This is a genomic window from Mesorhizobium sp. M8A.F.Ca.ET.208.01.1.1, assembly GCF_004791315.1.
Lineage (GTDB): Bacteria > Pseudomonadota > Alphaproteobacteria > Rhizobiales > Rhizobiaceae > Mesorhizobium.
In genome coordinates, this window is sequence record NZ_SRUT01000004.1 from 302,212 (window position 1) to 356,119 (window position 53,908).

64 protein-coding genes (1 of these 64 cut by a window edge) are annotated in these 53,908 nt (G+C 64.3%); 22 read left to right on the plus strand and 42 right to left on the minus strand.

Annotated features, from left to right (window positions below):
* From zwf to EN851_RS20985, 6 genes are all read left to right on the plus strand, one after another.
* Positions 1-18, plus strand: partial view of a glucose-6-phosphate dehydrogenase gene (gene zwf / locus EN851_RS20960; RefSeq protein WP_127872854.1) — the 3' portion only. 1,359 nt of this gene lie to the left of the window's left edge; 18 of the gene's 1,377 nt are visible here — the last part of the coding sequence; its start codon lies beyond the left edge, outside the window; the stop codon is at positions 16-18.
* 14 nt (positions 19-32) lie between these two features.
* A complete protein-coding gene (locus tag EN851_RS20965) occupies positions 33-737 on the plus strand; it encodes an ROK family protein (RefSeq protein ID WP_135930049.1) in 705 nt (234 codons plus the stop codon).
* Positions 738-943: 206 nt separating this feature from the next.
* The gene (locus tag EN851_RS20970) at positions 944-1,408 is read left to right on the plus strand and encodes a MucR family transcriptional regulator (RefSeq protein ID WP_127277932.1); all 465 of its coding nucleotides are present in this window, start codon (positions 944-946) and stop codon (positions 1,406-1,408) included.
* Positions 1,409-1,534: 126 nt separating this feature from the next.
* A complete protein-coding gene (locus tag EN851_RS20975) occupies positions 1,535-2,635 on the plus strand; it encodes an aminotransferase class I/II-fold pyridoxal phosphate-dependent enzyme (protein WP_135916584.1) in 1,101 nt (366 codons plus the stop codon).
* A gap of 159 nt (positions 2,636-2,794) precedes the next feature.
* Positions 2,795-4,033 (plus strand): MFS transporter, encoded by a 1,239-nt coding sequence (locus EN851_RS20980; RefSeq protein ID WP_127872852.1) that lies wholly within the window; start codon positions 2,795-2,797, stop codon positions 4,031-4,033.
* 72 nt (positions 4,034-4,105) lie between these two features.
* Positions 4,106-4,336, plus strand: a complete 231-nt coding sequence (locus EN851_RS20985; protein ID WP_127277929.1) for a hypothetical protein — start codon at positions 4,106-4,108, stop codon at positions 4,334-4,336.
* Here the strand turns inward: EN851_RS20985 and EN851_RS20990 are convergent.
* From EN851_RS20990 to hemC, 6 genes are all read right to left on the minus strand, one after another.
* Positions 4,294-5,106, minus strand: a complete 813-nt coding sequence (locus tag EN851_RS20990; protein WP_245520781.1) for a glutamine amidotransferase — start codon at positions 5,104-5,106, stop codon at positions 4,294-4,296. The two genes, EN851_RS20985 and EN851_RS20990, sit on opposite strands and share 43 nt — an antisense overlap.
* 17 nt (positions 5,107-5,123) lie before the next feature.
* Positions 5,124-5,603: a TerB family tellurite resistance protein gene (locus EN851_RS20995; protein WP_127277927.1), complete on the minus strand. Its 480-nt coding sequence runs from the start codon at positions 5,601-5,603 to the stop codon at positions 5,124-5,126.
* Positions 5,604-5,656: 53 nt separating this feature from the next.
* A complete protein-coding gene (locus EN851_RS21000; RefSeq protein ID WP_127277926.1) occupies positions 5,657-7,252 on the minus strand; it encodes a heme biosynthesis protein HemY in 1,596 nt (531 codons plus the stop codon).
* A 10-nt stretch (positions 7,253-7,262) separates the two neighbouring features.
* Positions 7,263-8,741 (minus strand): COG4223 family protein, encoded by a 1,479-nt coding sequence (locus tag EN851_RS21005; RefSeq protein ID WP_135929979.1) that lies wholly within the window; start codon positions 8,739-8,741, stop codon positions 7,263-7,265.
* 111 nt (positions 8,742-8,852) lie between these two features.
* Positions 8,853-9,569: a uroporphyrinogen-III synthase gene (locus EN851_RS21010; protein WP_135929980.1), complete on the minus strand. Its 717-nt coding sequence runs from the start codon at positions 9,567-9,569 to the stop codon at positions 8,853-8,855.
* A 2-nt stretch (positions 9,570-9,571) separates the two neighbouring features.
* Positions 9,572-10,510, minus strand: a complete 939-nt coding sequence (gene hemC, locus EN851_RS21015) for a hydroxymethylbilane synthase (protein ID WP_127872848.1) — start codon at positions 10,508-10,510, stop codon at positions 9,572-9,574.
* Between the two features lie 103 nt (positions 10,511-10,613).
* Between hemC and tsaD the strand changes: the two genes are divergently transcribed.
* The 7 genes from tsaD to EN851_RS21050 are packed head-to-tail and all read left to right on the plus strand — an operon-like array spanning position 10,614 to position 15,358.
* Positions 10,614-11,699, plus strand: coding sequence for a tRNA (adenosine(37)-N6)-threonylcarbamoyltransferase complex transferase subunit TsaD (tsaD, locus tag EN851_RS21020; protein WP_189343598.1), 1,086 nt, complete (start codon positions 10,614-10,616; stop codon positions 11,697-11,699).
* A complete protein-coding gene (locus tag EN851_RS21025) occupies positions 11,696-12,718 on the plus strand; it encodes an NAD(P)H-dependent glycerol-3-phosphate dehydrogenase (RefSeq protein WP_127278252.1) in 1,023 nt (340 codons plus the stop codon). The genes tsaD and EN851_RS21025 overlap by 4 nt, the downstream gene beginning before the upstream one ends.
* Positions 12,719-12,737: 19 nt before the next feature.
* Positions 12,738-13,034 (plus strand): YciI-like protein, encoded by a 297-nt coding sequence (locus tag EN851_RS21030; RefSeq protein ID WP_127278253.1) that lies wholly within the window; start codon positions 12,738-12,740, stop codon positions 13,032-13,034.
* A 17-nt stretch (positions 13,035-13,051) separates the two neighbouring features.
* Positions 13,052-13,477 (plus strand): EVE domain-containing protein, encoded by a 426-nt coding sequence (locus tag EN851_RS21035; RefSeq protein WP_127278254.1) that lies wholly within the window; start codon positions 13,052-13,054, stop codon positions 13,475-13,477.
* Entirely contained in the window at positions 13,474-14,157 is a 684-nt protein-coding gene (locus EN851_RS21040; RefSeq protein ID WP_127278255.1) for a methyltransferase, read from the plus strand. Before EN851_RS21035 ends, EN851_RS21040 begins: the two co-directional genes overlap by 4 nt.
* Positions 14,158-14,180: 23 nt before the next feature.
* Positions 14,181-14,597, plus strand: a complete 417-nt coding sequence (locus EN851_RS21045; protein WP_127278256.1) for a DUF1761 domain-containing protein — start codon at positions 14,181-14,183, stop codon at positions 14,595-14,597.
* A 17-nt stretch (positions 14,598-14,614) separates the two neighbouring features.
* Entirely contained in the window at positions 14,615-15,358 is a 744-nt protein-coding gene (locus tag EN851_RS21050) for a glycosyltransferase family 25 protein (RefSeq protein ID WP_127278257.1), read from the plus strand.
* Between the two features lie 25 nt (positions 15,359-15,383).
* Here EN851_RS21050 and gcvA read toward each other — a convergent pair whose 3' ends face one another.
* Complete coding sequence (gene gcvA, locus EN851_RS21055) at positions 15,384-16,316, minus strand: transcriptional regulator GcvA (RefSeq protein ID WP_127278258.1); 933 nt, start codon at positions 16,314-16,316, stop codon at positions 15,384-15,386.
* 165 nt (positions 16,317-16,481) lie between these two features.
* Here gcvA and EN851_RS21060 point away from each other — a divergent pair, with 165 nt between their 5' ends.
* Positions 16,482-16,724, plus strand: a complete 243-nt coding sequence (locus EN851_RS21060; protein WP_127278259.1) for a hypothetical protein — start codon at positions 16,482-16,484, stop codon at positions 16,722-16,724.
* An 89-nt stretch (positions 16,725-16,813) separates the two neighbouring features.
* Here EN851_RS21060 and EN851_RS21065 read toward each other — a convergent pair whose 3' ends face one another.
* Positions 16,814-17,350 (minus strand): L,D-transpeptidase, encoded by a 537-nt coding sequence (locus tag EN851_RS21065; RefSeq protein WP_167531445.1) that lies wholly within the window; start codon positions 17,348-17,350, stop codon positions 16,814-16,816.
* A gap of 144 nt (positions 17,351-17,494) precedes the next feature.
* Between EN851_RS21065 and EN851_RS21070 the strand changes: the two genes are divergently transcribed.
* Together EN851_RS21070 and EN851_RS21075 are read left to right on the plus strand one after the other, a co-directional pair.
* Positions 17,495-18,178 carry a response regulator transcription factor gene (locus EN851_RS21070; protein WP_027145512.1) on the plus strand — a complete coding sequence of 228 codons (684 nt, stop codon included), beginning with the start codon at positions 17,495-17,497 and terminating at the stop codon, positions 18,176-18,178.
* Between the two features lie 122 nt (positions 18,179-18,300).
* Entirely contained in the window at positions 18,301-18,756 is a 456-nt protein-coding gene (locus tag EN851_RS21075; protein WP_127278261.1) for a cyclic nucleotide-binding domain-containing protein, read from the plus strand.
* A 49-nt stretch (positions 18,757-18,805) separates the two neighbouring features.
* On the opposite strand, the gene EN851_RS21080 is transcribed toward EN851_RS21075, so the two are convergent.
* From EN851_RS21080 to tesB, 8 genes are all read right to left on the minus strand, one after another.
* Complete coding sequence (locus tag EN851_RS21080) at positions 18,806-19,612, minus strand: exodeoxyribonuclease III (protein ID WP_127278262.1); 807 nt, start codon at positions 19,610-19,612, stop codon at positions 18,806-18,808.
* A gap of 73 nt (positions 19,613-19,685) precedes the next feature.
* Positions 19,686-20,366, minus strand: coding sequence for an outer membrane lipoprotein carrier protein LolA (locus EN851_RS21085; protein WP_127278263.1), 681 nt, complete (start codon positions 20,364-20,366; stop codon positions 19,686-19,688).
* Between the two features lie 134 nt (positions 20,367-20,500).
* Complete coding sequence (locus EN851_RS21090; RefSeq protein WP_127872839.1) at positions 20,501-23,158, minus strand: DNA translocase FtsK; 2,658 nt, start codon at positions 23,156-23,158, stop codon at positions 20,501-20,503.
* Positions 23,159-23,364: 206 nt separating this feature from the next.
* A complete protein-coding gene (locus EN851_RS21095; RefSeq protein ID WP_127280025.1) occupies positions 23,365-23,643 on the minus strand; it encodes a hypothetical protein in 279 nt (92 codons plus the stop codon).
* 36 nt (positions 23,644-23,679) lie between these two features.
* Entirely contained in the window at positions 23,680-23,991 is a 312-nt protein-coding gene (locus EN851_RS36795) for a hypothetical protein (protein ID WP_210234926.1), read from the minus strand.
* 106 nt (positions 23,992-24,097) lie between these two features.
* Positions 24,098-25,453 (minus strand): ammonium transporter, encoded by a 1,356-nt coding sequence (locus EN851_RS21105; RefSeq protein ID WP_127280024.1) that lies wholly within the window; start codon positions 25,451-25,453, stop codon positions 24,098-24,100.
* A gap of 31 nt (positions 25,454-25,484) precedes the next feature.
* Complete coding sequence (locus EN851_RS21110) at positions 25,485-25,823, minus strand: P-II family nitrogen regulator (RefSeq protein ID WP_127280023.1); 339 nt, start codon at positions 25,821-25,823, stop codon at positions 25,485-25,487.
* A gap of 304 nt (positions 25,824-26,127) precedes the next feature.
* Entirely contained in the window at positions 26,128-26,988 is an 861-nt protein-coding gene (tesB, locus tag EN851_RS21115; RefSeq protein ID WP_023771879.1) for an acyl-CoA thioesterase II, read from the minus strand.
* A 118-nt stretch (positions 26,989-27,106) separates the two neighbouring features.
* Here tesB and EN851_RS21120 point away from each other — a divergent pair, with 118 nt between their 5' ends.
* Positions 27,107-28,363: a ubiquinone biosynthesis hydroxylase gene (locus tag EN851_RS21120; RefSeq protein WP_135929982.1), complete on the plus strand. Its 1,257-nt coding sequence runs from the start codon at positions 27,107-27,109 to the stop codon at positions 28,361-28,363.
* Between the two features lie 59 nt (positions 28,364-28,422).
* Here EN851_RS21120 and EN851_RS21125 read toward each other — a convergent pair whose 3' ends face one another.
* The 3 genes from EN851_RS21125 to EN851_RS21135 all read right to left on the minus strand — a co-directional run bounded on the left by EN851_RS21125 (position 28,423) and on the right by EN851_RS21135 (position 29,757).
* Positions 28,423-28,953 carry a hypothetical protein gene (locus EN851_RS21125; protein ID WP_135929983.1) on the minus strand — a complete coding sequence of 177 codons (531 nt, stop codon included), beginning with the start codon at positions 28,951-28,953 and terminating at the stop codon, positions 28,423-28,425.
* A 154-nt stretch (positions 28,954-29,107) separates the two neighbouring features.
* Positions 29,108-29,464, minus strand: a complete 357-nt coding sequence (locus EN851_RS21130; protein WP_127276761.1) for a YciI family protein — start codon at positions 29,462-29,464, stop codon at positions 29,108-29,110.
* Positions 29,461-29,757 (minus strand): hypothetical protein, encoded by a 297-nt coding sequence (locus tag EN851_RS21135; protein WP_245520782.1) that lies wholly within the window; start codon positions 29,755-29,757, stop codon positions 29,461-29,463. Before EN851_RS21135 ends, EN851_RS21130 begins: the two co-directional genes overlap by 4 nt.
* A 146-nt stretch (positions 29,758-29,903) precedes the next feature.
* On the opposite strand from EN851_RS21135, the gene EN851_RS21140 reads away from it, so the two are divergent.
* Positions 29,904-30,329, plus strand: a complete 426-nt coding sequence (locus EN851_RS21140) for an OsmC family protein (protein WP_059189445.1) — start codon at positions 29,904-29,906, stop codon at positions 30,327-30,329.
* A 67-nt stretch (positions 30,330-30,396) separates the two neighbouring features.
* Here EN851_RS21140 and EN851_RS21145 read toward each other — a convergent pair whose 3' ends face one another.
* From EN851_RS21145 to EN851_RS21180, 7 genes are all read right to left on the minus strand, one after another.
* A complete protein-coding gene (locus tag EN851_RS21145) occupies positions 30,397-31,023 on the minus strand; it encodes a DUF480 domain-containing protein (protein WP_127276769.1) in 627 nt (208 codons plus the stop codon).
* Positions 31,024-31,251: 228 nt separating this feature from the next.
* Complete coding sequence (locus tag EN851_RS21155; RefSeq protein ID WP_135929984.1) at positions 31,252-32,031, minus strand: succinate dehydrogenase iron-sulfur subunit; 780 nt, start codon at positions 32,029-32,031, stop codon at positions 31,252-31,254.
* The gene (locus tag EN851_RS21160; protein WP_127872833.1) at positions 32,031-32,465 is read right to left on the minus strand and encodes a DUF3052 domain-containing protein; all 435 of its coding nucleotides are present in this window, start codon (positions 32,463-32,465) and stop codon (positions 32,031-32,033) included. The genes EN851_RS21155 and EN851_RS21160 overlap by 1 nt, the downstream gene beginning before the upstream one ends.
* 2 nt (positions 32,466-32,467) lie before the next feature.
* Entirely contained in the window at positions 32,468-34,303 is a 1,836-nt protein-coding gene (gene sdhA, locus EN851_RS21165; protein WP_135863409.1) for a succinate dehydrogenase flavoprotein subunit, read from the minus strand.
* Between the two features lie 4 nt (positions 34,304-34,307).
* Positions 34,308-34,703: a succinate dehydrogenase, hydrophobic membrane anchor protein gene (gene sdhD / locus EN851_RS21170; protein WP_135929985.1), complete on the minus strand. Its 396-nt coding sequence runs from the start codon at positions 34,701-34,703 to the stop codon at positions 34,308-34,310.
* Positions 34,704-34,705: 2 nt separating this feature from the next.
* Entirely contained in the window at positions 34,706-35,119 is a 414-nt protein-coding gene (gene sdhC, locus EN851_RS21175) for a succinate dehydrogenase, cytochrome b556 subunit (protein WP_127276780.1), read from the minus strand.
* Between the two features lie 256 nt (positions 35,120-35,375).
* A complete protein-coding gene (locus EN851_RS21180) occupies positions 35,376-35,801 on the minus strand; it encodes a hypothetical protein (RefSeq protein WP_135929986.1) in 426 nt (141 codons plus the stop codon).
* Positions 35,802-36,072: 271 nt separating this feature from the next.
* On the opposite strand from EN851_RS21180, the gene EN851_RS21185 reads away from it, so the two are divergent.
* Positions 36,073-36,435 carry a hypothetical protein gene (locus EN851_RS21185; RefSeq protein ID WP_127872906.1) on the plus strand — a complete coding sequence of 121 codons (363 nt, stop codon included), beginning with the start codon at positions 36,073-36,075 and terminating at the stop codon, positions 36,433-36,435.
* Here EN851_RS21185 and EN851_RS21190 read toward each other — a convergent pair.
* The 10 genes from EN851_RS21190 to rplS form a co-directional block, all read right to left on the minus strand.
* Positions 36,419-37,636 (minus strand): GGDEF domain-containing protein, encoded by a 1,218-nt coding sequence (locus EN851_RS21190; protein WP_135921978.1) that lies wholly within the window; start codon positions 37,634-37,636, stop codon positions 36,419-36,421. The genes EN851_RS21185 and EN851_RS21190 overlap by 17 nt on opposite strands.
* 75 nt (positions 37,637-37,711) lie before the next feature.
* Entirely contained in the window at positions 37,712-38,908 is a 1,197-nt protein-coding gene (locus tag EN851_RS21195) for a GGDEF domain-containing protein (protein WP_135883207.1), read from the minus strand.
* A gap of 157 nt (positions 38,909-39,065) precedes the next feature.
* Positions 39,066-40,475 carry a 3-isopropylmalate dehydratase large subunit gene (gene leuC, locus EN851_RS21200; RefSeq protein ID WP_135863418.1) on the minus strand — a complete coding sequence of 470 codons (1,410 nt, stop codon included), beginning with the start codon at positions 40,473-40,475 and terminating at the stop codon, positions 39,066-39,068.
* Between the two features lie 258 nt (positions 40,476-40,733).
* Positions 40,734-40,988, minus strand: coding sequence for a hypothetical protein (locus tag EN851_RS21210; RefSeq protein ID WP_135929987.1), 255 nt, complete (start codon positions 40,986-40,988; stop codon positions 40,734-40,736).
* Positions 40,985-41,620 (minus strand): class I SAM-dependent methyltransferase, encoded by a 636-nt coding sequence (locus EN851_RS21215; protein WP_135929988.1) that lies wholly within the window; start codon positions 41,618-41,620, stop codon positions 40,985-40,987. The genes EN851_RS21210 and EN851_RS21215 overlap by 4 nt, the downstream gene beginning before the upstream one ends.
* 55 nt (positions 41,621-41,675) lie before the next feature.
* Complete coding sequence (locus EN851_RS21220) at positions 41,676-42,485, minus strand: amino acid ABC transporter permease (RefSeq protein ID WP_135883803.1); 810 nt, start codon at positions 42,483-42,485, stop codon at positions 41,676-41,678.
* A 75-nt stretch (positions 42,486-42,560) separates the two neighbouring features.
* Positions 42,561-43,358, minus strand: coding sequence for a transporter substrate-binding domain-containing protein (locus tag EN851_RS21225; RefSeq protein ID WP_127276794.1), 798 nt, complete (start codon positions 43,356-43,358; stop codon positions 42,561-42,563).
* A 168-nt stretch (positions 43,359-43,526) separates the two neighbouring features.
* Complete coding sequence (locus tag EN851_RS21230; RefSeq protein WP_127872826.1) at positions 43,527-44,027, minus strand: MarR family winged helix-turn-helix transcriptional regulator; 501 nt, start codon at positions 44,025-44,027, stop codon at positions 43,527-43,529.
* Positions 44,024-44,437: an organic hydroperoxide resistance protein gene (locus tag EN851_RS21235; RefSeq protein WP_127276798.1), complete on the minus strand. Its 414-nt coding sequence runs from the start codon at positions 44,435-44,437 to the stop codon at positions 44,024-44,026. Before EN851_RS21235 ends, EN851_RS21230 begins: the two co-directional genes overlap by 4 nt.
* A gap of 440 nt (positions 44,438-44,877) precedes the next feature.
* On the minus strand, positions 44,878-45,426 hold the full coding sequence (gene rplS / locus EN851_RS21240; protein ID WP_096451662.1) for a 50S ribosomal protein L19: 549 nt from the start codon (positions 45,424-45,426) through the stop codon (positions 44,878-44,880).
* 338 nt (positions 45,427-45,764) lie between these two features.
* Here rplS and EN851_RS21250 point away from each other — a divergent pair, with 338 nt between their 5' ends.
* On the plus strand, positions 45,765-46,517 hold the full coding sequence (locus tag EN851_RS21250) for a sulfite exporter TauE/SafE family protein (protein ID WP_127281190.1): 753 nt from the start codon (positions 45,765-45,767) through the stop codon (positions 46,515-46,517).
* On the opposite strand, the gene trmD is transcribed toward EN851_RS21250, so the two are convergent.
* A complete protein-coding gene (gene trmD, locus EN851_RS21255) occupies positions 46,499-47,197 on the minus strand; it encodes a tRNA (guanosine(37)-N1)-methyltransferase TrmD (RefSeq protein WP_135883802.1) in 699 nt (232 codons plus the stop codon). The genes EN851_RS21250 and trmD overlap by 19 nt on opposite strands.
* Positions 47,194-47,793: a ribosome maturation factor RimM gene (gene rimM, locus EN851_RS21260; RefSeq protein ID WP_135883801.1), complete on the minus strand. Its 600-nt coding sequence runs from the start codon at positions 47,791-47,793 to the stop codon at positions 47,194-47,196. Before rimM ends, trmD begins: the two co-directional genes overlap by 4 nt.
* 115 nt (positions 47,794-47,908) lie before the next feature.
* Here rimM and EN851_RS21265 point away from each other — a divergent pair, with 115 nt between their 5' ends.
* Both EN851_RS21265 and EN851_RS21270 read left to right on the plus strand, forming a co-directional pair.
* Entirely contained in the window at positions 47,909-48,847 is a 939-nt protein-coding gene (locus EN851_RS21265) for a tyrosine recombinase XerC (protein ID WP_135883800.1), read from the plus strand.
* Positions 48,848-48,909: 62 nt separating this feature from the next.
* A complete protein-coding gene (locus EN851_RS21270) occupies positions 48,910-49,980 on the plus strand; it encodes a TraB/GumN family protein (RefSeq protein WP_135929989.1) in 1,071 nt (356 codons plus the stop codon).
* Positions 49,981-49,983: 3 nt separating this feature from the next.
* On the opposite strand, the gene EN851_RS37865 is transcribed toward EN851_RS21270, so the two are convergent.
* From EN851_RS37865 to EN851_RS21295, 4 genes are all read right to left on the minus strand, one after another.
* Complete coding sequence (locus tag EN851_RS37865; RefSeq protein WP_348630729.1) at positions 49,984-50,760, minus strand: DUF2867 domain-containing protein; 777 nt, start codon at positions 50,758-50,760, stop codon at positions 49,984-49,986.
* Positions 50,761-51,228: 468 nt separating this feature from the next.
* The gene (lpdA, locus tag EN851_RS21285; RefSeq protein WP_127276288.1) at positions 51,229-52,635 is read right to left on the minus strand and encodes a dihydrolipoyl dehydrogenase; all 1,407 of its coding nucleotides are present in this window, start codon (positions 52,633-52,635) and stop codon (positions 51,229-51,231) included.
* A gap of 24 nt (positions 52,636-52,659) precedes the next feature.
* Positions 52,660-53,415, minus strand: a complete 756-nt coding sequence (locus tag EN851_RS21290; RefSeq protein WP_135929990.1) for an SDR family oxidoreductase — start codon at positions 53,413-53,415, stop codon at positions 52,660-52,662.
* On the minus strand, positions 53,412-53,873 hold the full coding sequence (locus EN851_RS21295) for a hypothetical protein (protein ID WP_245520783.1): 462 nt from the start codon (positions 53,871-53,873) through the stop codon (positions 53,412-53,414). Before EN851_RS21295 ends, EN851_RS21290 begins: the two co-directional genes overlap by 4 nt.
* Positions 53,874-53,908 lie beyond the last annotated feature (35 nt).

Below are 53,908 nucleotides of genomic sequence, written 5' to 3' on the forward strand. Positions count from 1 at the left end.
ATCGATCCGGTGGCATGAACGGAGGGGACAAGATGGCCAAGGCGGTGAAGCAGGTTGCGTCGGACACCGGGCAGGTTGTCCTTTCGGTCGACATTGGCGGCTCGCGCGTCAAGATCCTGACCAGCGACGGCGGCACCGAGCGCCGGACGGATTCCGGACCGGACCTGACGCCGCGGCAAATGATCGACAAGGTGAAAAAGCTCGCCGAGGGCCTGTCCTATGACGTTATCTCCATGGGCTATCCAGGCCCGGTGCGCCACAACAAGCCGGTGCTTGACCCCATGAATCTCGGCAAGGGCTGGGCCGGCTTCGATTTCGCCGCGGAGTTCGGCAAGCCAGTCAAGGTCGTCAATGATGCGCTGATGCAGGCCATCGGCAGCTATGAGGGCGGGCGCATGCTGTTCCTCGGTCTCGGAACCGGCCTCGGCGCGGCGATGGTCTTCGACAATGTCGGTCAGCCGATGGAACTCGCCCATCTTCCCTACCGAAAAGGCCGGAGTTTCGAGGATTATGTCGGCGAACGCGGCCTGGAAAAACGCGGCAAGAAGAAGTGGCGCGGCTATGTCTTCGACGTCGTCAACCGGCTACGAGCCGCCCTGCAGCCAGACTATGTCGTCATCGGCGGCGGCAATGTCGACAAGCTCTACGAATTGCCCGCCCACTCCAGACGCGGTGACAACACACGCGCCTTCGAAGGCGGATTTCGTCTATGGCGCGACAAAGCGCTGATCGTCTGAGAGTATTACAGTTTAGTATAGTCGTTCAAAATGACGTGTGATGCCGCGCCGATAGATTGCATTGTGCAGATTTGCCGACTAGGAAGTCAGCCCCACTACATCGCGTCGCGCGCGACGCACTATGACGACGCACTTTAATTTTGCGCATCATCCTTTTTGAAAACGGCCCCATTTTCGAGGTCATGCGCCATGGATGGAGAAATAGATTGACCGACGAAGACAGCCACGCCAGCAAGACCCTCGACCTTCTCGAACTGACCGCCCATATCGTATCGGCTTATGTCGAGAAGAATCGCCTGCCTGCGTCCGGCCTTCCCGAGCTGATCGCCAGCGTCAGCGCCTCGATCAGCGGGCTCGGTCAGCCGGTCGCTCCGGTGGCGGCACCGCTGGTCCCGGCCGTCAACCCGAAGAAGTCGGTGACGCCGGATTTCATCATCTGCCTCGAGGACGGCAAGAAATTCAAATCGCTGAAGCGTCACCTCGGCGTGCATTTCGGCCTGACGCCGGATGCCTACCGCGCCAAATGGGGCTTGCCGTCTGACTATCCGATGGTTGCTCCCAACTATGCGGCTTCGCGCTCCGAACTGGCGAAGTCGATCGGCCTCGGCCGCAAGGCCGTCGCCCCGGCGCCCGTCAAGGGCAAAGGCCGGAAGGCCAAGGTTTCGGCCTGAGCAATTCAGTCCTGAGCCAATATTTAGGACGACTGGAACGGAAGCCTGCCGGCGAAAATCGCCTTGGCAGGCTTCATGTTTTTGTGGCTTGGATGAACCGGACAGGTGCTTTGAGGGGGAACTGCCATGAACTACACCAGGATGGTGATCGAGAAAGAAGCACCGGAGGAATACGGCTACGATCGTATCCGCTACAATCTTTCCGAAAGTTCGATCGCCGACCAGAAGCTCTCCGACATCGGCCTGTCGCTGCCCGACCTGACGCTTTTCTATGGCGAGCATCGTGGCGACAAGGACTTGCGCGCCCTGGTCGCGGCGCAGGATGCCGGCATCTCGCCCGATGATGTGCTGGTCACCGCCGGCGCCGCCGGCGCGCTGTTCATCATCTCGACATCGCTTCTGTCGGCCAGCGATCATCTCGTCGTCATCAGGCCCAACTACGCCACCAACATCGAAACGCCGCGGGCGATCGGCTGCGCCATCAGCTTCGTCGACCTCGCCTTCGACGAAGGCTTCGCCATTGATGTCGAGCGCGTCAGGGCGGCGATGCGGCCGAACACCAGGCTGATCAGCGTCACTTGCCCGCACAACCCGACCGGCACCATGATGAGCCGTGCCGAATTGGACGCACTGGTCGCGCTCGCCGAAGCCAGCGACTGCCATCTGCTGGTCGATGAGACCTATCGCGACCTCTCCTATGGACGGCGCCTGCCCTCGGCGGCCTCGCTGAGCAACAAGGCGATCAGCGTCTCGTCACTGTCGAAAGCCTTCGGCATTCCCGGCATCCGCATCGGCTGGCTGGTCACCAGGGATGCTGCCCTCCAGGAAAAATTCCTCGCCGCCAAGGAGCAGATCGGCATCTGCGGCAGCGTCATCGACGAAGGCATCGCGCGCGGCATGCTGGCGCGCCGGGACGCGTTTCTGGGAAAGCTGCTGCCCGAAATGGCCGGGCGCCGCGATATCGTCCAGGCATGGATCGACCGCGAACCTTTAGTCGACTGGGTGCGCCCCGAGGGCGGAGTGGTCGGCTTCCCGCGCCTCAATGTCGAGCCCGGCTTCGACCTCGACCGGTTCTATGTCGGGCTGCTGGAAGACCACGGCACCTATGTCGGACCCGGCCATTGGTTCGAGATGGAAAAGCGCTTCTTCCGCGTCGGCTTCGGCTGGCCGACGGAGGCCGAGTTGAAAGGCGGATTGGACGCGATTTCGGCCGCGCTGCGGCAGTAACTTCCGCGTGGGCTGGACGGTGCGGACCGAAAGTCCCTTGATCCAGGTCTGAATTTGAAGCATATCCGCCCCGAACTTTTATCCAGTTCCATTGGTCGAACAGCGCCCATCCGGGAAGTGCCCCGCGAGCCGATGCCCACCGCAACGGGGCCTCTTTCCATGATACCAGAACAAACTTTGCCGGAGCAGCGTTACGCCGCGTTCCGGCACAAAGCCTTCCTCAGCTATTGGACGGCGCGCTTTCTCACCACCTTCGCGACCATGATCGTTTCCGTCGCCGTCGGCTGGCAGGTCTATGACCTGACGCGCGATCCGTTCGACCTCGGCATTGTCGGCATCGTCCAGTTCCTGCCATCGCTGCTTCTGGTGCTGGTGACAGGTGTCGTCGCCGACCGCTTCGGCCGCCGGCTGATCATGACCCTGGCGACATTGGTCGAAGGCGCCTGCGCGCTGGCTCTGCTGTTTCTGACCCTGCGCGGCCTTACGACCCCGCTGCCGATCTTCGCCGTACTGGTCATGTTCGGCATTGCCCGAGCCTTTTATGGGCCGGCTTCGTCCTCGCTGTTCGCCAATCTCGTGCCGCAGCGGGATTTCGCCAACGCCATCGCCTGGAACTCCTCCGCCTGGCAGACGGCGACGATTGTCGGCCCTGTCGCAGGGGGCTTGCTCTATGGCGTGTCGGCGGAGGTGGCCTATGCCACGGCGGCAGTCCTGATGCTCGCTGCCGCGTTGCTCATCTTCACCATCCCCAAGCCCGCGCAACAGACGGCCACGGACAAGCCGACAATGGAGACGCTGTTTGCCGGCTTCCGCTACATCTGGAGCGAGAAGATCGTGCTCGGCGCCATCTCGCTCGACCTCTTTGCCGTGCTTCTGTCCGGCGCCTCGGCACTGCTGCCGGTCTATGCCCGCGATATTCTGCAACTCGGCCCCTGGGGCCTCGGCCTGCTGCGCTCGGCGCCGGGCATCGGTGCCATTTGCGTCGCCATCTGGCTTGCCGGCCATCCGATCCGCGATCATGCCGGCAAGATCATGCTGAGCTTCGTCGCGGCGTTCGGCGCCTGCACAGTGCTGTTCGGCCTGTCGACCCTCACCTGGCTGTCGATAGCGGCACTTGCCCTGCTCGGCGCCACCGACATGTTCAGCGTTTACATCAGGGAAACGCTGATCCAGCTGTGGACGCCCGACGCGGTGCGCGGCCGCGTCAACGCCGTCAACCAGGTCTTCGTCGGCGCCTCCAACGAGGTCGGCGAATTCCGCGCCGGCACCATGGCGGCACTGATCGGCACGGTTCCGGCGGTGGTGATCGGCGGCGTCGGCGCCGTCGCGGTTGCCGGCCTGTGGGCCTATCTGTTCCCGGCGCTGCGCAAGGTGAGGCACCTCAAGGGACGAAACTGAAGGCTTCATCGGTATCGGCGGGGCCGCGAATCTGTGCTAAGCCGCCGCCCAATCAACGAAAGGACGACAGCTGTGAGCGAACCGACCGTGGCCGAGGCGACCGAAAATATCTATGCGTCGCTCCGGGCGGACAATGCCGACATCGACGCGCATATCGCGACGCTTAAGGCGGCGCTGACACGCGAGGGGATAAAACAGGCGGTCTTCGATCCTGCCAAATTGGCGCAGAACAACCGCTCGGGCCGCAAGTTGATGCAGGCTTACTTTCGGCAGCGCGGCGTGAGCGTGAGGTTTTCGGAGTAGTTTCCACACTCCGAAAACCGATGGTCGGCCACATTGGCGGCCACTGGTCTGCCCTGACGCGCCGCCGGCCCGCCAAAAATCATCCGCAAGAACTCGTCGAGCCAGCGCTTCAGGTGCATGTCCCAGATCAGCCGGCCGCCGAGATGGTCGCGGCCGGGCTGGGCGCCGGGTAGCTCGAAACGATGGGCGCCGCGCACCACCCAGCGCTGCATCATCACCCTGGTGAGTTCGCCATGGAACTGGATGCCCCAGGCATTGTCGCGATAGCGGAAGGCCTGGTTGGGATAGGTCTCGTTCGTGGCCAGCAGCGTCGCGTCGCTCGGCAGCGAAAAGCCCTCGCGGTGGAACTGGTAGACCATTTCGGGCCAGTGCATCAGCTTCCTGCCGGCCTCGGTCCCCTTCAGCGGATACCAGCCGATCTCCACCAGCCCTTCGCCGTGGCCCTCGACCTTGCCGCCGAGATGATTGGCCAGCATCTGCGCGCCCAGGCAGATGCCGAGCAACGGCCGGTTTTCCCTGAGCGGGACTTCCAGCCAGTTGGTTTCGCGGCGGACGAACTCGTCCTCGTCATTGGCGCTCATTGGCCCGCCGAACACCACCGCGCCGGCATGGCCATCCAGCGTTTCCGGCAAGGCGTCACCGAGCGGCGGGCGGCGAATGTCGAGATCGAAGCCTTCTTCCAGGAGCATGTGGCCGACGCGTCCGGGGCTCGAATTCTCCTGATGCAGCACGATCAGGATCTTTGGCTTCTGGCTCGTTGCGCGCTGCATCGTTGGGCGAAATCCGTCTATTCGTCGCTTGACGTCCCGCGCGCGCCCGGCGCATGCGCCGCGGCCTGGCGGCGCGCCTCGACCCGGTCGTGGCGCTCGACGCCGATCAGCTCGGCAACGCGCCACACCGTATTGTCCTCGAGCTCATGCAGCTCGCCATCGGCATAGACGATCTCCCACATCAGACCGATGAAGGCCTTGCGCCCCTCCGCGTCGAGATGGCGCTTGAGCACGCTGGTGAAGGCATAGAGGTCGATCGCTTCATTGTCGGCGCGCTCGCCGGCGGCGACGAGCGCTTCGAGTTCGGCACCACTGATCGAATAGCTCTGCGCCAGCACCGCCTTGAAGCGCTCCCACTCGACATCCTGGCGCACGCCATCGGCATTCATCACATGGTAGAGCAGCGCCGAAGCCGCGACGCGCGGATCGTCCGCGCTGGTGTGGCTGGCCGAGCCGGCCGGTAAATCCCTGAGAAACGACAGAACGCGCTCGAACATCAATTCATTCCCAAACGGCCCGATGGCCAGGTCAAATCACCCGATGGCCAAAATCAAAACAGCCGGAACCGGCGTGGCGACTTTTCCGCCTCGTCGTCCGGATCGACGCCTGGATCGTCCGGCAGGCGCGCCAGTTCTTCCGCCGGCTCGACGGCCTCGGCATCGGCCGGCACCGCGGCAAAGGCGGCGGCCGTGACCGGGGTGACATGATCCTCGCGGCTTTCGGCGTCCTTGCCCGTTGCCTCGTTGCCCGGGGCGGCATGATCGATCACCTCGACCGGCTTTTCAGGCCTGCCCGTCGCCTCGATGGCTACCACCGGGGCATCCGGTTCAACATCGCGACTGTCGATCAGTTGGCCAAGGCGTTCCATCGGCGCGCGCCATTCGAAGGCGTCGAGCCGCCCGGTGACCGGCGAGACCGGCGCCCAGCGCTCGGAGACGATGCCGTCGGCGACCCAGGCCGGATCGCGCGGCGCCCGAACCGCCTTGGAGAGCAGCTGCCGTACTTTGCCCTGGTCGCCGGTCTCGGCCTCCTCAATGTCGGCCAGGAGCAGATAGGCGCCCTCGCGGCGGTCCATGCGGATCGCGGCTTCGGCCTCGCGGCGGGCGGTCGACAAATCCTGCGCGTCGAGCGCCGCACGCGCCACCGTCATCGACGATTCGGTGTGGTTCTTCTTCATCTCCTGCAGCTTCTTTGCCCGGTTGAGCCGATCAAGCACGGCGTCGCCAGGCCTAGCATGGGTGTAAAGCTCGGCAATTTCGGGATGCGGCTCGGCCTTCCATGCGGTCTCGAGGATCTTCGAGCCCTTGCGCACGTCGTTCTGTTTGAACAGCGCGGCGGCGGCGGCAACGGCGGCAGGCGCGAAGTCGGGGGCGAGTCTGTTGGCCTCGATCGCCGCTGTCCTGGCAGCCGCGGGATCGCTGTCGGCGAGCGATTGCGCCTTGGCGGTCAACAGCACGGCGCGGCGGCGGTTGGCAGCGTCGCGCTCGATCTGCCGCGTCGACTTCTGCGCCTCGACCAGTTTCAGCGCACCGTCCCAATCGCCGCGCGCGGTCAGCTCCTCCAGCGTCGATTCGGCCGCCCATGCCAGTTGCGGCGCCACCGCGGCGGCGCGGCCGGCATAGTGCCGGGCGGCGTTGCGGTCGCCCAGGCGCTCGGCTTCCAGATAAAGCCCGCGCAGGCCAAGCAGCCGCATTTCCGGATCGTCGAGCATGCTCTCGAATTTTTGCCGCGCACCTTCATGGTCGCCTTCGAGCAGCGATGCCTGCGCTTCGAGCAGATGGATCAACGGCTCCTGGTCGGAGCGGATCAGCTTGGCGGCTTCCTTGGTCTTCTTGCGGGCCAGCGCCCCATCGCCGGCGCCGGCGGCGATCATGCCGGTCGACAGCGCCTGATAGCCACGGTCGCGGCGGCGCACGCGGAAATAGCGCGAAATTGTGTAGGGGCTGTTCCACAGCGACTTGATCAGCCACCAGACGATCATCACCGCCGCGACGACGGCGACGACGGCCACCGCCGCCACCATCAGGCTGACCTGGTACTGATAGCCGTTGAAGGTGACGACCATGTCGCCCGGCCGGTCGGCCAGCCAGGCAAAGCCCAGCCCGAGCGCGAAGACGACGATGAGGAAGGCGAGCAGGCGGATCATCGTGTTGCCCTCATGCCTTCATCGCGCCGGAGATCAGCGCGTCGACCTGGGTTTCGACCTCGATGCGCGCCTTCAGTTTGCCGGCAAAGTCGGCGCCCGCGGCCTTCGCGGCTTCCGGCAGCGTGTCATATTCGCTGAGCGCCTTGGCGTAGTCACCCTGAGTGACCGCAACCTCCATGCGCGCCACGGTTTCCGGCGCACCTTTACCTTCGACGGCCCCGATCGGCCGGATCTTGACCAGTGACTCGGCGCTCGACATCAAATTCTGCAGGAAGCCGGCATTCTGGTCGACCGGCGTGGCGGCGGCGACCATGGCATTGGCGGCGACGTCCATCTGCGAGGCGATCTCGGTGCGGGTCGGCACGCCCTTTTCGGCATAGGCCCGCAAGGTCGCAAGCTGCGGCGCATCAGGCGAGATCGCGGCCAGCGTATCGAGTTCGGCCGAAAACGGCGCGCCACGGTCGAGCGCGGCCTTGAGCGCGGAAGCCGCGATGGCGATCGCGATCTTCGGCTGCGACGCCTGTGCGTCGACCTTCCCGGAAAGCTGCGACACCGATTGCTCGAGCGCGGCAAGCCGGCCTTCCTGCGCCTTCGCCGCCTCGCCCGTCGACTTCACCAGCGCATCGAGACCGGCCATTTTTTCGTTGAGTGGGCCGAGATCGACGGGCGCCGCGCTGCCGGCCTTGCCGAGAGCGGCGACGGCCGTTTCGATCTGCTTGACCTTGTCGCCAAGTGCGGCGAGCCCGGCATTGTCGCCGGCGCCGCCCTTTTCGACGGCCGATTTCAGCGCCGCGACATCGCTCTTGACCTGGTCGAGCGCCGACGACAGGCCGTCGACCTTGGCCGATGCACCATTGTTGTTGCCGGCTTCCCTCATGTCTGCGATTTCGCTCTTCAACGAGGCGATCTCGCCATTGACGCCGTCGAGCGAGGCACCGGGAGCGGAACCCGGCGCGCCGAGCAGGCCGGCAAATTGCAGGCCACCGGCGCCGACCAGCGCGATGACACCGCCGATGATGCCGGCGGCGATGCCGTTGAGGCCGCCCCGCTTCGGCTGCGCTGCCATCGGCTCGCTCCTTGAGTCGGTTTTTCCGGCAGCCGCTTTGGCCTCGCCGGTCTTTGTGCTTGCGTCCTCGAAGCTGTAGTCGAACGCCCTGGCCGGGTTGGGAGGTGTATCCGAACCGGGATAAGGCAATTCCGGCTCGGCGGCTTCGGCCTCGGCATGCGGCGGCGCCTCTGTGCCGGACCGCCCGGCGGCGGCGTCGCCATGCTCCCAGGGTTCGAGATCCGCCTGATCGGCATGCACCGGCTCTTCCGGGAGCTCTGGTCGCGAGGCGTTCGCGGATTCCTCGGCCCTCGCCTCGTCGGTCTGGACGGTAACCTTGGCGGCATCCTCGTCGACGATGCGTGAGACAGCGCCCGGATCGAGGTCGATGGTCACCGGCTCGCGGCGGCTTTTCGAGTGTCGCATCTTCGGCGTCTTGACCATGCATGGGCTCCGCAAAATTCGCTTCGTCTCAACGCGCGGCGGCGCGTGATGGTTCTAAAAAGGGTCTAGCACATCACCAAGCGGTGAAAAGGGGCGGTGTGATGACGCGGGTCAGGGCCGTGCCCGCAAAAGTGCCAGCAGCGCCTCCTCGTCGGGCCGTGCGGCGACACGGATTGCTTTGCCGGCGCTGTCGCCGAAGGCGGCGGCGATGCGCGCGGAAAGGACAAAAAAACGCGTCTTTTCAAAGGCTTTTTGCAGGGCGGGTCGTCTGGCCAGGACCTGCATCGCGGCAGCGGCGTTGGCCGAATAGAGCAGCACCACATCGACGGCTTGGCCTGATAGCAGCGGAAGGATCGCTTCGTCCGAATAGCTCACCGCAAGCGTGTCATAGGTCTCGACGGCATGGGCCTGGACATGCGCTGCTTCCAGCTTCTGTTCGAAGGCAGCAAACCGCACGCGCCCACAGAGATAGACGATCGTTTTGCCGGAAAAGGCGGTCGCCATGCCGTCGGCCAGCGCCTCGGCATCGCCAGACCCCTCGCTGACCGACAGAAAACCGGCTTTGCGCGCGGCCTCGGCGGTCCTCTTGCCGACAGCATGACAAGGCAGCCTGGAAAGCGCCGCTACCAGATCTCCAGAGGCATGGCGCACGGCATTGGCGCTGGTGATGGCGACGGCTGCGACATCGTCCGGAACCGCCTTGGCATCGACCGGCAGTGCCGTCGTCTCCGTCAATGGCAGGAGAAGAGGCTCAAAACCCATTTCTTTCAGCTTTCGCGCCGTGCGCGATGCACCGGGCTCCGGTCTGGTGACCAGGACGCGAAGCATTTTCAGAGCCAGCCGTCGAAGAACTTTTCGCCGGCCCTGGCGCGAACCGCCCGCGCGGCGTCAGCCCCCATTTCCGCTGCGTCCGTGGCCTCGCCTTCCAGCCGGACGTCATGCCACTCCGTGCCGTCGGGCGAGATGATCAGCCCGGCAAAGGACAGTTTCCCGCCCGATACCGTCGCATGGCCGGCGATCGGTGTGCGGCACGAGCCGTCGAGCGCGGCGAGAAACGCGCGTTCGCAGGCCAAGGCCTGGCCCGTCGGCACGTGATGGATCGCCGCAAGCATTGTCTCGATATCACGGTCGCCGACGCGCGTTTCGATGCCGATCGCGCCTTGTCCCGGCGCCGGCGGAAAATCCTCCAGCGGCATCAGGTCGGTAATCACGCCTTCGAGCCCGAGCCGCTTCAGCCCGGCATAGGCGAGAATGGTGCCCTCGGCGATGCCTTCATCCAGCTTGCGCAGCCGCGTCTGCACATTGCCGCGGAACATCACCACCTCGAAATCCGGCCGCATCCGGCGGATCAGCGCCTGGCGACGGAGCGATGACGATCCAACCTTGGCGCCATGCGGCAGATCGGCGATCCGCCTGACCGCCTTGCCTATGAAAGCGTCGCGCGCGTCCTCGCGCGGCAGGAAAGTGGAAAGCTCCAATCCGCCCGGAAGCACCGTCGGCATGTCCTTCGACGAATGCACGGCGATGTCGATACGCCCGTCGAGCAGCGCTTCCTCGATTTCCTTGGTGAACAGGCCTTTGCCGCCGGCCTCCGACAGTGGCCGGTCCTGAATACGGTCGCCGCTGGTCGAGATGGGCACCACTTCAAACGCCTGCTCGGGAAGGCCATGCGCTTTCATCAGCCGCACACGCGTCTCATGCGCCTGGGCAAGCGCCAGCGGGCTGCCGCGCGTTCCGATTTTGCAGGTTCCGATTTTCAAAGTTTGCATGGCGCGCGGTCCGTGATAACCCCCGAGCGAAATCGAGGTCTTGCCGGCCTTTTCCTAATGGGGAATAGCCTCATAAACAATCTCTTGGGATAGCGACGAATTGATCCGCGTTCTGGGTATTGAGACGAGTTGCGACGAGACCGCCGCCAGCGTCGTGGCGCTGGAGGGCGATGCCGCGCCGAAAATCCTGTCCAATGTCGTGCTCTCCCAGATCGAGGAACATGCCGCCTTCGGCGGTGTCGTGCCCGAGATCGCCGCGCGCGCGCATGTCGAGGCGCTGGACGGCATCGTCGAGGCGGCGCTCGCCGATTCGGGCGTGGCGCTGGCCGATATCGACGCGATCGCCGCAACCGCCGGTCCAGGCCTCGTCGGCGGGCTGATCGTCGGCCTGATGACGGCCAAGGCGATCGCCGCCGCGGCGAACAAGCCGCTGATCGCCGTCAACCACCTCGAAGGCCACGCCTTGACGGCGCGGCTGACCGACGGGCTCGAATTCCCCTACCTGCTGCTGCTGGTCTCCGGCGGCCACACGCAGATCCTCGCCGTGCGCGGCGTCGGCGAGTATCAGCGCTGGGCCACCACCATCGACGACGCGCTCGGCGAAGCCTTCGACAAGACCGCCAAGATGCTCGGCCTGCCCTATCCCGGCGGTCCGAATGTCGAGAAGGCGGCGCTATCGGGCAACCCGTCGCGCTTTGCCTTCCCGCGGCCGATGAAGGGCTCGGCGCAGCCCGATTTTTCCTTTTCCGGCTTGAAGACCGCCGTGCGCCAGGCGGCAACCGCGATCGAGCCCCTGAGCGACCAGGATGTCGCCGACATCTGCGCGTCGTTCCAGGCGGCGGTCGCCGATGCATTGGCCGACCGCGTTTCTCGCGCCCTGGCACGCTTTCGCGAGACATTCCCTGGCACGAAAAGCCCGTCGCTGGTCGTCGCCGGCGGCGTCGCCGCCAACCGCGCCATCAAGGCGACGCTGGAACGGCTCTGCGCCGAGGCCGGCTTCACCTTCGTCGCGCCGCCGCTGAAATTGTGCACCGACAATGCCGCGATGATTGCCTGGGCCGGCATCGAGCGGCTGCGCGCAGGCATGGCGCAGGAGAACGGCTTCGATTTCGTGCCGCGCTCGCGCTGGCCCCTGGACAGCGTCTCGACGCCAATGGTCGGCTCCGGTCGGCGCGGAGCCAAGGCATGACAGATCGGGCCACGAAGAGCGCGGGCCGGGGCAAAAGTGGCTGGCGTGTCGCCGTGCTCGGCGGCGGCGCCTGGGGCACGGCGCTGGCGCTGGCCATGCTGCGCGCCGGCCATGCCGTGCGGCTGTTCGCGCGTGACCCTGAAACCGTGGCCTCGATCGGTCGAGGCGAGAACCCACGCTACCTGCCCGGCATCGCCATCGCGCCAGGCATCGAGGCAACGAGTGACATCGAGGCGGCGCTCACTGGCGCCGATTGCGTGCTGGCGGTGACGCCGGCGCAGGCGTTGCGCGCGACTCTGGCGGCCGCGAAGGATCATATGCCGGCCGGCATTCCGCTCGTGCTCTGCGCCAAGGGCATCGAGCGCGACACCGGCGCCTTGCTGTCGGCAATCGCCCTGGAAATCCTGCCGCGAAACCCGGTCGCCGCCTTGTCCGGGCCGAGCTTCGCCAGCGATGTCGCCCGCGGCCTGCCGACGGCGGTCGTGGTGGCCGCCGGCGACGAGGCGCTCGCCGCCGACCTTGCCGCCCGTTTCTCGGCTGAAAACCTGCGCTGCTATTCGAGCGACGACCTGATCGGCGTCGAGATCGGCGGCGCCTTGAAGAACGTCTTCGCCATCGCCGCCGGCGCCGTCACCGGGGCCGGGCTCGGCGCCAGCGCCCAGGCCGCCATGGTCACGCGCGGCTTCGTCGAGCTGCGCCGCATCGGTGCCGCCTTCGGCGCCAGGCCCGAGACCCTGATGGGGCTTTCCGGCCTCGGCGACCTGCTGCTCACCTGCTCGTCCACCCAATCGCGCAATTTCGCTTATGGGCTGGCGCTCGGGCAAGGCAAGGCGCTTTCCGGGCTGCCGCTGGCCGAGGGCGTGCCGACGGCGGCCATCGCCGCCCGCATCGCCGCCGAGCGCAACATCGATGCGCCGATCATCGCCGCCGTGGCCGCCATACTGGACGGCACCATCACCGTCCGGCAGGCCGTGACGGCCTTGATGACCCGGCCGCTGAAGACCGAGACCAACGATTGACGACCATCAGGAGAAAGACATGCTGTTTGCACTGATTTGCAAGGACAAGCCCGGAAGCCTGCAGGTGCGCGTTGATACGCGGCCCGCGCATGTCGCCTTTCTCGAGGCGCTGAATGGCGAGAAGAAGCTGGCCTTCGCCGGCCCGTTCCTCGATGCTGATGGCAAGCCGAACGGCACGCTCGCCGTGATCGAAGCGCCCGATATGGCCGGAGCGCAGGCGCTGTCGGCCGCCGACCCCTATGCCAAGGCGGGGCTGTTCGAGAGCGTCGAAATCCGCCCGTGGAACTGGGTCTTCAACAAGCCGGCGGCCGGCTAACCGGCAGGAGAACGAAAATGAACTACTGGCTGTTCAAATCCGAACCCTCGGTTTTCTCCTTCGAGGCGTTGAAGGCCAAGGGCAAGGCCGGCACCCAATGGGACGGCGTGCGCAACTACGCCGCCCGCAACAACATGAAGGCCATGCAGATCGGCGATCTCGGCTTCTTCTACCATTCCAACGAGGGGCTGAACGTGGTCGGCATCGCCGAGGTCTGCGCGCTGGCCCATCCCGACACCACATCGGATGATCCGCGCTGGGAGTGTGTCGACATCCGCGCCGTCAGGGACGTGCCGAACCCGCCGACGCTGGAAGACGTCAAGGCCAATCCAAAACTGGCCGAGATGGCGCTGGTGCGGCTCGGACGGCTTTCCGTGCAGCCGGTGACGCCGGCCGAATGGAAGGAAGTCTGCCGCATGGGCGGCCTGACGCCTGCGCCGTGACGGCGCTCACCTCCGACAGCGCCAGGCAGTTCATTCTCGACAACACGGCGCTGATGGCGCCGCCGCATGTACCGGAGATTCTTCTCCACCTCGCCGACGAAGCGCACGATCTTTGGCAGCGGACCGAGGACGAACTGGTCGAGATCGGCCTGCCGCCGCCCTTCTGGGCTTTTGCCTGGGCCGGCGGCCAGGGCCTCGCCCGATATGTCATCGACCATCCCGCCATGGTGCGAGGCAAGCGCGTGCTCGACTTCGCCTCGGGTTCCGGCCTCGTCGCCATCGCCGCCGCGAAGGCCGGTGCGGCGGCCGTGACCGCCGCCGACATCGACCCGTTCTGCGCCACCGCGGTTCGTCTCAACAGCGAGGCCAATGGTGTTCCGATCGAATTCCTCGGCGCGGACTGTATCGGTACCGATGCGGGCTGGGACGTGGTCCTGGCTGGCGACGTCTTCTATGACAAACCCTTCGCCGACCGGCTGATGCCGTGGTTTTCGGCGCTCAAACGGCGTGGCGCCGACATACTGGTCGGCGATCCCGGCCGGTCCTACCTGCCGCGATCGGGGCTGGCGCCGCTTGGCGTCTATCAGGTGCCGGTGACACGGGCGCTCGAGGATGCCGAGGTCAAACGTACGACCGTGTGGCGACTGCTTGACGCCATCGCCGAACAGGCGTTTCCATAAACCGCATCTGGAGGGGGAAGCTCATGGATTTTTCAGCAGTGAACTGGATGGCGGTGGTCGCCGCCGCCGTCGTCGCATGGCTGTTCGGCGCCGCCTGGTACATGGCGTTGAGCAAGCCCTGGCTGAAGGCCGCCAAGCTCGATCCGGCGACGATGAAGAAATCGCCGCTGCCCTTCGTCATCTCCTTCATCGCGGAACTGATTATGGCGCTGGTCATGGCCCTGGTCGTCGGCGCGATGACGGGTGGTGAGCCGACCTGGCTGGCGGGGCTGATCTTCGGCTTCGTGCTTTGGCTGGGTTTCGTCGCCACGACGCTGTCGGTCAACCATCGCTACGAGAATTTCGGCTGGGACCTGACCCTCATCGATGGTGGCCATTGGCTCGGCGTGCTGCTGATCATCGGTGTGGTGATCGGCTGGTTCGGCGCCGTCGCGGCCTGAATGGAGCGCTAGTTTTGATGGCGGACGAAACCGGCTTTCCGCGCGACCTGGTGTTCAGCCGGATCTGTCATGTCAAGAACGGCTATGACGACCGGCGCCGGCATATCGTGCGCGAGTTCGAGCGGCGCGGCGTGCCGGTCACCTTCTACACCGACTGGGACCAGCCTGACATCACGCCCGATATCCGGGCCGAACTGGTCGCTCCAGACTTTACACACCCGGCGGCTGTCTCGCTGGCGCTGAAGCATGTCGGCATCTGGCGTGATTTCCTCGAAACCGACCAGCCCTATTGCCTGGTGTTCGAGGATGACGTCTTCCTCGCCCGCGACTTTGTCGCCAAGTTCCGGCAGGGGCTCGCCGAACTCGGCGATCCCAACCGCAAGGCCGTCATCTATCTCGGCAATGGAAGCAACTACTACACGCCGAGCTGGAAATTGCGCAAAGGCCAGAAGCTTTACCCGGCGCTCCATGCCCGCTGCGCCGATTCCTACCTGATCACCCGGCCGGTCGCCGAAGCCCGTTGCAACTGGATTGCGCAAAACAAGATATACACGGCCATCGACCACCAGATCGAACAGATGGACGAGAAGCTCGGTGTTGAAATGCTGTGGTTCGAGCGGCCGATCGTCGAGCAGGGCAGCGAGAACGGCGCTTTCCAAACGTCCGTCGCCGGCAAGAGACAGCCGCTTCTCTACAAGAAGCTGAAATGGAACGTGAAAAAGTACCGGCGCATGATCTTCGGCCACAACGCCCGGTCCTAAGGAAGGCCGAACCTCGCGAAGCCGCCTACAGCTTGTCCGCGCTGCGCGTCCTCGCCACCTCCTCCAGAATCCATTCGCGGAAGGCGACGATACGGGGATCCTCGGCTGTCGCCTGCGGATAGACAAGGAAATAGGCGAATTCCGGCGCAACCCTGATGCTGAGCTCGAAGGGCCGCACCAGCCGGCCCTCGGACAGGTCGTTTGCCACCATGGCGAAATCGGCGAGCGCGACGGCATTGCCGTCGAGCGCTGCCTGGACAGCATCCGTGGACGTGCCGAAGACGACAGTGCGGCTGTCGTCGAAATCGTTGATGCCGGCCGCCGCCATCCACATGCGCCAGTTCGGCCATGTCACGCCCTGGCGAGCCCATTCGATATGGGCAAGCGTGTGGTTGAACAGGTCGCGCGGCTCGCGCAGGGGCGGCCCAGATGCCAGAAGGCCCGGACTGCACACGGGAATGATGATGTTGTCGAACAGTCGATGCGCGCAGAGCCCCGGATATTTGCCGGCGCCGAAGCGGATGCCGACATCGACGTCGTCGAGATCGAAATCGCGCAAGCCATAGGCGATGTCGAACCTGAGCTCGATGCCCGGCCGCAGTTTGCGGAAATTTTCGACGCGCCGCATCAGCCATTTCGCCGCGAACTGGGCATCCAGCGTCACTTTCAGGAATTCGGTGCCGCGCGCCATCTTGCGCGCGCGCATCACCGCCCGGCCAAGCAGGTCGAGCGTGTCGGTCGCCGCCTCGTACAGCACCGTGCCCGCTTCCGTCAGTCGGATGGTGCGGCTGGTGCGGGTGAACAGCACGATGCCGAGCTGATCCTCGATTTCCTTGATCTGGTGGCTGACGGCGGCGGGCGTCAGGCCGAGCTCGTCGGCGGCGCGGGTGAAATTGAGGTGCCGGGCCGCCGCCTCCAGCGTTCTCAGCGCCCGCGTTCCCGGCAACAGGGCCGCCATCAGCGCACGGCCCGATCGAAGCGATCCATGAAGCCTCAATCCTCAAATAAAACTTGATGATGAGAAAAGAACTACTCGTTTCTCGTTTGTTTTTCAATCCGGCATGATCGCGGCATCAAAACACCATCAAACCGGATTTGATGTCCGGAGTATAGGAATCCCATCATGTCTCACATCGTTCTTCACCCTGCATACATCGCCCGGCCAAGCTGGCTGTCGGCTGCCCGTGATTGGCTGCGGCAGGCCAGGGTCGCGATCAATCTTGCCCACCAGGACGTCGAGGACCTGTCCGACCGCCAGTTGCGCGATATCGGCGCCGCCCGCAAGGACATCGCGAAGGCCATGGACCGTGAGACCGGCCGGCTGGGCCTTCTCGACATCGGCTGGCAGCGGAATAGGAAGAGGTAGGAAGTAGGGAGTAGGGAGTAGGGCAGATGATGGGGCCTGGGCGTGCCTGCTCCTACTGAAGACTTTCCCTATTCCCTATTCCCTATTCCTTACCTCACCACCCTCACCACCGTCCGGTCCGACAGCAGCGGCAAAAGCCGCGCCATCGTGCGCGCGGTCACCGCCACGCAACCTTCCGTCGGCGTAAAGCCGGGGCGCGCCAGGTGGAAGAAGATGGCGCTGCCGCGCCCGCGGCGGCGCGGCGCGATATTCCAGTCGAGCACCAGGCAGGCGTCATAGAGCCGGTCGTCGCGCCGCATGCGTTCGTGGCTGGCGCCATAGGGAATCCTGACCGGCCTGTTATAGTTGCGGTCGTCTGGTACCTCGCACCAGCCGAGATCCGGCCCGATCGGCGCCATAGCCAGCCGCGTCTTGCGGCCGGCGGCAAACTGATCCCCCCGAAAATAGCCCGCCAGGATGCGCATCGAAGCGAGCGGCGTGGCGCCGTCGCCTTCCCGCTTGCCGGACGAGATGCCGCCGCGCCCGAGCGCGCACGCAAACACCGTTTTGCCGGCCTGCAGCAGGCCTTGGCTTGGGTGGCCGGGCCTCGCCCGCACGGTCAGTACGGGCAGCCCTTTTGCCAAAATTGCGCCGGCTGCATTGCGATCGCGTTTTTTCTTGTATGATCGTGCCACGGAACAAATCACTGTGATCGGCTATTGTGCCGGCCAGCTTCCGCATAAATACGCAGCGGTCAACTGAATTCACTTTTCAAAACAACGGATTGATCCATGACCTCACGTACCATCCTGATCGTCGACGACGATGACGACCTGCGCGGCACATTGGTCGAGCAACTGTCCCTCTACGAGGAATTCGACGTGCTGCAGGAATCCACTGCGGCAAAAGGCGTCACCGCTGCGCGCGGCGGGCTCATCGATCTGCTCATCATGGATGTCGGCTTGCCCGACATGGATGGCAGGGAAGCGGTGAAGATCCTGCGCAAGGGCGGCTACAAGGCGCCCATCATCATGCTGACCGGCCACGACACCGATTCGGACACGATTCTGGGCCTCGAGGCCGGCGCCAACGACTATGTGACCAAGCCGTTCCGCTTCGCCGTGCTGCTTGCCCGTATCCGGGCGCAGTTGCGCCAGCACGAGCAGAGCGAGGACGCGACCTTCTCGGTCGGCCCCTACACCTTCAAGCCCAGCCAGAAACTGCTCATTGACCCGCGCGGCGGCAAGGTGCGGCTGACGGAAAAGGAGGCCTCGATCATCAAATATCTCTATCGCGCCGACCAGAAGGTGGTAACGCGTGACGTGCTGCTGGAGGAAGTGTGGGGATACAATTCCGGCGTCACCACGCACACGCTGGAAACCCATGTCTACCGTCTGCGCCAGAAGATCGAGCGTGATCCTTCCAATGCCGAAATTCTTGTGACAGAAAGCGGCGGCTACAAGCTGGTTCCTTAAACATTTCACTATCCAATGAGCGGTCTGGACGGGGCCGTTTTCGGGTACGATCCTGTTGGAGGGGGATTCAGGAAGCGTACCGCAGAGGAGGGATTGGACTGACCGTTCGGGGACACAGCTAGATGGCGCTGGATGACGACATCCGCATCCTGTCCGCCGTGAGGCTTTTCGAGGGCTTCACGCAGGAACAGCTGCGCCTGCTCGCCTTCGGTGCCGAGACCACTTTGGTGCAGGCGGACCACAAGCTTTATCGCGAGGACGACGTGGCCGACTCGGCCTATGTCGTGGTCAGCGGGCTCATCGTGCTCTATCGCGAGCAAGATGGCGAGCGCATCCCGATTGGAAAAGTCGGCCCCGGCACGATGCTCAGCGAACTGGCGCTGATCGCCGACACCAACCGGCTGACCAGCGCCTCGGCCGAAATCGACTCGGAAGTGATAAGGCTGAGCCGCAAGATGTTCCGGCGCATCCTCGAGGAGTATCCGGAATTGGCGGTGAAACTGCACCAGCGCATCTCCGAGGAATTCCACGACATGATCCGCCGCATCGAGGAACTGGCCCCGCGCTTTTCGGGTTGAGGCACAACCAGCGGAACCACACTACATTCGTCGCGAAACCTACGTGGCACTAATCCAGATCAAACCTGGCGATGACCGGCACATGGTCCGAAGGCCGGTCCCAGCCACGTGCCTGCCGGAGGATCTCATAGCCGGCAAAATCAGGCACCAGGTTTGGCGACGACCAGACATGGTCGAGCCGTCGGCCGCGATTGGACGCCTCCCAATCCTGCGCACGATAGCTCCACCAGGTGTAGAGCTTCTGTTCCGATGGCACGTTGAGCCGCATCAGGTCGACCCAGCCGCCGGCCAGCCGCATCGCCTCGAAGTTTTCGGTCTCGACCGGCGTGTGGCTGACCACGTTGAGCAATTGCTTGTGCGACCAGACATCATGCTCCAGCGGCGCGATATTGAGGTCTCCGACCAGCACCGAGGCCGACACCTCGTCATGCTCGGCCCGGATGGCATTCATCTCGGCGACGAAATCGAGCTTGTGCCTGAACTTCCTGTTGATCTCGGGATCCGGTTCGTCGCCGCCCGCGGGAACGTAGAAATTGTGCAGCAGGATTGTCTTGCCGCCGGCCCGCACCGTCACCGACAGATGCCGGCTGTCCTCGATATCGCAGAAGCGGCGCCTTTCGACGACCTCGATCGGCCGCCGCGCCACCGTCGCCACGCCGTGATAGCCCTTCTGGCCATGGAAGGCGATGTAGGGATAGCCGACCTTGCGAAAGGCTTTTTCGGGAAAGAGCTCGTCCGGGACCTTGGTTTCCTGCAGGCAAAGCACATCGGGCGCATACTCATCGAGCAGGCGTTCGATGATCGGCATGCGCAGGCGCACGGAGTTGATGTTCCAGGTCGCGATCGAAAAGGGCATGCGGAGGAGTCCGGCGAGAGATCGCCGAACTACTGCCAGCCGCACGCCGGAAAGACAAGCGAGGCGACGAAACCTACCTGGTTTTCGTGTTCAGCTCGCGATTGGCCGTATAGTCGATGGCGAAGGTGTCCGGCGCGAAACTGACGCCTTCCTTGGTGTTGAAGATCATCACCGTCGTGTCCTTGCCCTGCGCGTCGGTAATCGTCCACTGCCGCAGGTCGTAGGTTTTCGGGTCGAACATCATGGTGATTCGCGCATTGCCGAAAACCGACCTGTCGGAGAGTTGGATGGTGGTGAGGTCGTCCTCTTCCTTGACGCTCTTGACGCGGTCGCCGGAGAGGTCGATGCGGTCGTCGAGCAGCAGCTTCAGCGGCGTCTTTGATAGCGGATAAAGGTCCGACGTGTTCAGTTTCTTGTTGAGGATGGCAACTGATCTGCCGTCGGAAATCACCCGGAAATTCGAAGCTCCGTCATAATTGAAGCGGATCTTGCCCGGCCGTTCCAGGAAGAATTTGCCGCCGGTCTGCTCGCCTTTGGGGCCGAACTGGACGAATTCGCCGCTCATCGATTTGACCGCTGAGAAATGGTCGGCGATCTTTTGCGCCGCCGGAGGCGCGGCCGCCTGCGCCGAAGCCAGCAGCTCGAATCCGGGCACCACGTTGAGGGCGGCGGCACCGGCGAACACAAGACCGAGGCCAAGCAACTGGCGGCGTGTCGGGGCAAGATCGCTGAGCGCTGAAAGATCGTTTTTCATATCGGTCACTCTCGTTTGATTCCTGATTTGGTCGCTGTCGTGAACCCCCAGTTGGGCTGAAGTTTGGCGAGGCGATCGCTGCTCAATCGCTTGAACGCGCCAGCAGGTTCAAAGTTGCCGCGAACTCCCACCAGCTAGAATTTGTCGTCTTCGGTCGGCACCAGGATTTCGCGTTTTCCGGCATGGTTGGCCGGGCCGACAATGCCTTCCTTTTCCATCTTCTCGATGATCGAGGCGGCCCTGTTATAGCCGATGCCCAGACGCCGCTGGATGTAGCTGGTCGAGGCCTTGCCGTCTCGCAGCACCACCGAGACCGCTTGATCGTAGGGATCGTCGGAATCCTCGAAATTGCCACCGCTTCCGCCACCGGAACCGCCCTTTCCGGACGGCTCGTCGTCGTCCTCGCCGTCATCCTCGGTGATGGCGTCGAGATATTCCGGCACGCCCTGCAGCTTCAGGTGCCCGACGATCTTCTCGACCTCGTCATCGGAGACGAACGGCCCGTGCACGCGCTGGATGCGGCCGCCACCGGCCATGTAGAGCATGTCGCCCATGCCGAGCAGCTGCTCGGCGCCCTGCTCGCCCAAAATGGTGCGGCTGTCGATCTTCGACGTCACCTGGAAGGAGATGCGGGTCGGGAAATTGGCCTTGATGGTGCCGGTGATGACATCGACCGAGGGACGTTGCGTCGCCATGATGACATGGATGCCGGCGGCGCGCGCCATCTGCGCCAGGCGCTGGACGGCGCCTTCGATGTCCTTGCCGGCGACCATCATCAGGTCGGCCATTTCGTCGATGATGACAACGATATAGGGCATCGGCTCGAGATCGAGATTCTCGGTCTCGTAGATCGCCTCGCCGGTCTGGCGGTCGAAGCCGGTCTGTACCGTGCGCGAGATCTTTTCGCCCTTCTTCTCGGCCTGTTGGACGCGGGCGTTGAAACCGTCGATGTTGCGCACGCCGACCTTGGACATCTTGCGGTAGCGGTCCTCCATCTCGCGCACGGTCCATTTCAGCGCCACCACGGCCTTCTTCGGATCGGTCACGACCGGCGTCAAAAGATGCGGAATGCCGTCATAGACGGAGAGTTCGAGCATCTTCGGATCGATCATGATCAGCCGGCATTCCTGCGGCGTGAGCCGGTAGAGCAGCGACAGGATCATCGTGTTGATGGCGACCGACTTGCCCGAACCGGTGGTGCCGGCGACCAGCACGTGCGGCATCTTGGCGATGTCGACGATGACGGCCTCGCCGTTGATGGTCTTGCCCAGCGCCAGCGCCAGCTTGGCCTTGGTGGTCTCGAAATCGCGGCTGGCCATGATCTCCCTGAGATAAACCGTCTCGCGCTTGGCGTTTGGCAGTTCGATGCCGATGGCGTTGCGGCCGGGTACCACGGCGACGCGGCACGCAATCGCGCTCATCGAGCGGGCGATGTCGTCGGAAAGGCCGATGACGCGCGACGACTTGATGCCCGGTGCGGGTTCGAGCTCATAAAGGGTGACGACCGGACCCGGGCGAACGGCGATGATCTCGCCCTTGACGCCGAAATCCTCCAGCACGCCTTCGAGCAGGCGCGCGTTCTGTTCCAGCGCGTCCTTGGAAAGACTTGGGTCGCGCGCGACGTTCTTGGGTTCGGACAGGAAATGCAGCGACGGCATTTCGAACGTGTCCGAACCGATCAGCGAGGTCTGCGCCTCGCGCTGGACGCGGGCGCCAGGCACGGGTCGCGCCGCCGGCGCCTCGACCCGGGTGGCGGCATCGGAACGGAATTGCTGGACCTTGGCAGTGGGGGCACGCCGCTGGGCGACGGGCTCGTCGTCGAAATCCATGTCCTCGTCGTCGCGGCCGAAGACATCGTCGTCGGCCGGATCGACGGAGACGCCGCGGTCGTTCACCATGGCGGCGAAGAATTCCGGTTCGACACGGGCGCGGCCGTCCTGGCTCATGCGGGATTCGGCGAACTCGGCCGACTCGACCCGTTCGGCGGCACGTCGCCAAGCACTGGCGCGTGGCTCCATCTCCGGCTCGAACTCATCGCGCTCCTGCCTGCGGCGCACCGCGCGGCGATGCATCCACGCGCGCAACGACAGCCACCAATGGGTGATGGCGCCGAGCGCCAATATGCCCTCGTCACCCTCGTCCTCGTCATTGTCGAAGAGAAGCTCGTCCTCGCGCGGGTCCGCCGCGGCCGGTTCTTCCATCACGGCGAAGCCGTTCTTGCGCCCGATCAGCGCCGCGCCATAGGCGAACAGCCAGAGCGCCGGTGCAGCCAGCAATATGGCGAGCACGCTGGCGACCAGTCCGGTCGGATAGCCGCCGATGAGGACGCCGGGAATCTTGAGCACCATGTCGCCGAAGACGCCGCCGAGGCCGGTAGGCAGCGGCCAGGTCTTGGGCGGAACCACGCAGCCCGCGATCGCGGCGGCGAGCAGCGCAAAACCGAACCAGAACAGCCCGCGCTTGGGCAGCCGGTCGACGCCGCGCGCCGAAAACAGCAGATAGCCCCAGACGACGGCCGGAACCAGCGCGGCAACCGCGGCAAGGCCGAAGAACTGCATCGCAAGGTCGGAGAAGACCGCGCCGGCATAGCCCATGGCGTTGGTGACGGTGTTGGCGGTGGCGTGCGAGAAGCTCGGGTCGGCGACGTTCCAGGTCGCGAGGCTTGCGACGGCGAAGGCGGTGAACGCGAACAGGCCGGCGCCGACCAGCCGGCCGACCTGGCGCCGCGCGAATGCCTGGATGCCGCCCCCGGTATCGGTCAGCGCGAGCGGTGCTGAAGCCCCTGAACGCATGCTCTTCCCCGTCAGTGATTGCCTGGCCCGAGCGCATGACGCACTCCGGCAGATTCGGATGCCAGACTAGGCGTGGGAAGGTTAAGGGCGCATTAACTATAAGGCTGCGGCGATCGTCCTTTCGACATCGACACCTCCAGCGCTCGCGTTACATGAAAATGGCGGGCGCTTCGGCCCGCCATCCATTGGTCGGGTCGGCCGTGCGTTTACTTGTTGGCGCCGCCGAGCATCTTCACATTGGCGCAGAACTCGGCGTGCGGCTTGCTCATCGCCGCGTCCTGGCATTCCTTCATCATGGCGTCCTGCTTCTCCTTCGGCATGGCCATGAAAGCTGCCTTGAATTCCTCCATCGGCTTCATGGTTTTCATGCTGGAATCGGTGAAGAACGGCGCCATGTTGTCCGGCTCGTCCAGTGCGCCGGCAAATGCAAAGCCGCTGACCATGGAAAGCGCGAGTGCCCCGAGGCAGATATCCTTGAGGTTCATGAGCAAATTCCTTCCCTATGTTTCGAAACACGAGCGTCAGAACGACGGGCGCCTCCACAGTTCGGAGACAGGGCGGTCGATGTTTCCTCGAAAATCTCCTTCACGCGAACGTGATTGCGCGAAGTTGATCTCCACCAGAAAGAAGAATTTGCCAAAAAAAGAGGCCCGGAGCGATCCGGGCCTCAAGGCGTGAGTCCCTTTCGAGGACGTCACGACGGGATGCTTTTCAGCAATTCCAGGAAAAGTGCTTTTGCGGTTTTCCGTCCGGAATTGCGTAAAAACAAAGAACGCGAGCAGTTCCAGGAAAAGTGCTTTCGCGGTTTTCCGTCCGGAATTGCGTAAAAACAAAGAACTCCAGCAATTCCAGGAAAAGTGCCTTTGCGGTTTTCCGGAAGTGCCTGGAGGTATGGGGCCGGCGGGAGGAGGGTTCCGCCGGCCCCGTGGCAAGGATGCCTTACGGCACCACTTCGCCATGCTGGGAAATGTCGAGGCCTTCGACCTCTTCCTGGGTGGTGGGACGCAGGCCGACCAGCGCCTTGACGACGTAGAGGATGACGAAGGTGGCAACCGCCGTCCAAATAATGGTGACGGCGACACCGTAGATCTGCTTGCCGAGCGAAGCGCCCGACGAGAGGCTGTTGATCGCCGGGTCGGCGAGCACGCCGGTCAGCAAGGCGCCGATCACGCCGCCGACGCCATGCACGCCGAAGGCATCGAGCGAGTCGTCATAGCCGAACATGTGCTTCACCTTGACCGCCGAGAGGTAGCAGACGACGCCGGCGACGATGCCGACGATGAAGGCGCCGGTCGGATTGACGAAACCGGAAGCCGGCGTCACCGCGACGAGGCCGGCGACGGCGCCCGAGATGATGCCGAGCACGGAAGGCTTCTTGGCGATGATCCATTCGGCGAACATCCAGGCCAGAGCCGCGGCGGCTGTGGCGACCTGGGTGTTGAGCATGGCGGCACCGGCAAGGCCGTCGGCCGCCAGTTCCGAACCGGCGTTGAAGCCGAACCAGCCGACCCACAGCAGCGATGCGCCGATGACCGAATAGACAAGGTTGTGCGGTGCCATGTTGGTGGTGCCATAGCCTTCGCGCTTGCCGAGCACCAGCGCGCAGACGAGGCCCGCCACACCGGCATTGATGTGGACGACCGTGCCGCCGGCGAAGTCGAGAACGCCAGCCGTACCGAGGAAACCGCCACCCCAGACCCAATGCGCGATCGGCACGTAGACGACCAGCAGCCACAGCGCCATGAAGATCAGCAGTGCCGAGAACTTGAAGCGTTCGGCGAAGGCGCCGGCAATCAGCGCCGGCGTGATGATGGCGAAGGTCATCTGGAACATCGAGAAGACGAATTCAGGGATGTTGGCCACACCCGGCAGCCACAGGCTCGCGGTGGTGATGCCGTGGTGGAAGAATTTCGAGGTGCCGCCGAGATAGGCATTCATGCCGCCGCCGTCGGAGAAGGCCAGCGAATAGCCGAACATGAACCACAGCACCGTCACCAGGCAGGTGATGGCGAAGCTCTGCATGATGGTGGCAAGCACGTTCTTCTTGCGCACCATGCCGCCGTAGAACAGCGCCAGGCCCGGGATGGTCATCATCAGCACCAGCGCCGTCGAGGTCAGCATCCAGGCGGTGTTGCCGGTATCGAGCACCGGGGTCGGAGCGGCAGCCGGCGCGGCAGCCGCCGCAGCGGGTGCGGCTTCCTGCGCGAAGGCGGCGACGCTGCCCAACGCTGCGAGAGCGAGCGAGCCCAGCAGGGCCGCCCGTCCCGTCGTCTTCAAGGTGGAAGGAATATTCATTGAACTCTCCATTGGAATACGTGTTCGCCGCTCAGAGTGCGTCGGTGTCTGTTTCGCCGGTGCGGATGCGCACCGCCTGGTCGATGCCGAAAACGAAGATCTTGCCGTCGCCGATCTGACCGGTCTTGGCTGCGGCGGTGATGGCTTCGACGGCCTTGTCGACCATGTCGGCCGCAACCGCGACTTCGATCTTGATCTTCGGCAGGAAGGAGACCGCGTATTCCGCCCCGCGATAGATTTCCGTATGTCCCTTCTGACGCCCGTAGCCTTTGACTTCGGTGACGGTCAGGCCCTGGATGCCGACGGCGGTGAGCGCCTCGCGCACCTCGTCCAGCTTGAACGGCTTGATGATTGCCATCACGATTTTCATAAGGTTTCACCCTTTGCTGTTGCGGTCCCCCGCGTTTGCACACCTTCACCGATCCCGAGGAGCCGGAGAGTGCCCCCAAGGATTCAAGCTCCGTGCCAAGTGCCGAAGCAGGGTATTAACCTGTTGTAAACAAAGGGAATGGAGTGGCCGGAACCGGCAGGTGCTGGCGCCTGCGGTGCATCATATGCTCAAAAATTATGCAATTTTTCGAAATTGCCTATTTTGCCGGCTTTGGGAGTGACCCCGAAAAGGCGAGGCTGGGTTTCGGAGAAAAGATCATGCTCAAACAAGACCCGCAAAGTGCTCAACGCTTGAGCCGGATCAGGCCTTCCTGTGCCATCGAGGCAATCAGCGTGCCGTCACGGGCATAGAGCGTACCGCGGCTGAAACCGCGCGATCCCGAGCTCGAGGGACTGTCCTGTGCATAGAGCAGCCAGCCATCGAGCGAATGCGGCCGGTGGAACCACATCGAATGGTCGAGGCTGGCGGCCTGGATGTCGGGATCGAACAGGCCGCGCCCATGCGCGAAGGTCGAGGTGTCGAGCAACGTCATGTCGGAAAGATAGGCGAGCAGCACCGACTGCAGCGCGCGGTCGTCGGGGACGGGACCGGCAAGGCGGATCCAGACATTCTGCCGGGGCGGCAGCTTGTCGCGGCTTTCATAGTGCTGGAGATTGACGGGTCTCAGTTCCAGCGGCCGCTCGCGCGCCCAGAAACGGCGCACCGCTTCCGGCACCCGGTCGGCAGTTTCGAGCAGCTGGCGCTGCGTCTTCAGCCCTTCCGGCGGCGGCACGTCGTCGGGCAGCGCGAACTGATGCTCGAGCCCTTTCTCGTCGACCTGGAACGAAGCCTCCAGCGAAAAGATCGCCTGTCCGTGCTGGATCGCCAGCACGCGCCGCGTGGTGAAGGAACCGCCGTCGCGGATGCGGTCGACCTCGTAGATGATCGGCACCTTGATGTCGCCCGGGCGCATGAAATAGCCGTGCAGCGAATGCACGAACCGGTCCGGCTCCACCGTGCGCTGCGCCGCCACCAGCGCCTGGGCGATGGTCTGGCCGCCGAACACGCGCTGCCACTCCACCTGGGGGCTGCGACCACGATACAGATTGTGTTCCAGCCTCTCGAGGTCGAGAATGCGCAGAAGCTCGTCGATCGCCGCCGTCATGTTTTGTGACCTCGCCGCAAAATTGCTATGGCGGTTTCCGACAGGAAGAACGAGCCGTCAAGGGCGCGAGCCCCCGGGCGGCGCGCGCAAAGGGTCGCCGAGAGAAGGAGCCAGGACAATGGAAGGCAAGGCCGACGCCAAGACCAGATCCGGGCTCGATGTTCTCGTCGCCGGTGCCGGCTATGTCGGCCTGGCCGCCGCCGTCTCGCTGAAGCAGGCACGGCCGGGCCTCGCCGTGGCGCTGGTCGATGCGGCGCCCGCCGGATCCTGGCAAAGGGATGGCCGCGCCTCGGCCATCGCCGCGGCCGCGTGCCGCATGCTCGACCAGCTCGGCGTCTGGGCCGAAATCGCATCGCGGGCGCAGGCGATCACCGAGATGATCATCACCGATTCACGCAGCGCCGATCCGGTGCGCCCGGTCTTCCTGACCTTCGGCGGCGAGGTGGCGCCGGGCGAACCCTTCGCGCACATGGTCGCCAACAGGGCGTTGAACGGCGCCTTGCGGGCCAAAGCCGAAAAGCTCGGCATCGACATCATCGAAGGCGTGGCGGTGCAATTTGAGACCAATGGCGCCGGCATCACGGTGCACCTGGCCGACGGCGCCACGTTGCCGGCGCGGCTGCTGGTTGCCGCCGACGGTGTCAATTCGAAACTGCGCGACATGGCCGGCATCAAGACGGTCAAGTGGGAATACGGCCAGTCCGGCATCGTCTGCACCGTCGCTCACGAGCGGCCGCACAATGGTCGCGCCGAAGAGCATTTCCTGCCCGCCGGCCCCTTCGCCACGCTGCCGCTGAAACCCGACGAGGACGGCACCAATCGTTCATCGATCGTCTGGGTCGAACGGACTGAAGACGCCAAAATGCTCGTGGAAGGCGACGATCTCGTCTTCGAGCATGAACTCGAACAGCGCTTCGGCCTCAAGCTGGGAGAAATCCGCGTCGCCGACAAGCCGCGCGCTTGGCCGCTCGGCCTCACCATCGCGCGCGCCTTCGTCGCGCCGCGCGTCGCACTTGCCGGCGACGCCGCCCACGGCATCCATCCGATCGCAGGCCAGGGCCTCAATCTCGGCTTCAAGGATGTGGCCGCACTTGCCGAGGTGATCGTCGAAGCCGACCGGCTCGGCCAGGACATCGGCGCTCTAGACGTGCTGGAACGCTACCAGCAATGGCGCCGCTTCGACACGGTGCAGATGGGTGTCACGACGGATGTGCTGAACCGGCTGTTTTCCAACGACATCACCCCGCTGCGCACCGTCCGCGACATCGGCCTCGGCCTCGTCGAACGCATGCCGCGGCTGAAGGAGTTCTTCATCCGCCAGGCATCGGGCCTTTCCGCCGGTACGCCAAGGCTGCTGAAGGGCGAAGCAATCTGAACCTGCCCAGCTTCGTCATCAATCACCAAGGTCCGCGACTGCCGATGGACCCCAGGGTCCTAGTTCACTTCAAAACCGAGCTTCTGGCGCAGCCGCAGCATGCGCTGGTCCGGTATCTTCAGGCCCTGCTCTCCGCCCTGAGCAACCCGGTTCAGCATCTGCAGCAGATCGTCCCGTTCGCTCGGGTCGAGGCGTTCGCGCAAGAAGGGGGCTAGCTTGTCGATGACAATGGTGGTGTCGTCTATTTGCGAGGCAGCCCACTTGGCATAGACAACCGCCTCGTCGGTCTTCTTCTGGCCGGCCGCGATCTGCGAAATCACCTCGCGAATGACTGCCTCGCGCTGCGGCAGAACCGGGCCATCCTCCGAAACCATCGCGGTGATCAGCGTCGCGGCGGCCACAACCGGGTCGTCGATCGCCGTCAGCGGCGAGAGCGCGGCCTGCTTGCGCAGTTTCTTGCGCCTGATGTTGCCTTGCACGCGCCCGACGACGTCGGCGACCTCGCGCGCGGCGTCGTTCATCGCCTTCATCCGGTACCACCAGAACGCCGCCGCGCCGAGCACGCCAAGGACAGCAATCAGGAAAGGCATGTCCAAATCCCCCGAAAATCCCGGCGACGATAGGAGAACTGTCGCGTTGCTTCAACACGCAAGAGTTGCCTCTAACGAAGAAAAAACAATTCGTGGCTGGTGAAGCTTAGGCGGGTAAACACGCCGGTTCGCGCCATCGAAGCCGGGGGGGCGCCTATGACCCCGGTATGTCGTAGACGGCCCGAACCTCGATCGTGCCGATTTCGGCCAGCGGAATGCCGGCGGCAATGTCCAGCGCCTCGTCGAGATTTTCGGCCTCGACCATGACGAAGCCAAGCAACTGCTCCTTGGTTTCGGCGAAGGGCCCATCGATGATCAATCGCTTGCCCGTGCGACGGCGCACGGTCTTGGCTGTCGTCACCGATTGCAGTGCCTGCGCGACGATCAGCTTGCCTTGTTGATCCAATGACCTGTCGTAGGCCAGCGAGTCGGCGTCGAGTTTGGCCGACCTTTCGGCGGTAAGTGCATAAAGATCTTTTTCCTCACCATAGACCAGACAGACATATTTCATTTCAAGCTCCCTTCCTGCGCCAAACCATAGGATGCGGCGACAACCATGTCAGCCTTGCGGTCGACCGCCGCCGCATGATCGAGAACGCATGCCGCGACCACAATAATGGCAACAGCGGCCAGCAGCCTGCCGAAGCCGGACGCCGGCCGGTCCAGCCAGAAGTCTTCCTCTCGCTCCGGCCCGCGGCCCGGCCTCTTCCACAGCGCGAAAAACAGATTGTCCATGTGAACCTCCATCCGGCCACAATTCCCGTGGCCGCCCGCAGGACGGTCGGCCCGGATGGAAGCCGACATTTTTGCATGCATATTTTTTCCCGGAAGAAGGGGGCCGTCATCGCGCCGTGGTGCAAACAGCGCAGTGGTCTTCGCGCACGCCCGCGCTATAGTTGGCCTGAAGCTGACTCACCCAGGACAAGTTCACGACAACCCAGGAGGACTCCATGGACCGCACCGCAAACGCCGTCTGGAAAGGCAATCTGAAAGAAGGCAAGGGCACGCTCGACACGCAGAGCGGAACCCTGAAGGGTACGCCCTATTCGTTCAAGGCGCGCTTCGAGGACGAAAGCGGCAAGTCCGGCACCAATCCGGAAGAGTTGATCGCCGCGGCCCATGCCGGCTGCTACGCCATGCAGCTCTCGCATTTCCTGGCCGAGAACGGCACGCCGGCGGCCGAGCTCGACGCCAAGGCGGTGGTAACGCTGGTTCCGGGCACTGGCATTACCGGCAGCGCGATCACGCTGGTCGGCAAGGTGCCCGGCATCGATGCTGCGAAGTTCAAGGAACTGGCCGAGAAGGCCAAGGCCGAATGCCCGGTCTCCAAGGCGCTCGGCGCCATCAAGGTTTCGCTCGACGCCAGGCTGGGCTGAGATTGCGGCATCCCGTGTGAAATCCGGCGCGCATGGTCGCGCCGGGCACGTTAATCAGAGAAGAGGGCTAAGCGCCCAGCGCATCAAGCCGCGCGCGTAGTGCCGCGACTTCCTGCTCCAGCGCCTCCAACCGCGCTTCCAGGTCGGAGGCAGGCATCGCCGTCACACTCCGTTGCGCCGATAGCGCGGCGACGTCCACCGGGCCGGCGAGCAGATGCACATAGCGGTCCTCGCGCTGGCCCGGCCCGCGCGGAATTTCCTGCACCAACGGCGGCCGGCGGCCGATCAGCATGTCGAGTTCTCCGCGCAGATCCTCGATCGACGAAAACCGTGCCATGCGCTCGGCTCGCGCCAGCAGTTCATGCGCCGTCTGCGGTCCGCGCAGCAAGAGCAGGCCAAGCAAGGCGGTCTGCGGCGTGGTCAGTGAAAAGCGCTGCGCCATCTGGTGCTCGTAGCGCTCGACGCGCGAGCCGAACATCTGCCGCACCAGCCCTTTCTGCTCAAGCAGCTTCAGCGCCCGGTGCACCTCTGTCTGTTCCAGCGCCATGACAGGCTCACGCGCCGTCTTCTGGTTGGCCGCGGCAAGTGCCGCATTGAGCGTCAGCGGATAGACGTCCGGCGTCAGCTCCTTCTTCTCGATCAGGCAGCCAAGCACGCGCGCTTCGACGGGAGAGAGGATGGGAAGGTCAGTCATTGGGCTGCTATCCTTTCTGACGCTCGCGGGACAGCGCCCCTCTCTGTCCTGCCGGACATCTCCCCCCATGGGGGGATCGGCAGCTTCGCCGACGGCGCCCGATCTTTCAACCTTGAGATTGGCCAAAGCCAGGATGACGGCCAATCTCCCCATCCGTGGGGGAGATGTCCGGCAGGACAAAGGGGGGCGCGAAGGATCGCTGCGTTGGAGATTGCCGCAAGCGAAGGCCTAAACCCGTCTCTCCACCATCATCTTCTTGATCTCGGCGATCGCCTTGGCGGGGTTCAGCCCCTTCGGGCAGGTCTGCGCGCAGTTCATGATGGTATGGCAGCGGTAGAGCCGGAACGGGTCTTCGAGATTGTCGAGCCGTTCGCCCTTGGCCTCGTCGCGGCTGTCGATCAGCCAGCGATAGGCCTGCAGCAGCGTCGCCGGGCCGAGATAGCGGTCGCCGTTCCACCAGTAGCTCGGGCAGGACGTCGAGCAGCAGGCACACAGGATGCACTCGTAAAGCCCGTCGAGCTTCTCGCGGTCCTCATGGCTCTGCAGCCATTCCTTGGCTGGCGTCGGCGACACCGTCTTCAGCCACGGCTCGATCGAGGCGTGCTGGGCATAGAAATTGGTGAGGTCCGGCACCAGGTCCTTGACCACCTGCATATGCGGCAGCGGGTAGACCTTGACGGCGCCGGAAATGTCGTCACAGCCCTTGGTGCAGGCGAGCGTGTTCGAGCCGTCGATGTTCATGGCGCAGGAGCCGCAAATGCCTTCGCGGCAGGAGCGGCGCAAGGCCAGCGTCGGGTCGATCTTGTTCTTGATGTAGAGCAGCGCGTCGAGCACCATCGGCCCGCAATCGTCCGTGTCGACGAAATAGGTGTCCATGCGCGGGTTCTCGTCATCGTCCGGCGACCAGCGGTAGATGCGGTATTCGCGCAGATTGGTCGCGCCTTCCGGCTTCGGCCAGGTCTTGCCCTGCTGGACCTTGGAATTCTTGGGAAGCGTGAGTTCGACCATTACCTCAGGTCCTTTCGGATGACGAGCTTCAGCCCGGACCAGATTTCATTCACGGCGGCGACCTTGACGTCGACAAGGTCGAGCTTGAGCGCTTCAGCGCGGACAACGCCCTCGGTGACGTCGGTGACCACCTTCGAGGCCTTCTTTGGCCAGGACACCCAGACCATGCCATCGCGCTTGATCGCCGCTTCGACGGCGCCGAGGCGATCCTCGATCTCGGCGCGCTGTCTGGTGAAGGCGTGGACGGCATCGTATTTCAGGGTTGCGCCCGAAATGTCGGACCATTCGGCCAGCCGGTCGACCTCGGCGAAATCAACGGCCCCTGTGAGGCTCTCGAGTTCCCTCGGCAGCGCGATGAAGGCGGCAATCATGCCGTCCTTCAGGCCGAGCTTGGCCGGAAGGGGCGTACCGGAATATCCCGCCGCCGTAGCCATTGTCAGTACACTCGCGCCTTCGGCGCGATCTTGGCGAGACTGATGCCGCCGTCCTTTTCGGCCACCAGCGGCTCGGTGTGCACCGGCCGGTAGGTCAGCGTGACATTGCCGTCCTCGCTCAGATGGGCAAGCGTGTGCTTGCGCCAGTTGGCATCGTCACGGGCGGAAAAATCTTCCCGCGCATGCGCGCCGCGGCTCTCCTTGCGCGCTTCGGCGCCATAGACGGTGGTGATGGCGTTGGCCATCAGGTTTTCCAGCTCCAGCGTCTCGACCAGGTCCGAATTCCAGATCATCGAGCGGTCGGTGACCTTGATGTCCTTGAGCTCGCCCCAGATCTCGGAAACGCGCTTGCAGCCTTTTTCGAGCGATTCCTGCGTGCGGAACACCGCAGCGTCCTCCTGCATGGCGCGTTGCATCTTCTCGCGCAGCACCGCCGTCGGCGTTGAGCCGTTGGCATGACGCAGCCTGTCGAAGCGGTCCATGATCTTCTCGACCGAGGCCGCGTTGGGCGAAGGGATGGGCGAATTGCGGTCGATCACCTCGCCGGCGCGGATCGCCGCGGCACGGCCGAAGACGACCAGATCGATCAGCGAATTCGAGCCCAGCCGGTTGGCGCCGTGCACGGATGCGCAGGCGGCCTCGCCGACCGCCATCAGGCCGGGCGAGACCCGGTCTGGATTTTCGGCGGTCGGGTTGAGCACCTCGCCCCAGTAATTGGTCGGCACGCCGCCCATATTGTAATGCACCGTCGGCAGCACCGGGATCGGCTCCTTGGTCAGGTCGACGCCGGCGAAGATCTTGGCCGATTCCGAGATGCCCGGCAGCCGCTCATGCAGCACTGCCGGGTCGAGATGGTCGAGGTGCAGGAAGATGTGATCTTTCTTCGGCCCGACGCCGCGGCCTTCGCGGATCTCCATCGTCATGCAGCGTGAGACCACGTCGCGAGAGGCAAGGTCCTTGGCCGACGGCGCATAGCGCTCCATGAAGCGCTCACCCTCGGAATTGACGAGATAGCCGCCCTCGCCGCGCGCGCCCTCGGTGATCAGGCAGCCGGCGCCGTAGATGCCGGTCGGATGGAACTGCACGAACTCCATGTCCTGCAGCGCAAGCCCCGCGCGCGCCGCCATGCCGCCGCCGTCGCCGGTGCAGGTATGCGCCGAAGTGGCGGAGAAATAGGCGCGGCCATAGCCGCCGGTCGCCAGCACCACCATCTTGGCGGAGAACCGGTGGATGGTGCCGTCGTCGAGGTTCCAGGCCACCACGCCGGTGCAGGTGCCGTCCGGCTCCGTGATCAGGTCGAGCGCGAAATATTCGATGAAGAACTGCGCGTTGTTCTTCAGTGACTGGCCGTAGAGCGTGTGCAGCATGGCATGACCGGTACGGTCGGCGGCCGCGCAGGTGCGCTGCACCGGCGGCCCTTCGCCGAAATTCATCATCATGCCGCCGAAGGGCCGCTGGTAGATCTTGCCCTCTTCCGTGCGCGAGAACGGCACACCGTAGTGCTCGAGCTCGTAGACTGCCGCAGGCGCCTCGCGCACCATGTATTCCTGCGCGTCGATGTCGCCCAGCCAGTCCGACCCCTTGACGGTGTCGAAGAGGTGCCACTGCCAGTTGTCCGGACCCATATTGGCGAGCGAGGCGGCGATGCCGCCTTGCGCAGCGACCGTATGCGAGCGCGTCGGGAACACTTTGGTGATGCAGGCCGTGCGCAGGCCCTGTTCGGCCATGCCGAGCGTGGCGCGCAGGCCGGCACCCCCGGCGCCGACGATGACCACGTCGAACTTGTGGTCGACAAAGGTGTAGCCTGCCGTGTTGGCTGATTTCGTGTCCTGGGCCAAGACTTCAGCCTCCGAATGCCAGTTTGAGCAGGGCGAAGAGCGAAGCGACGCCGACCGCTATCGAAAAGAAGGTGTTGAGTGCGATCAGCGCGAGCTTCATGCCCTCGCCATGCAGATAGTCCTCGATGATCACCTGCATGCCGAGCCGCATATGATAGAGCCCAGAGATGAGCATCAGCGCCAGCACCAGGGCCACGAAGGGATTGGCGAGCGTCGCGCGCACTTCCGCGTAGCCATGGCCGTTGAGCGCGACGAGGAAGCCGACGAAGAACAGCGTCAGCGGGATGTTGGCGATCGCCGTGAGGCGCTGGCGCCAGAAATGCCCGGTGCCTTCGCGGGCCGAGCCCAGGCCGCGGACCTTGCCGAGCGGCGTACGCATGTCGGTCTTTCCGGTGCTCATGGTCAGGCTCCCCGCGCCATATAGCCGGCGATCCAGATCAGGAGTGTGAGCAGGACCGAGCCGGCAAGCGTCGCCCAGGCGATCTTCGAGGCCGTGTGTTTTTCCAGGCCGGCGCCGGTGTCCCAGACCAGATGGCGGACACCACCCAGCATGTGATGCATCAGCGCCCAGGTGTAGCCGAACAGGATGAGCCGGCCGAGCCAGGTGCCGAAAGCCCAGTTCACCCAGTCGAACGTGGCTTGCGAACTCGCCGCCGCCATCAGCCAGACGGCGACCAGCAGCGTGCCGAAATAGAGCGCGCCACCCGTGATGCGATGGATGATCGACATCGTCATGGTGATCGGCGGCCGGTAGACCGTCAGGTGCGGCGAAAGCGGCCTTTCGCGTCTGGCTTGGGTGGCTGGTGATTTGCTCATGGCTGCCCCAGTTCGGCGTCTCCCGCCTCAGGTGGAAATGCGGCATTGCCGCTTCCGGTTGCGACTTCGGACAGCCGGTTTCTAATGCTCTTTTTGCACCGCGTCAAAGCCAGAAAACCGTTTCGAAAACGTAATTTAGTCTGACTAAAAGGCCGGATGCGGCTTCAATCGATTAGCGGCCGGACACCCGCAGCCGGCTCGATATCGCTGCAGTGCAGCATGTCTGGCCCGGGGCGCTGCCGTGTCGGGATTTGCGTCAGCGGGTGCAGGTCTGCGGCGTCGACCCTCTCTTCATCACCAGCGCCTCGCGTCCGTCGATCACGATTGCGTCATGCGTCACCGCCTGGTAGCGGCTGCTCTGGTTGGCCGGCGACGCCGCGAACTCCTCGGTGGCGCCTTCCTCCCCCACCACACGCAGCGACGTGCCGAGATTCTGGATGGTGATCATGCCGCCATTGCCGCATCTATAGGTGGCCGTGCCCGTGGTGAAGCGTGGCGCCGTGAGGTCCGTGGTGATCTTGGTCGCCGGCGGCGCGGGCTGTTGCTGGGCGGGGGCGGCAGGCGCCACCACGGGTGTCACCGTGCTCGCTGCCTTGGGCGCGCCGTCTTGCGGCACACAGGCACCGGCCGCGAGAAGCAGCGCAATAACGAACGACTCCCGAACCGTTCGGCCAAATATCATGTGCTGCCCCTCTCATGCCCGGGCACGCTAGCCACGCGGCGCGCCAAGATCAAGTTCACCCGGGATTCCAGCGGGCCACGCCGGCCGGCTGTGGATATCGGCGGCAACTCGAACGCGACGCCTATAAATTAACCATGTTCATTAAGAAACGGCCACGGAACCGCTCCTCCCCTTAACAAAGGTTAAGAAAGGGTTAATTTCCGATTCGGACCAGATCGGGGCGCGATCTCTCTCGCGCCGACAAAGGGAGAGCGACATGCGTTCCAAATCAGTGCGGGCCAAATCAGTGCGGACAAGCCTCGCGGCCGTCACGCTGACGGCACTTGCGGTTGCGGTGGCCGCGCCGGCCGAGGCCGGCTTGCGCCACCATGACCGCGTCTACGCCGATTCGTTCGGCAATCTCGTCATCGACAGCGCCGCCGGCTACAAGCGCATCATCGTCGGCGAAGGCAAGCTGGCCAAGCAGCTGTCCGACTACACCAGCGCCGGCCAGCCCAAGGTGATCTACCAGAACGAATCCGACGACATATCGGGCGACGGCGACTGCTATCGCCCGCCGGTGTTCGTCAAGGGCCGCTCCTATATGTACGGCCTTTCCGATGGCGAGATGCCGCAGCTCAGCCCCTGCCGCTGAAACGGGCCTGGCCGATTTTTACCACGGCCAGCCCATCGGCCGGCCCGGTGGAGACACGCACGCAGTCGCGCCCGGCATTCTTTGCCAGATAGAGCGCTTCATCCGCACGCCGCATCAGGTCGGAGAAACCCTCGCCGATGTGAAGCTCGGCAATGCCGAAGCTCGACGTGCAGCGGCTGTCGGCCGGCAGCCCGCTGATGGGCAACGCGCCGAATGCGTGGCGGGTGCCTTCCGCGAACAGCCGGGCGGTTGCAAGATTGGCGCCTGACAGGATAACGGCAAACTCCTCGCCACCGATGCGGCCAACCACGTGATGGCTCTCGGCCGCTTCTCGCAGCAGGCCGGCGAAGGTCTCGATCACCCGATCGCCGGAGGCATGGCCGAAACTGTCGTTGATGGTCTTGAAATGATCGAGATCGGCAATGACCATCGCCACCGGCATGCCCAAACGCGTGGCGTCGTGCACGGCCAGCTCCGCTCGGCGCGTGAAGCCGCCACGGTTGAGCAGGCCCGACAGCGTGTCCATCTCCGACTTCGATGTCACTTCGGCGAGTATGTCGCGGACCAGGATGGCCAGAATGAGAAGCGCCAGCGCCAGCCCGAAGACCGTGCCGAGCGACTGCGACACCAGCGCGTAGCTGCTTTGCAGATAGGCCTGCGGATTGGCGCCCCAGCCGCCCAGCGCATGCGCGATGAAAGGCTTTGAGGCAAACTGCAGGCCGCTGGCGGCAAGCACCGCCATCAGGATCAGATCGAGCCGGCCACGGCTTTGCCGCGACGACCAGACGATGCCAAGGCCGACGAACTGCATGACTGCGTAGGGAAGCTGGTAGGCCATCATGCGAGTGAGCGACTGGCGCGGCAGATCCTGCACGAAATAGACCGCGAAGGTGGCGGCGGCCAGGAAGAACAGCATCGGCGTCCATGGCGGCGCCACGCCATATTTTCGCGCAAGCCCGCCATTGAAGGCAATGGTGGCGCCAAGGAAGACGGCGAAGGCGGCAGCCACCGGAAGCCGCGCGTCGCTGAAGGCGGGAATGCTGAATTCGATGGCAAAGTAGGCCATGCCCAGGACATAGCCTGACGCCAGCCAGCGCGCCGGGGCGCGGCCGGCATCATGGAACGAGACCGCCATGAAGGATGCCGCCAGCAGGCCGGCAACCGACAGGTTGATCAACAGGATGAAGTTGGCGCCGTTCATAGATCCTCAAACCCCCGCCGACAGCTAAACATCGACGGGCGAAAAAGACGTTAACGCGAAGCGCGGAGGTGGTGGTCAGCAGGCCTTGACCGGCTCCGGCACGAACACCGTCTCCGGTCGCTCGTAGGAAAGGCGCACGCTGTCGCGACCGTTTTTCTTGGCCTTGTAAAGCGCCTCGTCGGCCCGGCGCATCAAGGGTTCCAGCGTCTCGTCGCCGCTGCGGGCCGCCACGCCGAAGCTGGCGGTGACCTTGGTGCCGGCGGGAAGCCCGTCGACGCCGCCGGCCGAATAGACCGTGCGCACCGCTTCGGCGAACAGCCGCGCGGCGGCGAGATCGGTCAGCGGCAGGAGCACGGCGAACTCCTCCCCGCCGATACGGCCCGCGGCACCTCGTGCTCCCGTGGCCGAGCGCAGTTTGGCGGCGAAGTCCGCGATCACCCGGTCGCCGGCGGCGTGCCCGTGCACGTCGTTGAGGGCCTTGAAATGGTCGAGGTCGGCCAGCACCAGCGCCACCGGGAATTTGGCCACGGCGCAACGCTGCAGCAGCATGGCCGCGCGCTCCCCGAAACCTCGGCGGTTGAGCAGCCCCGAAAGCGGATCGGTATGGGTTTCCGTCTTGAGTGCCTTCATCACGTCGAGCGCGGCGGCGGTGAAGAGGCAAAGCGCAATCAGCAGCGACAGCAGCGCGTGCGACAACAGCGCCGTCGTCCAATAGGACGAGCCGTAGAAGCCGTCATAACTGGCGAAGGGCCCGTGCGCGATGACCACCACCAGGGTGCGCACGAAGAAGTTGACGCTGGACAGCAGCGACAACACGAACAGGATCATTTCTGTCGGGCCATTGTTGCGCACCGGGCGCAGTTCGGCGGCGACGAGCAGGCTGACGCCACCGAAACCGAAATTCATCGCCAGGATGCGCCAGGTGAGATCCGGCGTGACGAACAGGAACCACGCGAAGGCCGCAAGGCCGCCGCCCGCCAGAACGGCGATTCCCACTGCGGGCACCTTCCTGCCATAGCGGGCGATGATGGCGCCGGACAGGCAGCAGGCGGCGATGGAGAAGCAGATGTTCGACACCAGCTTGGTCAGCACCACGCCAATGGGCAAGGTGAAATACTGGAACAGGAATCCCGGCGCCGAGACGCAGTAGCTGAGCGCCAGCACCGCCAGGTAGGGACGATGGCGCTGATAGAACCACAGGACGAGGAACGCCGCGCCGAGCGCCAGCGCGATCGTCGGATTGAGCAGCGCTATCAATAGGCCAGTGTCCAAAGGACCGTGACTTCCCTTCGTTTGACGTCGGGGAAGACCATAGGGGGCAAGCCCAAACAAGCGGTTAAGCGAAGGCGCATATGCGGCCGCGTGAATGAAGAAAGGCCCCGGACAGCGACGCGGTCCGGGGCCTGGAATGCGCTCGGGATCGGACGGCCTACTTCCAGTCGCGGATGTCGACGAAGTGGCCGGCGATCGCCGCCGCCGCCGCCATCGCCGGCGACACCAGATGGGTGCGGCCCTTGAAGCCCTGCCGGCCCTCGAAATTGCGGTTCGAGGTCGAGGCGCAGCGTTCATGCGGCTTCAGCCGGTCGTCGTTCATGGCAAGGCACATCGAGCAGCCCGGCTCGCGCCAGTCGAACCCGGCGGCGCGGAAGATCTTGTCGAGACCCTCGGCTTCCGCCTGCTCCTTGACCAGGCCGGAGCCCGGCACGATCATGGCATCGACATGCGGGCTGACCGTCTTGCCTTCGACCACCTTGGCGACGGCGCGCAGATCCTCGATGCGGCCATTGGTGCAGGAGCCGATGAAGACGCGGTCGAGCGTGATGTCGGTGATTTTCGTCCCCGGCGTCAGGCCCATATAGTCGAGCGCGCGCAGCTTGGAGGTGCGCTTGTTCTCGTCTGGAATGTCTTCCGGGTTGGGCACGATGCCTTGCACGGAGACGACGTCCTCGGGCGAGGAACCCCAGGAGACGATCGGCGGCAGCTTGGCCGCGTCGAGCACGATCACCTTGTCGAAATGCGCGCCTTCGTCGGTCCGCAGCGTCTTCCAGTATTCGAGCGCCGCGTCCCAGGCAGCGCCCTTGGGCGCGCGCGGCTTGTCCTTGACATAGGCGAAGGTGGTCTCGTCCGCCGCGATCAGGCCGGCGCGCGCACCGCCCTCGATCGACATGTTGCAGATCGTCATGCGGCCTTCCATCGACAGCGCACGGATCGCCTCGCCGGCATATTCGATGACATAGCCGGTGCCGCCGGCGGTGCCGATCTCGCCGATGATGGCGAGGATGATGTCCTTGGCGGTGACGCCTTCGGGCAGCACGCCATCGACGCGCACCAGCATGTTCTTGGCCTTGCGCTGGATCAGCGTCTGCGTCGCCAGCACATGCTCGACCTCGGACGTGCCGATGCCATGCGCCAGCGCGCCGAAAGCACCATGGGTGGAGGTGTGGCTGTCGCCGCAGACGATGGTCATGCCGGGCAGCGTAAAGCCCTGCTCGGGGCCGATGATGTGGACGATGCCCTGGCGGATATCGTTCTCCGAATAATACTCGACGCCGAAATCCCTGGCGTTCTTGGCCAGCGCCTCGACCTGGATGCGGCTTTCCTCGTTCTTGATGCCGAACTTGCGCTCGGGCGAAGTCGAGACATTGTGATCGACCACGGCCAGCGTCTTTTCCGGATGGCGGACTTTTCGGCCACTCATGCGCAGGCCTTCGAAGGCCTGCGGGCTGGTCACTTCATGGACGAGGTGGCGGTCGATATAGAGCAGGCAGGTGCCGTCGTCCTGGCGGTCGACGACATGGTCGTCGAAAATCTTGTCGTAGAGGGTGCGCGGTGCGCTCATGTGCGTAAATCCGTCGATATGAGAATGGGAAAGAGCTGATGCCGCAAACCCGCGGCCGGCCGTCAGGGATCAGCGAAGTCGGCTGGTCAGGGCGCCGGACACGCGCGCGGAAAAGCGCGACGGCAGGCGTTTTCTGTCCTGCAGCACGAATCCCTTGTAAGCCGGATCGCCAAAAAGCTCTTCCATGCGCCTGCTCATATCAATCTTTGCCGATTTCGGCAATCGGCACACGTGATACGGGTCCGCGACAGCTACTCATCAACTACGTAGTAATTTTTCCCTGCGCGGACACTCTTCCTTCAGCATCACAGCAGCGCGGCGATATGAATTTGATTCAGTGCCAAAGACTTCCACCTCATGTCCGGAGCGGCCGCAGGTCACGCAGATACCTTCGACAGTGGTATGTTCGCCTTCCAAGTCCACCTGTGCAGAAGTGGTTCTAATTTTCATGTCTAAATCCCCTAAACGGGATTGAACAATAATGTATTTTTGAAACAATTGAAGATAATTCACAGAACCTCGAACACAAACGTCTTCACCAGAGCCTCCGGCTCGGCAATCGCATAGCAGCGGAACCACGGGCTTGCCTCGACCGCCCGCCATTTCCCTGCCTGCTCCAATTCGTCGAAGACAGCCTGAAAACCGCCGCTCTCGAACACCTGGTCGCGCACGGTGAAGATGGCGTGGCCGCCCTTCTTCGTGATGCGCACCAGTTCGTGCAGGCTCGATGCCGGCGCATGGCTGATGGTGAAGACGCCGGTCGAGAAGAAGGCTCGGAAATGCCCATCCGGCCACGGCAGCGGTCCGCCCAGCATCGCCTGCTTCAGTTCGCTGTAGGCGTTGCGGCTGCCGGCGATCTTGAGCATGTCGTTCGAGAGATCCAGCCCGGCGATGTCGCCGTAGCCGAGCGCCTTCAACGAAGGTCCCGACAGGCCGGTGCCGCAGCCGGCGTCGAGCAGCGGCCCCTCGCCCGCCGGCACGTGGCGCGCCACCCAAGCGGTGATCAGGAACGGCAGGAGATAACCGAGCGAGGCAGTCTCGCTGTCATAGGTCGCCGCCCATGCGGCATAGGCCTGCGCCAGCGTTTCGGGCGTATCGGCGGTGTAGACCGAATCCAGCGCCGCATTGGCCTTGTCGATGTTCATGGGCAAGCTCCTCCTCCGGTCAGCAGCCGAGCCTAACGCTGTCCTTGCCGAAAAACTATTCCTCGTGCTGGCGGCGCAAACGGCGCTCCAGCGCCCTGAGCGCCAGCGAAAGGCCGACTGTGAGGATGAGGTAGATATAGGCCGTTATCGAATAGGTCTCGAAGAAGCGGAATGAGCCGGCCGCATAGACCTTGCCCATCTGGGTGATGTCGGCGACGCCGAGCACCGAGACCAGCGAGGAATCCTTGACCAGGGCGACGAAATCATTGCCGAGCGGCGGCAGAATGGTGCGGATCGCCTGGGGGAACACGACCAGCCGGAAGCGCTGCGCGCGACTCAGCCCCAAAGCCTTCGCCGCCTCTATCTGGCCTTTCTCGACCGACTGGATGCCGGCCCGGAAGACCTCCGAGATGAAGGCCGAATAGCCGATGGTCAGCGCCATGATGGCGCGCCACAGCAACGACACGTCGCGCACCAGAAGCTCGCCGAACAGGCCGGCATTCTGCAGCGGCGCGGTCAGCGCGTTCCAGGCCGCGACGGAGGCCGGCGCGCCGGCAAACGCGATCCAGAACAGCAGCACCAGGATCGGCACGCCACGGATGATCTCGACATAGAAGCGCGCGATCTGCCGCAGCCAGGTTGAAGCAGACAGGCCCATCAGCGCGATGCCGAGACCGATGACCGACGCCATGGCGAAGGCAACGACGGTGACGAAGACGGTGATGCCGATACCCTTGGCGACGGTGGCGAAGACCTGGGCGTAGAGATCGCTGGTGGCGATGAACAGCGCCGCCGCCAAGGCAAGGATGGCGGCGACGGCCAGCCACCAGGGGAATTCGGGTTTGGTGGTGGATGCGGATGGCATCAAAAGGCGCCGGAAAGGAAATCGCGCCGAGTCAGCGCAATTTCCTGCAAATCCACTGCGCGCACCAAGATGGGCTCACTGCCCCATCTTGTAATCAAGGAACCACTTCTTGTTCAGCGCATCCAGCGTGCCATCCGCCTTGAGCGCGGCGATCGCGGCGTTGACCGGCTTCACCAGGTCCGACCCCTTGGGGAAGATGAAGCCGAAATCCTCGGTGCCGAGCGGGCCGCCGATCAGCTTCAGCTTGCCCGCCGAAGCGTCGACATAGCCCTTGCCGGCGGTGCCGTCGGTCAGCACGACATCGACGTCGCCGGATTTCAGCGCCTGTACCGTGGCCCCGAACGTCTCGAACAGTTTGATGCGCGGGTTCTGCTCGTTGCCGTCGAGCACGCTGTAGACGGCGGTGTAGAACGGCGTCGTGCCTGCCTGCGCGCCGATCAGTCCGTCCTTGAAGGCGCCGAAGGTCTTGGCGTCGGTGAAGCGGCTTTCATCGCCGCGCACCAGCATGAACTGTTCCGAGCGCATGTAGGGATCGGAGAAATCCACCTTCTCCTTGCGGTCGTCCTTGATGGTGATGCCGGTCATGCCGATGTTGTACTGGTTGTCGGAAACCGCCTGGATCATCGCGTCCCAGGAGGTGTTCTGGTACTCGACCTTGAAATTGAGCCGCTTGGCGATCTCGTTCATCGCGTCATATTCCCAGCCGATCTGTTTGCCGGTCTTGGCATCGATGAACTGCAGCGGCGGATAGGCGTTTTCCGTCACCACCACCACCTTCTTGCCGCCGAGATCGGGCAGCGCCTGCGCGAAGGCGGCAACGGGCGCCAGGACCAGAGCCAACAGGCCGGCCAGCAGCAATTTTGATTTTGTCACGACACACCCCCGAAATGATTGGCCGCGCGATGCTGGCGCGGCAGGAAAATCCAGCGCCGACTTTAGCTTTCCGCAAGCGCCTTGCAAGACGGGTCCACTGCGACGTTACGCGTCAACGTGGATTCCCGTGCTTCTGGGAGGCGGTTTTGAGGACAGTCCTTGCCGCGATCAATCTTGGTCAATCGTGGCTTCGCGCAATCCCGCGACCAGGCGGGTGAGCGTGCCGTGTAGGGTTTTGAGCTCGGTCCGCTCCAGCGGCATGCCGCAATCGAGCGCGGTCTGCACATCCTTCATGTTCGCGCGCAGGGCCTGGCCCTTGGCCGTCGGCTCGACCAGCACCCGGCGCTCATCGGCGGCATCGCGCCGGCGGGTGACGAGCCCGCCCGCCTCCATCCGCTTGAGCAGCGGCGTCAGCGTCGCCGAATCCAGGCCGAGCGCCTCGCCAAGGTCGCCCACCGTGCTCGGCGCGCGTTCCCACAGCGCCAGCATCACCAGATATTGCGGATAGGTCAGGCCAAGCGGATCGAGCAGCGGCCGGTAGAGCTTAGTCATCAGCCCGCTCGCCGAATAGAGCGCGAAGCAGAGCTGCTGATCGAGCCGTGGCACGGGGATCGCCCCGGCGGCTTCCGCCGGGACTTCGCTGGCTTTCGTTTCGACCTTTGCCGTCATACCGCCTTTACCGAAAGCGCCACTTCGACATTGCCCCTGATGGCGTTCGAATAGGGGCAAATCTGATGCGCCGCCGATACAAGCGCTTCCGCGGCCGCCTGATCAAGGCCTTTCGTCTCCGCCGCCAACGCGACGCCGAGCCTGAAGCCCTCGCCATTGGGAAGCAGGCTGACCGTGGAGGTTACCGCGGCATCCGCGAGCGGCAGCTTCTGCTTGCGCGCGACGAAGCGGACGGCGCTTTCGAAGCAGGCGGCATAGCCGATGGCGAAGAGCTGCTCGGGATTGGTGGCGCCGCCCGGCCCGCCGAGCTCCTTGGGCATCGCCAGGTCGACCTTGAGCAAACCGTCAGCGGTCTCGCCATGGCCGGCGCGGCCGCCGGTGACGCGAGCCTGTGTGGTGTAGAGTGCCATATCGTAGCCTCCAGTTAATTTGTACACGATTATTTAGTACACAATATAATCAGGCGTCAAGCTCCCTGCCGCTGTGTTTTTCGCTATCTTAGAGGATGGGAATCCCAGACTTCGTCATCCTAGGGTGTAGCAGTCGCGAAGCGACGTCGCGGAAACCCTAGGATCCATGCCGTGACGGTCAACCTAGCACAGCGGTTCAGATGGGGTCGCGCTCACCGGAGCCAGCTCTGCACCGTAGCGGCGCTCAGAAGTTGCGGCATGGATCCTCGGGTCTGCGCCGCGTCGCTTCGCTCCTTGCTTCGCCCGTGGATGACGACACACAGATGTCTCGGCCAATCGCCAAGGTGTCCGTAAACACGAAGAACCACGGTAGAATGCCTGGCTGTTCGCCAAAACGAAAAAGGCGGCCGAAGCCGCCTTTTGAATGGATTTCCGAAACCTTATTCGGCCGGAGTGGCTTCCGCGGCGGCCTTGGCTGCCTCGGCCTCGGCGGCCGCCTTCTTCTCGGCGGCTTCCTTGGCGGCCGTCTCGGCGGCCAGCGCCTGGGCGGCGGCGACCTTCTCGGCCTCGATGCGGGCCTTCTCGGCGTTCAGCGCATCGCGCTCCTCATCGTTGAGCTTGCGGGCGCGCACGCCGGTGTTTTCCGAAATACGGGCCGACTTGCCGCGACGGTCGCGCAGGTAATAGAGCTTGGCGCGGCGCACCTTGCCGCGGCGCACGATCTCGACGCCTTCGACCATCGGCGAGAACACCGGGAACACGCGCTCGACGCCTTCGCCATAGGAGATCTTGCGGACGGTGAAATTTTCCTGGAAGCCGGAACCGGCGCGGGCGATGACGACGCCCTCATAGGCCTGGACGCGGGTGCGGGTGCCTTCGGTCACGCGGACCTGGACGCGCACGGTGTCGCCGGGCTGGAATTCGGGGAGCTTGCGCTTGGCTTCGATCTTGGCGGCCTGTTCGGCCTCGAGCTGACGGATGAGATCCATCTTGAAATCCACTTCTTGTTCTTCCGACAGTCAGAGCGCCCTACGCTTGCCTTGCAGTTCCATTGACCGCTCGGCTATGCCCTTTGTCTCCAAGACATTTGTCTTTAAAACATCGGGCAGGGGCGATTACACCGTCATTGTTGACGGGTCCGGAAGATTGTTCTTGCCGGTACGGGCGGGCACATACAGCTATTTCGGCGCTTTGTCACGCCTTGGCCATGCATTTTTTGCCGGCATGGCTCCCGGCATGGCCCCATCGTAATCCTTCCGTGCCGGGTTGCGCCGGTCCGGCAAGCTTCCTAAGCCAGAAATAGCACAGTTCTTCACGGCGGCCTTCCATGTCAGTCTTCGACGCCATCCTGCTCTTCCTGGCGGGCTTTCTGTCAGGCGCCGCCAACGCGGTCGCCGGCGGCGGCACCTTCATCACCTTTGGCGCCATGACATTGATCGGCGTGCCGCCGATCGTCGCCAACGCCACCTCCTCGGTAACGCAATTTCCCGGCTACATCACGTCGACGCTCGCCTACTGGGACGACATCAGGCACTTCTGGCGCGGCGCGCTGCTGCTCTGCCTGATCTCCGCCATCGGCGCCATGGCCGGCGCGCTGATTCTGCTCGCGCTCGACAATCCATCCTTTCGGGCATTGGTGCCATGGCTGCTTTTGGGCGCGACCGCGCTGTTTGCCGCCGGACCATGGCTGAAGCCGGCGCCGAAAGCCGGACACGAAGCGGCCGTGGGCTCGCTCGCCGGTTCGCTGGCGCAGTTCATCACCGCCATCTATGGCGGCTTCTTCGGCGCCGGCATGGGCGTGATGATGCTGGCAACGCTCGGTCTGACCCAGGCCGGCGACTACCACCGGCTGAACGCGCTGAAGAACATGCTGGCCGTGGTCATCGCGGCAGTCGCCATCGTCGTCTTCGTCTCGGGCGGCGTCGTCGCCTGGCCGCAGGCGATCGTCATGATCCCGGGCGGAGCGCTGGGCGGCTATGCCGGCGTCTGGATCGCCAAGCGCGTGCCGCAGAACGCGGTGCGCGGCTTCGTCGTCGCCGTCGGCCTGTTTCTGGCTTTTTACTATTTCACCAAGGGCTGAGCGCTCAAAAGATCGGGCCGCCTCTCCTTCGTCAGCCGCTCTGACTGGTCCCGCCGCCATTCGGCGATCTTCTTGTGATTTCCGGAGATCAGCACGTCCGGAATCGGCCTGCCCTCGAACTCTTGCGGCCGCGTGTAATGCGGATGTTCGAGCAGGCCGTTCTCGAAACTCTCTTCCTCGCCGGAGACCGCATTGCCCATCACGCCGGGCAACAGCCGCACCACCGCGTCGAGCAGCACGAGTGCTGCCGGTTCGCCGCCCGACAGGATGAAATCGCCGACCGAGACTTCCTCTAGGCCCCGCGCGTCGATCACCCGCTGGTCGACGCCTTCGAAGCGGCCACACAGGATGACAACGCCCGGCCCGGCGGCGAGTTCGCGCACGCGCGCCTGCGTCAGTGGTTTGCCGCGCGGGCTCATCAGCAGGCGGGGGCGCGCATCTCCCGGCGGCGAGGCATGGTCGATCGCCTTCGCCAGCACATCGGCGCGCATCACCATGCCGGCGCCGCCGCCGGCCGGCGTGTCGTCGACGGTGCGGTGGCGGTCGGTGGCGAAGTCGCGGATCTGGATCGCATCAAGCGACCAAGTGCCCGCCTCCAGCGCCCGCCCGGCCAGCGACAGGCCGAGCGCGCCCGGAAACATCTCGGGATAGAGCGTCAGCACCGACGCGGCAAAGCTCACCGGTTGCCCCCGGCGTCACGCGGTCCGCGCGGCCGGCCCTTGGGATCGAAATCGTCCTCGCGCGGCGCCTCGCCATCCTCGTCCTCGACCAGGCCGGCCGCCACCGGGTCGACGCGGACGAACCCCTCGGCGATCGACACGGCAGGCACGGCGGCCTGCGTGAACGGGATCAGCACGCCCTTGCGCCCGGCGAGCGTCACATCGAGGATGTCGCCGCCGCCGAAATTGTGCACCGCGACGACCTTGCCGATGGCAGCACCGGTATCATCCCGGATTTCCAGCCCGATCAGGTCGGCATGGTAGAATTCGTCCGCCTCGCCATCGTCCGGCAGCATCGAACGGTCGACGAACAGCTCCGTGCCGGCGAGCGCTTCGGCCGCGTTGCGGTCGCTGACGCCCTTGAAGCGCACCACGACAACGGTGTTGGCGGGCCTTATGTCGGTGATCTGGAAGGCACGGCCGTCCCTGGCGTAGAGCGGCCCGTAGTCTGCCAGCGCCATTGGATCGCCGGTGAAGGTTTTCACCCTGAGCTCGCCCTTGATGCCGTGGGCGGCACCGATCACGGCCATCTGGACGGGGTTTTGGAGCTTGCTCATGGCGAAAAATCCTTTGTCCCTGCTCTAGCGCCGCCCCGCCGTCATTTCAATGACGGGCTCTTCACCGCTTCCTAACCCGGCTGCCGGAAAATGACCGCGAACCGGAACAGACCCGATGCAGGAATTCCTCATACCGGCAAAACCCGATCTCCAGGCGGCGCGTGAAAACTGGCTGAAGATGCTGGCGCGCGAACGCCGGCTGTCGCCGCAAACCGTCGAGGCGTATGAGCGCGATTCTCGCCAGTTCCTGCACTTCCTCACCGGCCATATCGGCGGACCGCCCGGCATTTCCGATATCGCCAATCTGCGCCCGGCCGATCTGCGCGGATTCCTCGCCACCCGGCGCAATGCCGGCGCCGGCGCTCGCACGCTCGGCCGCGGGCTGGCAGGCATCCGCTCGCTGCTGCGATTCCTCGAACGGCGAGGCCTGGCCAATGCGGCGGGCGCCGCGGCCCTGCGGGCGCCACGCCAGCCCAAATCGCTGCCCAAGCCGCTGACGGCGAGCGATGCCAGGCAGGTGGTCTCCGTCGAGGGTCAACTGGCCGAAGAACCCTGGATCGCCGCCCGCAACGCCGCCGTGCTGACGCTGCTCTACGGCTCGGGCCTGCGCATTTCGGAAGCGCTTGGCCTCAGCGCCGCCGATTTGGCATCTGAAGCCGACACCGTGCTGCGCGTCACCGGCAAGGGCGGCAAGACGCGGCTGGTGCCGGTGCTGCCGGTCGCGCTCAGGGCTATCGCCGAATACCGCCGGCTCTGTCCCTACCATCTCGATCCAAAGGAGTTGCTGTTTCGGGGCGCGCGCGGCGGCCCGCTCAACCCGGCCATCATCCAGCGCGACATGGCAAAACTGCGCTCGGCGCTCAACCTGCCCGATACAGCGACACCGCATGCCTTGCGCCATTCCTTCGCCACTCATCTGCTCGGCCGAGGCGGCGATCTGCGCACCATCCAGGAATTGCTCGGCCACGCCAGCCTGTCGACGACGCAGATCTACACCGGCGTCGACACGACGAGACTGCTGGAAATCTACGAATCGGCCCATCCCAGAGCCTGAACCCTTCAATTTTGCCGTCCCGATTAACGGTTTTGCCGCTTTTCGGTCCTAGGGATGGGATCATGAAACGCGTCATCGCCATCGCCGACCGTGCAGCTTCCATCTCGCTGAAGCTGCTTGTCGCGCTCAACGTGCTGTTTTTCCTGTCCTTCCTTGCTGTCCTGCTGTTCGCGGCCGGCAGGGCGCACGCGGAAATCCCGACCTGCACTGGCGCCGACATGCTGTCGGCCTTGCAGAAGGGCAGCCCTGCCACCTACGACAAGATCGAGGCAGAGGCCGCTGCCACGCTCAATGGCAAGGGCCTGCTGTGGAAGCTGGAAAAATCAGGCGAACAGCCATCCTACCTGTTCGGCACCATGCACATGACCGATCCGCGCGTCACCACGCTGCCGGCCGATGCACAGAAGGCCTTTGACGCCGCCGGCACCCTCATCATCGAGACCACCGACGTGCTCGACAAGCAGAAGATGATGACGGCGATGCTGAAGGAGCCGGACCTGATGATGTTCACCGACTCCACGACGCTGTCGTCATTGCTGTCGCCGGACGAGGCGGCAGCCATGAACGCCGCGCTCGACGCGCGCGGCATCCCGCCGGCAACGGTCGCCAAGATGAAGCCGTGGATGCTGTCGGCCATGATGGCGCTTCCGGCTTGCGAACTCGCCCGCCAGTCCAGCGGAGCGCCGGTGCTTGACGTCAAGCTGGCCGAGAGCGCCAAGGCGGCGGGCAAGCCGGTGGAAGGATTGGAAACGGCCGAGAGCCAGCTGCGCGCCATGGCTTCGCTGCCGCTCGCCTTTCACATGAAGGGTCTGGTCGACACGCTGAAGCTGGGCGACAAGGTCAACGACATCAACGAGACCATGATCGTGCTCTACCAGCGTGGCGACACCGGCATGTTCTGGCCGCTGTTCCGCGCCGCCATGCCCGACGAGCAGAACGACCCTGCGGGCTACGCCGCCTTCGAGGAGACCATGATCACCAGCCGCAACAAGGTGATGGTCGATCATGCCGGGCCGATCCTGGCCAAGGGCAACGCCTTCATGGCGGTCGGCGCGCTGCATCTTCCCGGTCCCGAGGGACTGGTCGAGGATTTCCGCAAAGCCGGCTATACCGTCACGGCGGTGGGGCTTTAAGCCCTATTTGATCAAGACCTGAGCCAGCATCGCCGGAACGATGATGCGGTGAAACGGCATGATGATGGCGAGATAGGTCCGCCCAAGCAGATTATGCGTCTTCACGATCGTCGACGCAGCCACCTCCTGCCGGCCCGCGCCGAGATCGTTCACCTCCACCAGGATGCGGAAATCGAGATGCCGGTCGTCCAGCCCAAGGACGACCCTGCCATGTGCCTGGCTGATGAGCGGAAATATGCCGATCCTGCTTTCCGGCGGCGCGTCGGGTTCCGCCCCCGTTTTCAGCCCAAACGGCCTGACCGCGAGGTTGCGCAGCTGCGTCAGCAGGCCGACCCATCCCGGTGTCCGCCCCAGCACGCGTTTGGCCGCGCCAATGGCGGTCAGGGCAAGGCCATCGGTTATCAGCACATATCGGTCGGCGAACTGAGCGCCGGCAAGAGCACCTTCGGGATCAGGAAAAGTCCGTGCAGTGGGCGTCATATCGGCAAATCCCTCGTAACCAACGATAGCATCCGCTGGTGTGGCTGGCTGCGTGGCGAAACGCCGCCTGACCGACGCGTTCATCGCGGTCGGCGCGCCGCACTTCCCGATCCAGAGGGACTGGTCGAGGATTTTCGTAAAGCCGGCTATACTGTCGCCGCTGTCAATTGAGTCGGATGGCAACTGGCGGATCTGCCCGTCGTATTTTCGGCGTGTCCCTTCGCTAGCGTGAAACCTGTTCAACGATAGCGCGTTGATGTCTGTTGATTGATAATTTTCATCCACGGAGGACACTTTCATGGCGAACACACCAAACGACACTCCTAGGCCAAGCGGCGGCGGCGGCGGCAGCCCTTGGCTGATTGCGCTGGTCGTCGTTATTCTGGCGATTGTCGCGTATTACGTTTTCGGAAGAAGCGGCGAGCACCCGGCACCCGCCGAGCCGCCAGCGGCGAGCACCCCGGCCCCGGCGCCCGCGCCGGCTGAACCGATGAAGCCTGCCGAACCGGCCAAGCCAGCCGAACCGGCGTTTGCGCCCGCCCCGGCTCCTGCACCAGCGCCCGCGCCGGCCCCAGCGCCGGCCCCCGCGCCAGCTCCGGCACCGGCTCCGGCACCGGCCAACTGATCGGCTCGATATCAAAGACGAACGGCCCGCCGAATGGCGGGCCGTTTTGTTTTGGGCGACGAGCACGGGGTGTTTTGAGATTCAGGGCAGGCCGAACCGACCCGTCGTTCGCAGGCCGGCATCACCTGAATATCAAGACAACCCTAAATGTGGATCGGCTTGAAGAACGTGGCCAGCGCCGCTTCCTTCACCGCTTCCGACATCGTCGGATGCGCGTGGCAGGTGCGGGCCAGATCCTCCGACGAACCGCCGAACTCCATCAGCACCGCCGCCTCATGGATCATCTCGCCGGCGCCGAAGCCGACGATATGCACGCCGAGCACGCGGTCGCTCTGCTTGTCGGCGAGGATCTTCACGAAACCGTCGGTGTGCAGCATGGCGCGGGCGCGGCCGTTGGCGGTGAAGGGGAATTTGCCGACCTTGTAGTCGATGCCGGCCTTCTTCAGCTCCTCCTCGCTCTTGCCGACCGAGGCGATTTCCGGACTGGTGTAGACGACGCTCGGAATGACATCATAGTTCACGTGGCCGGCCTGGCCGGCGATGGTTTCGGCCACCGCCACGCCCTCGTCCTCGGCCTTGTGCGCCAGCATCGGCCCGGCGATGACATCGCCGATGGCATAGATGCCGGGCACGTTGGTCCTGAGATGCCCATCGGTCTTGACCCGGCCGCGCTCGTCGACCTCGACGCCCGCTTCCTTCAGCCCAAGGCTGTCTGAAAAGGCGCGGCGCCCGGTAGAGATCAGCACGACGTCGGCATCGATGGTCTCGGCCGCCCCGCCCTTCACCGGTTCGAAGGTGACGGTCGCGCCCTTCTTGGCCTTGGCGACGCCGGTGACCTTGGCGCCGAGCTTGAACTCGAAGCCCTGCTTGGAGAGCAGCCGCTGGAACTGTTTCGACACCTCGCCGTCCATGCCGCCCAAGATGGTGTCGAGGAACTCGACCACGGTGACCTTGGCGCCGAGCCGTGCCCAGACCGAGCCGAGCTCGAGCCCGATGACACCGCCGCCGACCACCACCAGATGGCCGGGAACCTTCTCCAACGACAGTGCGCCCGTCGACGACACGATCACCTTCTCGTCGAAGTCGACCTTGACGCCGGGAATGCCGGCGACGTCGGAGCCGGTGGCGATGACGATGTTCCTGGTCTCGATCTCCTCGACCTTGCCGTCCTCGCCGGTCACCGAGACCTTGCCGGCGGCGACAACCTTGCCGGTGCCGCGGAAGGCATCGATCTTGTTCTTCTTGAACAGGAAGGCGACGCCGTTGACGTTGGCCGACACCGTCGCGTCCTTGTGCGCCATCATCTTCTTCAGGTTCAGCTTGGGCGCCGGTATTTCGACACCGAGCGCGTCGAAGGAATGGCCGGCCTCGGCGAACATCTCCGAGGCATGAAGCAGCGCCTTGGACGGGATGCAGCCGATGTTGAGACAGGTGCCGCCGAAGGTGGCATTCTTCTCGACCACCGCGACCTTCAGCCCGAGCTGTGCCGCCTTGATGGCGCAGACATAGCCGCCCGGTCCAGAGCCGATGATAACCACGTCATAAGCCATGTTTGTTTCCCTTTTGCTTGGGGCTCAGCGGCCGCCACTGACATTCAGGATCGCGCCCGTCGTATAGGACGCGGCATCGGATAAAAGATAGAGGACCGCGCCGGCGACTTCATCCGCGGTACCGGCTCTTTTCATCGGCAGCAGGTCGCGGAACCGTTCGATCCGGTCGGGCTGGCCGCCGGAGGCGTGGATTTCGGTGTCGATGATGCCAGGCCGCACCGCATTGACGCGGATGCCTTCCAGAGCCACCTCACGGGCAAGCCCGATGGTGAAGGTGTCGATGGCGCCCTTGGAGGCGGCATAGTCGACATATTCACCCGGCGAGCCCAGCGTCGCCGCCGCCGACGAGATGTTGACGATCGCGCCGCCCGAACCGCCTTGCCGCGTCGACATGCGCTTGACCGCCTCGCGGGCACACAGGAACGAGCCCACGACATTGATGCGCATCATGCGCTCCAGCCGCGAAACTTCCATCTCGTCGACGCGCGCCTTGACGTCGACGATGCCGGCGTTGTTGACGAAGGCGTCGAGCCGGCCAAAGGCGCGGTCGACCGCGCCGAACATGGCCACGATGTCGGTTTCCTTGCCGACATCGCCCCTGACGGCAACAGCGTCGCCGCCGCCGGCCTTGATCTCGGCAACCAGCGCATCGGCGGCAGCCTTGTTGGAGGCGTAGTTGACCGCGACACGATAGCCGGCCTTGGCTCCGAGCCAACAGATAGCGGCGCCGATGCCGCGGCTGCCGCCGGTGACCAGCAGCACTTTTTGCACCGTGGTCATTCCTGGCACCCCTTCATCGAGAAAACATCCGACGGCACCTTCGAAAAGCCGCTGCCGCCATAAATCTTGGATTGCCTGAGCACCGGCCCGAGATCGGGCAGGATCAGCGTCTGCGGCGCCGCGACGCCTTGCGCCGGCAACAGGCCGACAGCGCCCTTGTCGTCGGCCGTATAGATGATGCCGTTCCACAACGTGCAGGCGGCAAGCTCGGCGCCGGTCACGTCACCCTCCGGGCATTTGTACATCAGCGCGCCATTGGGCCGCGATACGTCCTGGGTCCACATGACGATGCCGTTCAGCACTACATTGTTGTCGAGGATCAACCGGAACGTGTTGGTGACGGTTGCCGAGTTTCCCGCCGGGGTAAAATCGATCTCGCTGCCGCTCTGCGCATCGCCGTAGACGGCGAGTTCGATCGGGCAGGCGGCATGGGCAGTGTTACCTACAAGAGTACCCACCGAAATCGAAGCGATCCCGCAAATCCTCTTCCATC

Excerpts from the sequence above, each read along its gene's own strand:
- EN851_RS21215 (WP_135929988.1), bottom strand. The coding sequence starts at position 41,620 with ATGAACATCGACAAGGCCAATGCGGCGCTGGATTCGGTCTACACCGCC.
- EN851_RS21290 (WP_135929990.1), bottom strand. The coding sequence starts at position 53,415 with ATGACCACGGTGCAAAAAGTGCTGCTGGTCACCGGCGGCAGCCGCGGC.
- EN851_RS21265 (WP_135883800.1), top strand. The coding sequence starts at position 47,909 with ATGCAGGAATTCCTCATACCGGCAAAACCCGATCTCCAGGCGGCGCGT.
- EN851_RS21070 (WP_027145512.1), top strand. The coding sequence starts at position 17,495 with ATGACCTCACGTACCATCCTGATCGTCGACGACGATGACGACCTGCGC.
- EN851_RS21035 (WP_127278254.1), top strand. The coding sequence starts at position 13,052 with ATGAACTACTGGCTGTTCAAATCCGAACCCTCGGTTTTCTCCTTCGAG.
- EN851_RS21135 (WP_245520782.1), bottom strand. The coding sequence starts at position 29,757 with ATGTCGGCTTCCATCCGGGCCGACCGTCCTGCGGGCGGCCACGGGAAT.
- gcvA (WP_127278258.1), bottom strand. The coding sequence starts at position 16,316 with ATGGCGGCCCTGTTGCCGGGAACGCGGGCGCTGAGAACGCTGGAGGCG.
- EN851_RS21160 (WP_127872833.1), bottom strand. The coding sequence starts at position 32,465 with ATGGCTACGGCGGCGGGATATTCCGGTACGCCCCTTCCGGCCAAGCTC.
- rplS (WP_096451662.1), bottom strand. The coding sequence starts at position 45,426 with ATGGATCTCATCCGTCAGCTCGAGGCCGAACAGGCCGCCAAGATCGAA.
- EN851_RS21180 (WP_135929986.1), bottom strand. The coding sequence starts at position 35,801 with ATGATATTTGGCCGAACGGTTCGGGAGTCGTTCGTTATTGCGCTGCTT.
- hemC (WP_127872848.1), bottom strand. The coding sequence starts at position 10,510 with ATGCAAACTTTGAAAATCGGAACCTGCAAAATCGGAACGCGCGGCAGC.
- EN851_RS21270 (WP_135929989.1), top strand. The coding sequence starts at position 48,910 with ATGAAACGCGTCATCGCCATCGCCGACCGTGCAGCTTCCATCTCGCTG.
- EN851_RS21005 (WP_135929979.1), bottom strand. The coding sequence starts at position 8,741 with ATGGTCAAGACGCCGAAGATGCGACACTCGAAAAGCCGCCGCGAGCCG.
- EN851_RS21000 (WP_127277926.1), bottom strand. The coding sequence starts at position 7,252 with ATGATCCGCCTGCTCGCCTTCCTCATCGTCGTCTTCGCGCTCGGGCTG.
- tesB (WP_023771879.1), bottom strand. The coding sequence starts at position 26,988 with ATGACGGCGGCGATCGACGAGCTTCTGCGCATTCTCGACCTCGAGAGG.
- EN851_RS20980 (WP_127872852.1), top strand. The coding sequence starts at position 2,795 with ATGATACCAGAACAAACTTTGCCGGAGCAGCGTTACGCCGCGTTCCGG.
- EN851_RS21145 (WP_127276769.1), bottom strand. The coding sequence starts at position 31,023 with ATGACTGACCTTCCCATCCTCTCTCCCGTCGAAGCGCGCGTGCTTGGC.
- EN851_RS21220 (WP_135883803.1), bottom strand. The coding sequence starts at position 42,485 with ATGCCATCCGCATCCACCACCAAACCCGAATTCCCCTGGTGGCTGGCC.
- EN851_RS21130 (WP_127276761.1), bottom strand. The coding sequence starts at position 29,464 with ATGAAATATGTCTGTCTGGTCTATGGTGAGGAAAAAGATCTTTATGCA.
- EN851_RS21120 (WP_135929982.1), top strand. The coding sequence starts at position 27,107 with ATGGAAGGCAAGGCCGACGCCAAGACCAGATCCGGGCTCGATGTTCTC.
- lpdA (WP_127276288.1), bottom strand. The coding sequence starts at position 52,635 with ATGGCTTATGACGTGGTTATCATCGGCTCTGGACCGGGCGGCTATGTC.
- sdhC (WP_127276780.1), bottom strand. The coding sequence starts at position 35,119 with ATGAGCAAATCACCAGCCACCCAAGCCAGACGCGAAAGGCCGCTTTCG.
- EN851_RS21060 (WP_127278259.1), top strand. The coding sequence starts at position 16,482 with ATGTCTCACATCGTTCTTCACCCTGCATACATCGCCCGGCCAAGCTGG.
- EN851_RS21075 (WP_127278261.1), top strand. The coding sequence starts at position 18,301 with ATGGCGCTGGATGACGACATCCGCATCCTGTCCGCCGTGAGGCTTTTC.
- sdhD (WP_135929985.1), bottom strand. The coding sequence starts at position 34,703 with ATGAGCACCGGAAAGACCGACATGCGTACGCCGCTCGGCAAGGTCCGC.
- EN851_RS21190 (WP_135921978.1), bottom strand. The coding sequence starts at position 37,636 with ATGAACGGCGCCAACTTCATCCTGTTGATCAACCTGTCGGTTGCCGGC.
- EN851_RS21125 (WP_135929983.1), bottom strand. The coding sequence starts at position 28,953 with ATGCCTTTCCTGATTGCTGTCCTTGGCGTGCTCGGCGCGGCGGCGTTC.
- EN851_RS21235 (WP_127276798.1), bottom strand. The coding sequence starts at position 44,437 with ATGGCACTCTACACCACACAGGCTCGCGTCACCGGCGGCCGCGCCGGC.
- EN851_RS20995 (WP_127277927.1), bottom strand. The coding sequence starts at position 5,603 with ATGTTCGAGCGCGTTCTGTCGTTTCTCAGGGATTTACCGGCCGGCTCG.
- EN851_RS20990 (WP_245520781.1), bottom strand. The coding sequence starts at position 5,106 with ATGCAGCGCGCAACGAGCCAGAAGCCAAAGATCCTGATCGTGCTGCAT.
- EN851_RS21250 (WP_127281190.1), top strand. The coding sequence starts at position 45,765 with ATGTCAGTCTTCGACGCCATCCTGCTCTTCCTGGCGGGCTTTCTGTCA.
- EN851_RS21080 (WP_127278262.1), bottom strand. The coding sequence starts at position 19,612 with ATGCCCTTTTCGATCGCGACCTGGAACATCAACTCCGTGCGCCTGCGC.
- EN851_RS21095 (WP_127280025.1), bottom strand. The coding sequence starts at position 23,643 with ATGAACCTCAAGGATATCTGCCTCGGGGCACTCGCGCTTTCCATGGTC.
- EN851_RS20975 (WP_135916584.1), top strand. The coding sequence starts at position 1,535 with ATGAACTACACCAGGATGGTGATCGAGAAAGAAGCACCGGAGGAATAC.
- EN851_RS21050 (WP_127278257.1), top strand. The coding sequence starts at position 14,615 with ATGGCGGACGAAACCGGCTTTCCGCGCGACCTGGTGTTCAGCCGGATC.
- EN851_RS37865 (WP_348630729.1), bottom strand. The coding sequence starts at position 50,760 with ATGAAAGTGTCCTCCGTGGATGAAAATTATCAATCAACAGACATCAAC.
- rimM (WP_135883801.1), bottom strand. The coding sequence starts at position 47,793 with ATGAGCAAGCTCCAAAACCCCGTCCAGATGGCCGTGATCGGTGCCGCC.
- EN851_RS21090 (WP_127872839.1), bottom strand. The coding sequence starts at position 23,158 with ATGCGTTCAGGGGCTTCAGCACCGCTCGCGCTGACCGATACCGGGGGC.
- EN851_RS21045 (WP_127278256.1), top strand. The coding sequence starts at position 14,181 with ATGGATTTTTCAGCAGTGAACTGGATGGCGGTGGTCGCCGCCGCCGTC.
- EN851_RS21030 (WP_127278253.1), top strand. The coding sequence starts at position 12,738 with ATGCTGTTTGCACTGATTTGCAAGGACAAGCCCGGAAGCCTGCAGGTG.
- EN851_RS21085 (WP_127278263.1), bottom strand. The coding sequence starts at position 20,366 with ATGAAAAACGATCTTTCAGCGCTCAGCGATCTTGCCCCGACACGCCGC.
- EN851_RS21010 (WP_135929980.1), bottom strand. The coding sequence starts at position 9,569 with ATGCTTCGCGTCCTGGTCACCAGACCGGAGCCCGGTGCATCGCGCACG.
- EN851_RS21140 (WP_059189445.1), top strand. The coding sequence starts at position 29,904 with ATGGACCGCACCGCAAACGCCGTCTGGAAAGGCAATCTGAAAGAAGGC.
- EN851_RS21025 (WP_127278252.1), top strand. The coding sequence starts at position 11,696 with ATGACAGATCGGGCCACGAAGAGCGCGGGCCGGGGCAAAAGTGGCTGG.
- EN851_RS21105 (WP_127280024.1), bottom strand. The coding sequence starts at position 25,453 with ATGAATATTCCTTCCACCTTGAAGACGACGGGACGGGCGGCCCTGCTG.
- EN851_RS20965 (WP_135930049.1), top strand. The coding sequence starts at position 33 with ATGGCCAAGGCGGTGAAGCAGGTTGCGTCGGACACCGGGCAGGTTGTC.
- EN851_RS21155 (WP_135929984.1), bottom strand. The coding sequence starts at position 32,031 with ATGGTCGAACTCACGCTTCCCAAGAATTCCAAGGTCCAGCAGGGCAAG.
- leuC (WP_135863418.1), bottom strand. The coding sequence starts at position 40,475 with ATGAGCGCACCGCGCACCCTCTACGACAAGATTTTCGACGACCATGTC.
- EN851_RS21230 (WP_127872826.1), bottom strand. The coding sequence starts at position 44,027 with ATGACGGCAAAGGTCGAAACGAAAGCCAGCGAAGTCCCGGCGGAAGCC.
- EN851_RS21110 (WP_127280023.1), bottom strand. The coding sequence starts at position 25,823 with ATGAAAATCGTGATGGCAATCATCAAGCCGTTCAAGCTGGACGAGGTG.